The 57671-nt window shown below is 70.1% G+C and carries 50 protein-coding genes and 1 pseudogene (2 of these 51 cut by a window edge); 14 read left to right on the top strand and 37 right to left on the bottom strand.

Going from position 1 to position 57671, the window contains the following annotated elements; translation table 11 throughout:
- The 5 genes from ACH4EW_RS04230 to ACH4EW_RS04210 form a co-directional block, all read right to left on the bottom strand.
- A protein-coding gene (locus tag ACH4EW_RS04230; protein ID WP_398251059.1) for an RNA polymerase sigma factor crosses the window boundary here: on the bottom strand, positions 1–59 show its 5' end (the start). The gene continues 1045 nt to the left of window position 1, outside the view; 59 of the gene's 1104 nt are visible here — the first part of the coding sequence; it begins with the start codon at positions 57–59; the stop codon falls past the left edge of the window.
- A gap of 227 nt (positions 60–286) precedes the next feature.
- On the bottom strand, positions 287–2194 hold the full coding sequence (dnaG, locus tag ACH4EW_RS04225) for a DNA primase (protein ID WP_398251056.1): 1908 nt from the start codon (positions 2192–2194) through the stop codon (positions 287–289).
- Positions 2195–2366: 172 nt separating this feature from the next.
- Complete coding sequence (locus tag ACH4EW_RS04220; protein ID WP_398251053.1) at positions 2367–3626, bottom strand: NAD(P)/FAD-dependent oxidoreductase; 1260 nt, start codon at positions 3624–3626, stop codon at positions 2367–2369.
- Between the two features lie 170 nt (positions 3627–3796).
- On the bottom strand, positions 3797–5134 hold the full coding sequence (locus tag ACH4EW_RS04215; RefSeq protein ID WP_398251285.1) for a deoxyguanosinetriphosphate triphosphohydrolase: 1338 nt from the start codon (positions 5132–5134) through the stop codon (positions 3797–3799).
- Positions 5135–5302: 168 nt separating this feature from the next.
- On the bottom strand, positions 5303–6100 hold the full coding sequence (locus ACH4EW_RS04210) for a Cof-type HAD-IIB family hydrolase (RefSeq protein ID WP_398251283.1): 798 nt from the start codon (positions 6098–6100) through the stop codon (positions 5303–5305).
- A gap of 180 nt (positions 6101–6280) precedes the next feature.
- On the opposite strand from ACH4EW_RS04210, the gene ACH4EW_RS04205 reads away from it, so the two are divergent.
- A complete protein-coding gene (locus tag ACH4EW_RS04205; RefSeq protein ID WP_398251050.1) occupies positions 6281–6985 on the top strand; it encodes a vancomycin high temperature exclusion protein in 705 nt (234 codons plus the stop codon).
- A gap of 35 nt (positions 6986–7020) precedes the next feature.
- Here ACH4EW_RS04205 and cutA read toward each other — a convergent pair whose 3' ends face one another.
- The gene (gene cutA / locus ACH4EW_RS04200; RefSeq protein WP_398251048.1) at positions 7021–7359 is read right to left on the bottom strand and encodes a divalent-cation tolerance protein CutA; all 339 of its coding nucleotides are present in this window, start codon (positions 7357–7359) and stop codon (positions 7021–7023) included.
- Positions 7360–7422: 63 nt separating this feature from the next.
- On the opposite strand from cutA, the pseudogene ACH4EW_RS04195 reads away from it, so the two are divergent.
- The 3 genes and pseudogenes from ACH4EW_RS04195 to ACH4EW_RS04185 form a co-directional block, all read left to right on the top strand.
- Positions 7423–8106 (top strand): annotated as a pseudogene (locus tag ACH4EW_RS04195) (aminotransferase class IV); the annotation flags it as partial.
- Positions 8107–8567: 461 nt separating this feature from the next.
- The gene (locus ACH4EW_RS04190) at positions 8568–9278 is read left to right on the top strand and encodes a hypothetical protein (protein ID WP_398251045.1); all 711 of its coding nucleotides are present in this window, start codon (positions 8568–8570) and stop codon (positions 9276–9278) included.
- Positions 9279–9346: 68 nt separating this feature from the next.
- Positions 9347–10012, top strand: a complete 666-nt coding sequence (locus ACH4EW_RS04185) for a class F sortase (protein WP_398251042.1) — start codon at positions 9347–9349, stop codon at positions 10010–10012.
- 39 nt (positions 10013–10051) lie between these two features.
- Here ACH4EW_RS04185 and ACH4EW_RS04180 read toward each other — a convergent pair whose 3' ends face one another.
- The 4 genes from ACH4EW_RS04180 to dusB form a co-directional block, all read right to left on the bottom strand.
- Positions 10052–10840: a sulfite exporter TauE/SafE family protein gene (locus tag ACH4EW_RS04180; RefSeq protein ID WP_398251039.1), complete on the bottom strand. Its 789-nt coding sequence runs from the start codon at positions 10838–10840 to the stop codon at positions 10052–10054.
- 157 nt (positions 10841–10997) lie between these two features.
- Positions 10998–11975 (bottom strand): ArsR/SmtB family transcription factor, encoded by a 978-nt coding sequence (locus ACH4EW_RS04175; protein ID WP_398251036.1) that lies wholly within the window; start codon positions 11973–11975, stop codon positions 10998–11000.
- Positions 11976–12475: 500 nt separating this feature from the next.
- A complete protein-coding gene (ppdK, locus tag ACH4EW_RS04170) occupies positions 12476–15223 on the bottom strand; it encodes a pyruvate, phosphate dikinase (protein WP_398251033.1) in 2748 nt (915 codons plus the stop codon).
- 635 nt (positions 15224–15858) lie between these two features.
- Positions 15859–17079, bottom strand: a complete 1221-nt coding sequence (dusB, locus tag ACH4EW_RS04165; protein WP_398251030.1) for a tRNA dihydrouridine synthase DusB — start codon at positions 17077–17079, stop codon at positions 15859–15861.
- A gap of 70 nt (positions 17080–17149) precedes the next feature.
- Between dusB and ACH4EW_RS04160 the strand changes: the two genes are divergently transcribed.
- The gene (locus ACH4EW_RS04160; protein ID WP_398251027.1) at positions 17150–18634 is read left to right on the top strand and encodes an MFS transporter; all 1485 of its coding nucleotides are present in this window, start codon (positions 17150–17152) and stop codon (positions 18632–18634) included.
- 144 nt (positions 18635–18778) lie between these two features.
- Here ACH4EW_RS04160 and ACH4EW_RS04155 read toward each other — a convergent pair whose 3' ends face one another.
- Entirely contained in the window at positions 18779–19048 is a 270-nt protein-coding gene (locus ACH4EW_RS04155) for a DUF6243 family protein (protein ID WP_398251024.1), read from the bottom strand.
- Positions 19049–19386: 338 nt separating this feature from the next.
- Positions 19387–20769: a glycine--tRNA ligase gene (locus tag ACH4EW_RS04150; RefSeq protein WP_398251022.1), complete on the bottom strand. Its 1383-nt coding sequence runs from the start codon at positions 20767–20769 to the stop codon at positions 19387–19389.
- Positions 20770–20978: 209 nt separating this feature from the next.
- Between ACH4EW_RS04150 and ACH4EW_RS04145 the strand changes: the two genes are divergently transcribed.
- The 4 genes from ACH4EW_RS04145 to ACH4EW_RS04130 all read left to right on the top strand — a co-directional run bounded on the left by ACH4EW_RS04145 (position 20979) and on the right by ACH4EW_RS04130 (position 24149).
- Entirely contained in the window at positions 20979–21932 is a 954-nt protein-coding gene (locus ACH4EW_RS04145) for a metal ABC transporter substrate-binding protein (RefSeq protein WP_398251019.1), read from the top strand.
- A gap of 38 nt (positions 21933–21970) precedes the next feature.
- Entirely contained in the window at positions 21971–22753 is a 783-nt protein-coding gene (locus ACH4EW_RS04140; RefSeq protein WP_398251016.1) for a metal ABC transporter ATP-binding protein, read from the top strand.
- 2 nt (positions 22754–22755) lie between these two features.
- On the top strand, positions 22756–23649 hold the full coding sequence (locus ACH4EW_RS04135; protein WP_398251013.1) for a metal ABC transporter permease: 894 nt from the start codon (positions 22756–22758) through the stop codon (positions 23647–23649).
- A 65-nt stretch (positions 23650–23714) separates the two neighbouring features.
- Complete coding sequence (locus tag ACH4EW_RS04130; protein ID WP_398251010.1) at positions 23715–24149, top strand: Fur family transcriptional regulator; 435 nt, start codon at positions 23715–23717, stop codon at positions 24147–24149.
- Positions 24150–24189: 40 nt separating this feature from the next.
- Here the strand turns inward: ACH4EW_RS04130 and ACH4EW_RS04125 are convergent, their stop codons facing one another.
- The 4 genes from ACH4EW_RS04125 to leuA all read right to left on the bottom strand — a co-directional run bounded on the left by ACH4EW_RS04125 (position 24190) and on the right by leuA (position 28595).
- Entirely contained in the window at positions 24190–25011 is an 822-nt protein-coding gene (locus tag ACH4EW_RS04125) for an isoprenyl transferase (protein WP_398251007.1), read from the bottom strand.
- Between the two features lie 59 nt (positions 25012–25070).
- Positions 25071–25817, bottom strand: coding sequence for a DNA repair protein RecO (recO, locus tag ACH4EW_RS04120; protein ID WP_398251004.1), 747 nt, complete (start codon positions 25815–25817; stop codon positions 25071–25073).
- Positions 25818–25894: 77 nt separating this feature from the next.
- Positions 25895–26572: a TerB family tellurite resistance protein gene (locus ACH4EW_RS04115; RefSeq protein WP_398251280.1), complete on the bottom strand. Its 678-nt coding sequence runs from the start codon at positions 26570–26572 to the stop codon at positions 25895–25897.
- Positions 26573–26810: 238 nt separating this feature from the next.
- Positions 26811–28595: a 2-isopropylmalate synthase gene (gene leuA, locus ACH4EW_RS04110; RefSeq protein WP_398251001.1), complete on the bottom strand. Its 1785-nt coding sequence runs from the start codon at positions 28593–28595 to the stop codon at positions 26811–26813.
- A gap of 294 nt (positions 28596–28889) precedes the next feature.
- Here leuA and ACH4EW_RS04105 point away from each other — a divergent pair, with 294 nt between their 5' ends.
- Together ACH4EW_RS04105 and ACH4EW_RS04100 are read left to right on the top strand one after the other, a co-directional pair.
- Entirely contained in the window at positions 28890–29966 is a 1077-nt protein-coding gene (locus ACH4EW_RS04105; RefSeq protein WP_398250998.1) for a M4 family metallopeptidase, read from the top strand.
- Positions 29967–30003: 37 nt separating this feature from the next.
- A complete protein-coding gene (locus ACH4EW_RS04100; protein WP_398250995.1) occupies positions 30004–30270 on the top strand; it encodes a protealysin inhibitor emfourin in 267 nt (88 codons plus the stop codon).
- A gap of 73 nt (positions 30271–30343) precedes the next feature.
- On the opposite strand, the gene era is transcribed toward ACH4EW_RS04100, so the two are convergent.
- From era to ACH4EW_RS04055, 9 genes are all read right to left on the bottom strand, one after another.
- Positions 30344–31318: a GTPase Era gene (gene era / locus ACH4EW_RS04095; RefSeq protein WP_398250992.1), complete on the bottom strand. Its 975-nt coding sequence runs from the start codon at positions 31316–31318 to the stop codon at positions 30344–30346.
- A 62-nt stretch (positions 31319–31380) separates the two neighbouring features.
- A complete protein-coding gene (locus ACH4EW_RS04090; RefSeq protein WP_398250989.1) occupies positions 31381–32325 on the bottom strand; it encodes a WxL protein peptidoglycan domain-containing protein in 945 nt (314 codons plus the stop codon).
- A gap of 92 nt (positions 32326–32417) precedes the next feature.
- On the bottom strand, positions 32418–33752 hold the full coding sequence (locus tag ACH4EW_RS04085) for a beta-xylosidase (RefSeq protein ID WP_398250986.1): 1335 nt from the start codon (positions 33750–33752) through the stop codon (positions 32418–32420).
- Positions 33753–33957: 205 nt separating this feature from the next.
- Complete coding sequence (locus tag ACH4EW_RS04080) at positions 33958–34311, bottom strand: cytidine deaminase (protein ID WP_351079110.1); 354 nt, start codon at positions 34309–34311, stop codon at positions 33958–33960.
- A gap of 57 nt (positions 34312–34368) precedes the next feature.
- Positions 34369–34722, bottom strand: coding sequence for an MmcQ/YjbR family DNA-binding protein (locus ACH4EW_RS04075; protein ID WP_398250982.1), 354 nt, complete (start codon positions 34720–34722; stop codon positions 34369–34371).
- Entirely contained in the window at positions 34719–36011 is a 1293-nt protein-coding gene (locus tag ACH4EW_RS04070; RefSeq protein ID WP_398250980.1) for a hemolysin family protein, read from the bottom strand. Before ACH4EW_RS04070 ends, ACH4EW_RS04075 begins: the two co-directional genes overlap by 4 nt.
- Positions 36008–36505 (bottom strand): rRNA maturation RNase YbeY, encoded by a 498-nt coding sequence (ybeY, locus tag ACH4EW_RS04065; RefSeq protein WP_398250977.1) that lies wholly within the window; start codon positions 36503–36505, stop codon positions 36008–36010. Before ybeY ends, ACH4EW_RS04070 begins: the two co-directional genes overlap by 4 nt.
- Positions 36506–36517: 12 nt before the next feature.
- The gene (locus tag ACH4EW_RS04060) at positions 36518–37546 is read right to left on the bottom strand and encodes a PhoH family protein (protein WP_398250975.1); all 1029 of its coding nucleotides are present in this window, start codon (positions 37544–37546) and stop codon (positions 36518–36520) included.
- Positions 37547–37687: 141 nt separating this feature from the next.
- Positions 37688–38809, bottom strand: a complete 1122-nt coding sequence (locus ACH4EW_RS04055; RefSeq protein ID WP_398250972.1) for a carbohydrate kinase family protein — start codon at positions 38807–38809, stop codon at positions 37688–37690.
- 336 nt (positions 38810–39145) lie between these two features.
- On the opposite strand from ACH4EW_RS04055, the gene ACH4EW_RS04050 reads away from it, so the two are divergent.
- Positions 39146–40507: an MFS transporter gene (locus ACH4EW_RS04050; RefSeq protein WP_398250969.1), complete on the top strand. Its 1362-nt coding sequence runs from the start codon at positions 39146–39148 to the stop codon at positions 40505–40507.
- On the opposite strand, the gene ACH4EW_RS04045 is transcribed toward ACH4EW_RS04050, so the two are convergent.
- The 9 genes from ACH4EW_RS04045 to hrcA all read right to left on the bottom strand — a co-directional run bounded on the left by ACH4EW_RS04045 (position 40471) and on the right by hrcA (position 51083).
- Positions 40471–41463 (bottom strand): adenosine deaminase, encoded by a 993-nt coding sequence (locus ACH4EW_RS04045; RefSeq protein WP_398250966.1) that lies wholly within the window; start codon positions 41461–41463, stop codon positions 40471–40473. The two genes, ACH4EW_RS04050 and ACH4EW_RS04045, sit on opposite strands and share 37 nt — an antisense overlap.
- Positions 41464–41501: 38 nt before the next feature.
- Positions 41502–42410 carry a ribonuclease Z gene (locus ACH4EW_RS04040; protein WP_398250963.1) on the bottom strand — a complete coding sequence of 303 codons (909 nt, stop codon included), beginning with the start codon at positions 42408–42410 and terminating at the stop codon, positions 41502–41504.
- Between the two features lie 17 nt (positions 42411–42427).
- A complete protein-coding gene (locus tag ACH4EW_RS04035; RefSeq protein WP_093897094.1) occupies positions 42428–42787 on the bottom strand; it encodes a histidine triad nucleotide-binding protein in 360 nt (119 codons plus the stop codon).
- A gap of 219 nt (positions 42788–43006) precedes the next feature.
- Entirely contained in the window at positions 43007–46273 is a 3267-nt protein-coding gene (locus ACH4EW_RS04030; protein WP_398250956.1) for a S41 family peptidase, read from the bottom strand.
- 89 nt (positions 46274–46362) lie between these two features.
- Positions 46363–46758: a hypothetical protein gene (locus ACH4EW_RS04025; protein ID WP_398250953.1), complete on the bottom strand. Its 396-nt coding sequence runs from the start codon at positions 46756–46758 to the stop codon at positions 46363–46365.
- 227 nt (positions 46759–46985) lie between these two features.
- Positions 46986–47732, bottom strand: a complete 747-nt coding sequence (locus tag ACH4EW_RS04020; RefSeq protein WP_398250950.1) for a 16S rRNA (uracil(1498)-N(3))-methyltransferase — start codon at positions 47730–47732, stop codon at positions 46986–46988.
- Complete coding sequence (locus tag ACH4EW_RS04015; RefSeq protein ID WP_398250947.1) at positions 47729–48802, bottom strand: nitronate monooxygenase; 1074 nt, start codon at positions 48800–48802, stop codon at positions 47729–47731. The genes ACH4EW_RS04020 and ACH4EW_RS04015 overlap by 4 nt, the downstream gene beginning before the upstream one ends.
- 124 nt (positions 48803–48926) lie before the next feature.
- Complete coding sequence (gene dnaJ, locus ACH4EW_RS04010) at positions 48927–50066, bottom strand: molecular chaperone DnaJ (protein ID WP_398250944.1); 1140 nt, start codon at positions 50064–50066, stop codon at positions 48927–48929.
- Positions 50067–51083, bottom strand: a complete 1017-nt coding sequence (hrcA, locus tag ACH4EW_RS04005; RefSeq protein WP_398250942.1) for a heat-inducible transcriptional repressor HrcA — start codon at positions 51081–51083, stop codon at positions 50067–50069.
- Positions 51084–51280: 197 nt separating this feature from the next.
- Here hrcA and ACH4EW_RS04000 point away from each other — a divergent pair, with 197 nt between their 5' ends.
- Entirely contained in the window at positions 51281–52036 is a 756-nt protein-coding gene (locus ACH4EW_RS04000; RefSeq protein ID WP_398250939.1) for an MBL fold metallo-hydrolase, read from the top strand.
- Positions 52037–52061: 25 nt separating this feature from the next.
- Complete coding sequence (locus tag ACH4EW_RS03995; RefSeq protein WP_398250936.1) at positions 52062–52883, top strand: DUF3097 domain-containing protein; 822 nt, start codon at positions 52062–52064, stop codon at positions 52881–52883.
- A 128-nt stretch (positions 52884–53011) separates the two neighbouring features.
- Here ACH4EW_RS03995 and hemW read toward each other — a convergent pair whose 3' ends face one another.
- From hemW to ACH4EW_RS03980, 3 genes are all read right to left on the bottom strand, one after another.
- The gene (gene hemW, locus ACH4EW_RS03990) at positions 53012–54253 is read right to left on the bottom strand and encodes a radical SAM family heme chaperone HemW (RefSeq protein ID WP_398250933.1); all 1242 of its coding nucleotides are present in this window, start codon (positions 54251–54253) and stop codon (positions 53012–53014) included.
- 102 nt (positions 54254–54355) lie between these two features.
- On the bottom strand, positions 54356–56278 hold the full coding sequence (locus ACH4EW_RS03985) for a SpoIIE family protein phosphatase (RefSeq protein ID WP_398251277.1): 1923 nt from the start codon (positions 56276–56278) through the stop codon (positions 54356–54358).
- Between the two features lie 198 nt (positions 56279–56476).
- On the bottom strand, positions 56477–57671 hold the 3' portion of the coding sequence (locus ACH4EW_RS03980) for an AMP-dependent synthetase/ligase (protein ID WP_398250930.1). It continues 695 nt past the right edge of the window; the window shows 1195 of its 1890 coding nt (coding positions 696–1890); the start codon falls outside the window, past its right edge — the gene reads right to left on this strand; the stop codon is at positions 56477–56479.

The raw sequence follows: 57671 nt of genomic DNA, 5'->3' as shown, positions 1-57671 counted from the left end.
CGGTTCTGCGCGGGTATTGCCGAGACATGCTCGGCTTTGGTCAGGGTCCGGGTCTGCACGGGGGCGACCTCCAGGTGATCGCTGCCGGATCGCGGGGATGGAGGACCACCGTTCGGTGGGCCGGCCGCGCTCCGGTCGGTCTCAGGCACCGCCCCCAGTGTGGGGGAAGACACATCGCCGCCACGAGGGGCGTGCGGGGACTTTCTGAGTCCGGTCCGTGACCGGACGGTTACGGAGACTGGGCGGCCCTAGGGCGTGTTCCCGGCCGCGGCGCCGGAACCCCGCGTCAGAGCGCGTCGGCGCCGTTGTTGCGCAGGGCCTGGGCGTACTGCTGGAGGACCCAGACCTCGTTCTGCGCGGCAGCCAGATGGTCCGGGGCGACATTGCTGCCGAGGCGGGCGAGGCTGCCCTGTACGTCGTTGATCCGGCGGTCGACGGCGCGCAGCCGGACCTGGACGAGCTGCATGCCCGCGTACGTCTCGTCGATGGTCTTGCCGTGGAAGACCTCCACCGCCAGCTCGGTGACCAGATTGCGCACCGTGTCGTTGGGGGCCGCGTCCAGCACCTGGGCCAGGTACTCGCGGGTCTCCGGGACCCCCATCTCGGCGCCGCCCGCCTCCGCGATGCACTGCCGGACCGCGGCGTACGGCGGGGCCGTGAACTCGTCGGCCCCGTAGGCGTCGAAGGCCGGTGAGACGAGGGCGGGTTTCTGCAGGGCGAGCTTGAGCAGCTCGCGCTCGGTGCGGTGGGCGGGGCTGCGGAGGTTGAGGGCGGGGCCCGAGGGTGCGGCGGGCGCCCGGACCTGCTGGGGCTGGGGGCCACCGCGGGACGGGGCCTGCGCGGGGCCCCGCTGCTCGCCCCGCTCGCGGGCCCAGCGGGCGAGCTGGCCTACGCGCTTGACCACGAACTGGGTGTCCAGGATGCCGAGCATACCGGCCAGCTGGACGGCGACCTCGTGCTGCGAGGAGCTGTTCTTGATCCGGGCGACGACGGGTGCCGCCTCGTCGAGCGCGGCGCCGCGGCCCGCCGGGGTCTCCAGGTCGTACCGGCCGACGATCTGGCGGAGCGCGAACTCGAAGAGCGGGGTGCGGGGTTCGACCAGGTCGCGGACGGCCTCGTCGCCCTTGGCCAGGCGCAGATCGCACGGATCCATGTTGTCCGGGGCGATCGCGATGTACGTCTCGGCGGCGAATTTCTGGTCGTCCTCGAAGGCGCGCAGGGCGGCCTTCTGCCCGGCCGCGTCACCGTCGAAGGTGAAGATCACCCGGGCGCTGCCGTTGTCCATCAGGAGGCGGCGCAGGATCTTGATGTGGTCGCCGCCGAAGGCCGTACCGCAGGTGGCGATGGCGTTGGTGACCCCGGCGAGATGGCAGGCCATGACGTCGGTGTAGCCCTCGACGACCACGGCCCGGCTGGCCTTCGCGATGTCCTTCTTCGCCAGGTCGATCCCGTACAGCACCTGGGACTTCTTGTAGATCGCGGTCTCTGGGGTGTTGAGGTACTTCGGTCCGCTGTCGTCGTCGCGCAGCTTGCGGGCGCCGAAGCCGACGACATCGCCGGAGGTGTCGCTGATCGGCCACATCAGCCGGCCGCGGAAGCGGTCGATGGGGCCGCGCCTGCCGTCCTGGGAGAGGCCGGAGGCGATCAGCTCCTTGTCGCTGAAGCCCTTGCCGCGCAGATAGCGGGTGAGGTGGTCCCAGCCCGCCGGGCTGTAGCCGACGCCGAAATGGGCGGCCGCCGCCTGGTCGAAGCCGCGCTCGGCGAGGAACTTCCGGCCGATCTCGGCCTCGGGGCTGTCCAGTTGCTCGACGAAGAACCGGGCGGCCACCTTGTGCGCCTCGACCAGCCGGATGCGCTCACCGCGCTGGTGGGAGGGGTTGTACCCGCCCTCCTCGTACCGCAGGGTGATGCCCGCCTTGGCGGCGAGCCGTTCGACCGTCTCGGAGAACGAGAGATGGTCGATCTTCATCACGAAGGCGATCGTGTCGCCGCCCTCCTGGCAGCCGAAGCAGTGGAAGAGACCCTTGCTCGGGCTGACCTGGAAGGAGGGGGACTTCTCGTCGTGGAACGGGCAGAGGCCCTTGAGGTTGCCACCGCCGGCGTTGCGCAGCTGGAGATACTCGGAAACGACGGCGTCGATCGGGACCGCGTCCCGTACCGCCTTCACATCGTCGTCATTGATCCTGCCTGCCACGGGTGAAGTCTACGGGTGGGGTACGACGGCCGTGCCGCGCGCCGATGTGATCCGGGGAACCCGGCGGCGAGGGTGCCTGGCGAGGCGCCTGGCGACTGCCGTACGACTGAGAGCGACCGGGGCCACCGGTCGCAGCGGCCGACTCACCTCGCTCGGCTCGGCTCGGCTCGGCTCAGCTCAGGGAGACCAGCGGTACGGACGGGTCCGCCAGCGCGTCCGGGTCGAGCTGCCGGCCGGAGCGGATCAGCTGCTGCACGGCCTCGGTGACGTCCCACACGTTGACGTTCATTCCGGCCAGCACCCGGCGGTCCTTCAGCCAGAAGGCGATGAACTCGCGCTTCCCCGCATCTCCGCGGATCACCACCTGGTCGTAGCTGCCCGGCGGTGCCCAGCCCGAGTATTCGAGGCCGAGGTCGTACTGGTCGGAGAAGAAGTACGGCACCCGGTCGTAGCTGACGTCCTTGCCGAGCATGGCGCGGGCCGCGGCCGGGCCGCTGTTCAGCGCGTTCGCCCAGTGCTCCACGCGCAGTCGGGTGCCGAACAGCGGATGGGGCATGTTGGCGACGTCTCCGGCCGCGAAGATGTGCGGGTCACAGGTGCGCAGGGAGGCGTCGACGGCGATGCCGCCGCCGTCCTCGCGCGAGGCCATGGCGAGCCCCGCGGCTTCGGCGAGGGCGGTGCGGGGGGCGGCACCGATCGCGGCGAGCACGTCGTGGGCGGGGTACTCCTCGCCGTCGTCGGTGCGGACCGCGAGGACCAGGCCGTCCTGACCGATGATCTCGGTGAGGCGGACGCCGAAGTGGAAACGGACACCGTGGTCGCCGTGCAGATCGGTAAAGATCTGGCCGAGTTCGGGCCCGACGACCTGATGCAGTGGCGTCGGCTCCGGTTCGATGACGGTGACCTCGGCGCCGTACCCGCGCGCCACCGCCGCAACCTCCAGGCCGATCCAGCCGGCCCCGGCGATCACCAGATGGCCGTTGTCGCGGCCGAGGACAGTCAGTACGTTGCGCAGCCGGTCGGAGTGGGGCAGACGGCGCAAATGGTGGACGCCGGCCAGGTCCGTACCCGCAATGGCTAGGCGGCGCGGCTCGGCCCCGGTGGCGAGCAGCAGCTTGTCGTAGTGAACGACGGTGCCGTCGCCGAGCTGTACGGAGCGGTCCTCCCGGTCGAGGCGGGTGACGGGCTGGCCCAGGTGGAGCTCGATGTCGGTGCCCGCATACCAGGCGGCCTCATGGACGAAGACGCTGTCCCTCTCCTCCTTGCCGGACAGATAGCCCTTGGAGAGCGGAGGCCGTTCGTACGGATGGTCGCGTTCATCGCCGAGAAGGATCACCCGGCCGCTGAAACCCTCCGCCCGGAGTGTCTCGGCTGCCTTCGCTCCTGCCAGTCCTCCGCCGACGATGACGAACGTCCGATGTGCGTCGACCACGTGATGCCTCCTCGGTGCTTGCTGCGCGGGGCTCAACTGCGAGCGTCCCGCACGCAGCGTGATGGCGAAAGAGGGTGTACACCGATCAGGTCACGCCCAGTGGTCACAGGCCGGTCCGCGTGGCTCGGTCGATACCGCGCCCTAAGGGCTGTCCGGGGACGCGAGTCCTGTCATCGACGGTGGTCGGTGAGCGATGCGTGCAGGGAGCGTGCGGAGGCGTCGGTCAGGGCGGCGATCTGGTCGACCAGGACCCGCTTGCGGGCCCTGTCGTCGTGGGCGGCGCAGAACAGCGCCCGGAACTGCGGCTCCAGCCCCTCCGGGGCACGTGCGGTCAGCGCCGCGGCCAGTTCCGCGATGACGATCCGCTGGTCGGCGCGGATCGCTTCCTGCTCGGCGCGCTGCATGACGTACCGGTCGGCGACCGCCTTGAGCACGGCGCATTCGTTGCGTGCCTCGCGGGGGACGACGAGTTCGGCTGCGTACCGGCCGAGGCGCCCCGTCCCGTACGCCAGTCGGGTGCTGCTCTCGGCGGCGAGACAGAACCGGCCGATCAGTTGGCTCGTCGCGTCCTTCAGCCGGGCCTGGGCGACGGCGGATCCGTCGTAGCCGTGCGGCCACCAGTCCTGGCCGATGAGCCGGTCCAGTGCGTCGGCCAGCTCCTCGGGGTCGGTGTCCGCCGGGACGTAGCGGCCGATGGCGACCGCCCAGATCTCGTTCCGCTCGGGCTCGGCATAAAGGCAGTTGGGGTCGATGTGACCGGCGTGCAGCCCGTCCTCGAAGTCGTGTACCGAGTACGCGACGTCGTCGGACCAGTCCATGACCTGGGCCTCGAAGCACTTGCGGTCCTTCGGGGCGCCGTGGCGTGCCCACTCGAAGACCGGCAGGTCGTCCTCGTACACCCCGAATTTCGGCGAGCCGGGATCGGAGGGGTTCCCACCGCGCGGCCACGGGTACTTGGTGGCGGCGTCCAGAGCGGCACGGGTGAGGTTGAGTCCGACGCTGACCAGCTCGCCGGTCCGGGTGTCGGGCACGAACCGTTTCGGTTCGAGCCTGGTCAACAGGCGCAGCGACTGGGCGTTGCCTTCGAAGCCGCCGCAGTCCGACGCGAAGTCGTTCAGCGCCTGCTCCCCGTTGTGCCCGAACGGCGGGTGGCCCAGGTCATGGGCGAGGCAGGCCGTTTCGACCAGATCGGGGTCGCAGCCGAGCGCCGCCCCGAGTTCGCGGCCGACCTGGGCGCATTCCAGAGAGTGAGTGAGCCGGGTCCGTGGACTGGCGTCCCAGGCGTGGCTGCGGGTGCCGGGGGTGACGACCTGGGTCTTCCCGGCGAGCCGGCGCAGCGCGGCGGAGTGCAGCACCCGGGCACGGTCACGCTGGAATGCGGTACGACCGGGCCGTTTGTCCTGCTCGGTGTCCCAGCGCTCGGCGTCGGCCGCACTGTAGGGGGCCGTGCCGTGGTCCTGCGTGTCCTGTGTGTCCTGCGTGCCGTCCGTGCCGTCCGTGCCGTCCATGCCGTCCTCCATGGCTCCGACAGTAGACGGCCGGGCCGACAAGAGGGCTCAGGCGGATACGCGGCCAGTGTGCGCAGCTGCAAGACATTCCACTGGAGGACGCCTCCGTGAAGTTCAAGCAGCTGGGGGAGTCGGTCCCAGGTCGTCTTCGTCGCCCACCTACCGGTGTCAGGCCGCGCCGCCGAAGAGCCGCTCGATAACGTGCGCGACCCCGTCCTCCTCGTTGGAGAGCGTGTGCGTCCGCGTGGCGGCCAGCACGCTCGGGTGGGCGTTGCCCATCGCGTAGCCGGTTCCGGCCCAGTCGAGGACGGTCAGGTCGTTGGGCATGTCGCCGAAGGCGATGACCTCCGTGGCGTCGATGCCCCGCCCGGCGCACAGCATCGAGAGGGTTCCGGCCTTGGTGACGCCGGACGCGCTGATCTCCAGCAGCCCGCGCCCGCCGGAGTGGGTGAGCTGTACCTCGTCGCCCGCCCCTTCCTCGGCCGCGGCCAGCAGGGCGTCCGCGTCGAGCCGGTCCGACCAGGCGAGCAACTTGGTGACAGGGAGGTCGGTCAGCCACAGATCCGTCAGCGACGGTACGGGCAGCTCGGCGTCGATGTCCTCGGAGAGCCGCAGCCGGTAGGCGGGTTCGTACAGGACGTGACTGCCGGTCTCCAGGGCGAAGCCGATCTCGGGCACGGCGGCGGCGAGCGCGGTGGCCACGCGCCGGGCGGTGGCGAGGGGCAGGGCTCGGGAGGAGACGACAGTGCGCGTCCCGATGTCGTACACCAGCGCCCCGTTGCTGCACACGGCCGTCCCGCCGAGCCCGGCGGCCTCGGCGAGCCGGTCGACGAATCTGGGCGGCCGGGCGGTGACGAGGACGACCTCCGCACCGGCGCTCTCGGCCGTGCGCAGGGCGCGCAGGGTACGAGCCGAGAGCGTCCCGTCGTTGCGCAGGAGCGTGCCGTCGAGATCGGAGGCGATCAGTCGTGGAAGCAACATTGCCCGATGCTATTGGGCGTCCCCCGGCCAACCGCCGGTCTCGGTCCGAGTTGCACCGGAGGAGCACGCCCGGCCCCTCCGGAGTGAGCATCGGAACCCATGCCTCGTCCGTCTCGTCCGAACAAGTGGGACAGCACTGCACAGGGCGCGAACAGGGGGACACCCATGCGGGAGAAGCAGCCGGGACGACTGGGGCGGTTGCGGCCGCGGTGGCCGCGGACGCGGCGCGGGCAGCGGCGGCTCGTGCAGGGGGTGATGGTCGCCTGTGTGGCGGCGCTGGCGCCCGCGACCTGGATGTACTCCGTGGCCGACGCCCGCGTCAGGACGACCGCGGACGCGCCCGCGCAGCAGGTCGCCATGGTGTTCGGGGCCGGTCTCTGGGAAGGCAAGCCGTCGCCGTATCTCGCGAACCGGCTCAAAGCCGCCGCCGAGCTGTACCGGGACGGGAAGGTGAAGGTTGTGCTCGTGACCGGTGACAACAGCCGGAAGGAGTACGACGAACCCGACGCCATGCGCACGTATCTCAGGGCGCATGGCGTGCCGGACAAGCGGATCGTGAGCGACTTCGCCGGGTTCGACACCTGGGACTCGTGCGTGCGGGCCAAGAAGATCTTCGGCGTCGACCGTGCGGTGCTGGTGAGCCAGGGGTTCCACATCCGACGGGCGATCGCGCTGTGCCGGACCGCGGGGATCGATGCATACGGGGTCGGCGTCGACGCCGTACACGATGTGAACTGGTACTACGGCGGTACGCGGGAGATATTCGCGGCGGGCAAGGCGGCGCTGGATGCGGTGTTCAAGCCCGACCCGTACTTCCTGGGCCCCCAGGAGCCCGGGATCGGGGAGGCCCTGGCCGCGGACGAGCGGTAGGGACGGGCGGCGGAGGCGGCTGTCGGCTGTCGGCTCTAGAGGGAGGCGTCCGGGGCGGTCTCGGCCGAGACCCAGTCGAGGTAGCGGGCGCTGCCCCGTAGCACCGGGATCGCGATGATCTCCGGTGTTTCGTAGTCGTGCGCTGCCAGGAGGTGGGTCTCCAGTTCCTCGTAACGCTGGGCCGTCGTCTTGAACAGCAGCTGCCACTCCTCGGTGGTCTCGATGGCGTTCTGCCAGCGGTAGACCGAGGTGACGGGCGCGGAGATCTGTACGCAGGCGGCGAGCCGCGCCTCCACCGCGCCCTGCGCCAGGGCGTGAGCCTTCTCCTCACTGTCCGTCGTGGTCAGTACGGTCAGCCATGCCGGCGTCGTCACCTTCGGGCTCCTCGGGGGTCGGTTACGTTGCGTTCTTGCTCCGTTCGTCGATTGTCGGGGGCGTTGCGGCGCGGCGCAGTGCCTGGCCTCGCCCTGCATCTGGCTCGGCTGGACTCCGCCAATCAGGAGCTGTTCGAGCGCGGTCTCGACGGGGAGCGGGTCCGCGAGCTGATCCGGCACGCGCTGGACAGTGCCGGGGTGCGGGACGCCTCGACTCGTGTGTACGGCTTTCTGGCGCCGGGCGGCACGGAGACGACCGTGATGGTCACGGTGCGCGAGCCGGCACAGAAGTCCGCCGAACCGTACGCCCTGATGTCCGTTCCGTACGCCCGGACCGTGCCGCACATCAAGCGCCCCGGCGAGTTCGGCCAGACGTACTACGCGAGGCTCGCGGCACGCGCCGGTTTCGACGAGGCCCTGCTGACCATGCCGGACGGTGCGGTGACGGAGGGGGCGATCACCAACATCGGCTTCTGGGACGGCTCTTCGGTCGTCTGGCCCGATGCCCCTTCCCTGCCCGGCATCACCATGGCGCTGCTGGAGCAGGAGCTGCCCGGCGCGGGGCTGGAGTCCGTACGGCGCCCGGTGAAGCTGGACGGGCTGGCCGCGTTCCGGTCGGCGTTCATCACCAACTCGCAGGGCATCGCGCCGGTCCGGCGCATCGACGACAGCGAGTTCACACTGGACGAGGAGCTGATGAAGCGGATCGGGCAGGCGTACGACGGTGCGTCGTGGGACACGATCTGAGGCCCGGCCTCACCTGTGGATCCGACAGCGGTGCCCCCGTCGTACTCGTAGGCCTTGGGCCGCACCGTCGCCCGGCCTGAGAAACACCGGCACCTCGGTAGGGCACGGCACGAGGCCGCCCTCACCGGACCCAAGGGGATGGGCCCGGTGAGGGCGGCGGCCGGGGGCGGCCTGGTTCACCGTCCCGTGGGGGGTGTCAGACATGTGCCCGGGACCCAGAAGGTCATGCATGTGATGTGCGCCACTCTCCTCCGGGATGGCGTCACCCAATCGGCACCGGGCGCTGCGAGGCCGGGCGCCCTCGCTTTGATCGCTGCTGTGACCTGCGCACATACAGTTCGGCAAGGATGCCGCGCCGGGTCATTCGAGTGAAAGCTGACTTCACGTCAGCAGGCATGGGTGGCGGACCGCCCGTTAGCTCGAGGTCAGGACCTACTCGCGCAGTTGCCGGAGGAACCCCCATGCGTCCTGCCCGCCCAGTGACCGGCACCGCCGCTTCCGTGGTCACCATTGCTACGTTCGTCCTCTTCATCGCCGGGCCGTCCGCATACGCAGGTGATGCCGGCGCGCTGCGGGACAGCTCGGCGGCCGCACCACGGGCCAATGACGGCCTGAAGGCGCAGACCGACGAGGACGGGGCGGAAAACCCCGCCGGGTCCGGGCACGAAACCCCCTTCCGCCTCAACAATCCCTCCGGCCTCACCATCCCCTCGCTGCTCGACTCCGTCGGCGGGCTCGACGCCTTCTCCGGGCTCGACATCACCTCCGGGGACGAGGGCTCGCACGAGCGTGAGAGCCGGAAGTCGTCCGAGGACGAGCACTGGACAAAAAACGACAGCTCGTCCTCCGGACGCGGCAACTCGTCCGGTCATGACAACTCGTCCGGGCGCGACGAGTCGTCCGGGCGCGACAACCAGTCCGGGCGCGACAACCAGTCCGGGCGCGACAACTCGTCCGGGCGCGACAACTCGTCCGGGCGGGACGGCTCGTCCGGGCGGGACAACTCATCCGTACCCAACGCCCCCAGCGGGCACGTCAAAACAGGCGTCGGCGGCAGCGTCCGGCCCGACACCACCCAGATCGCGGCGGGCGCCGGCGTACTCGCCGCGACCGCCGTCGGCGGAGCCTGGCTCCTGCGTCGCCGGGCGAGCGGCACGCAGGGAGCCGGCTGACGGCGACGGATTCACGTCTCCGTACCGCCTGGTTTCCGTCCCGGTGGTCGCGCGCCACCGGGACGGGAATGTCCCCGTACCGTCCCCATTTCGTCATCCGGAGGACGATCGTGTCCCAGAAGGCCAAGAGCTGGCTGCTGGTCGTCGCGGCGCTGGCCGGTATCTGGCTGATCCATCACGGCGCCGGCGCCGAGCTGATCCCGCCCCAGCCGACCGCCGGCCAGGCCTTCGCGGGCGGCCCCGAGCCGCAACCGGGGTCTCCGGTCGCCGAACCGCTGAGGCCCTCGGCGCCCGTACGCATCCGGATCCCGAGCATCCGGGTGGACGCAGCGATGATGCGACTGGGACTCGGGTCCGACGGCAGTCTCGATGTGCCGCCTGCCGGGAACCGTGACGTCGTCGGCTGGTACCGGGACGGCACTCCGCCCGGCTCCAAGGGCAGCGCGATCGTCGCCGGTCATGTCGACAACGCACAGGGGCCGTCGGTCTTCTACGACCTGGGCTCTCTGCAGAAGGGCAGCACGGTCGAGGTGGTCCGCCGGGACGGGCGTACCGCCGTCTTCTCCATCGACGCGATCGAGGTCTACGAGAGCAAGCACTTCCCCGACAAGCGGGTGTACGGTGCCTCGCCCTACGCCTCGCTGCGGCTGATCACCTGCGGCGGTGGATTCTCGAAGACGACGGGTTACCAGGGCAATGTGGTGGCGTACGCACACCTCACCAAGGTGCGGTGAACGCTGCCGTCCACCGCTCGTCCGTCCACCGCTCGTCGTTCATGCCGTCCACTGGTCGAACGCCAACTTGGCAACCAGCGAGAACACCACGACCAGCAGTACCCCGCGGACGAACTCGCTGCCCTTCCTGAGCGCCATCCGCGCCCCGATCAGTCCACCCGCCAGGTTGAACACCGCCATCATCGCGGCCAGTTGCCACATCACGCTGCCCTGGTAGGCGAACATCGCCAGCGCCCCGCCGTTGGTACAGACGTTGACGATCTTGGCGGTGGCGGACGCCGTCACCAGATCGAGGTGGAGCACCGCTGTCAGCGCGAGCACCAGGAACGTTCCGGTGCCGGGGCCGAACAGCCCGTCGTAGAAGCCGATGCCGCCGCCGACCAGCACGATCGCGGTGACGGTGCGGGCCCGGGTGACCTTGTGCCGCGTACCGTCGTCCGCCGTCCTGCCGAACGAGGGCCGCAGCATCACGAAAGCTGCGACCGCCAGCAATACGACCATGATGACCGGGCGCAGCACCTCGCTGCTGATCCCGGCCGCGAAGAGCGCGCCGGTCATCGATCCGGCCAGCGCCGCGAGCCCGATCCGCAGGGCCGTCCCGACCTTCACCGGCGCCTTGCGTACATATGTCACGGCGGCGCCCGACGTGCCGACGATCGCGACCGCCTTGTTCGTGCCGAGGACGTGCGCGGCCGGAACGTGCGGCAGGCCCAGCAGCAGGGCGGGCAGCAGGAGCAGTCCGCCGCCGCCGACCACCGCGTCGATCCAGCCGGCCGCGGCTGCGGCGAGGCAGAGGACGACCAGAGTGGTGAGTGCTATGTCGGGCATGGTCAACGACCCTAGGGAGGCGATGCGTGCCCCGTCCAACGGCTTCGGCCGGATCGCGGGAAAGTTGAGCCAACTCTGAGGATCCCTGACTTCCCGGCCCCCGGGGGCCGGGGGAATCCGGACCCGTCCGGCCAGTCCGGCCGGCGCCCATCAGGGATTACGGGACAGCCCCCAGCGGCGCGCCGCCCCGGAGCAGCGATCCGCCCAGCGGGGTCAGTGTGTGCAGGACCGAGTTGCCGTGCCGCAGGGTGCGGATCAGGCCGGCCTCGCGCAGGACACAGGCGTGCTGGCTCGCCGAGGCGAGGGAGACTCCCGCCCGGCGGGCGAGTTCGCTGGTCGTGCATCCGTTGCCGATGGCTCTCAAGATCGTCGAGCGGGTGTTGCCGAGGAGCCGGCCGAGCCAGGGCCCCGGTTCGGCGAAGACCGGGGCGCGGGAGTGGGTGACCGGGTAGACGAGGACCGGCGGGAGCTGCGGGTCGCGGTAGACGACCGGGGTGACGCGGCAGAAGTAGGACGGCTGGAGCAGTAACCCCCGTCCGTCCAGATGGAGTTCACGGTCGACAGGGTAGTCCGCCTCCAGTACGGGTGCTCGCCAGCGGATCATGGGCGGGAGGGAGGCGAGCAGTTCTTCCGCCCCGCCGTCCAGGAGAGCGCGGCCGCGGACGGCGCGGTCGGCCTCGACGCTGGCCTGGATATGCGGCCAGTACGGTTCGATCGCGGCGCGGTGGTAGCTGCGCAGGGCGCCGATGAGCCGGCCGAGCAGCTCGGCGCGCCCGTCCGGAGTGCGGCCCGCCTCGCGACGTTCGGCGCTCAGCAGGGCGAGTTCGGCGCGGATCCGCCGGCGCGGGGTGTCACGTAACGCTTCGATTCCGGCGTCGATGCCGTACGGCTCACTGCCTTCCTGAGAAGGCGTCAGAAAGTCCGGGAAATAGCCGCGCGGTGGAATCACGGCGGCCAGCAGACGTACTTCACCATTCAACCTGGGTCGGGTTTCCGTACGCCATTTCCCGAACACCGTGGAACCACGCCGGTCCCTCAGCCGATGGAAACTCAGAATGGTTTCCCACAGCGCATCCGGCCGGGTGGCCATCCGCACCTTGGAAAGGTCCACTCCGGACATATGGATACGCAGCACGGAACCCCCACCTGTTGCACCTGCAATTCCCCCCACCCAAGGGTATGTGATCCGTAACAACACGTCACCACGGGGTTTCGGCCAGAGGTGAAACGCCTCGCCTCCACATGCCGTCTCCCGAAAAGCTGTACGACGTCGGGTACGAATCCGGAGCTGCCGGGGAGAGCGAGTGAAGGCCGTGGGGGGTTTTGCTCGTTCGACGGCGGTCGGCGACGGTGCGGCTCCGTACCCGACAGGGGTAGGCCGGGTGCGGCCCATGGGTGGGGATCCGTGGGCCGCACCCCGGTCCCTTCCCGGCCCGGTCTTTGCGTATTGAGCGGACTTTGCGTATCGAACGAGAAAAGACACAACGTCGAACAACCATTTTCCCCAGAACAAAACGAAGCGGCGGCATCCCCGCACGGGGTGCCGCCGCCTCCGGGAGTTCCGGAGTTGCCGTCGAGTCGGTGAGGGTACGGGTGAGCCGACGGCAGCTCCGGGTCAGGGGGTGTGGTGCCGGGTCAGCGGCTGTCGCTGCCCTTCGATTCCGCCGCGGCCCGGCCCGCCTCCAGGCGCGCGACGGGGATGCGGAACGGGGAGCAGGACACGTAGTCCAGGCCCACCTCATGGAAGAAGTGCACCGACTCCGGGTCGCCGCCGTGCTCGCCGCAGACGCCGAGCTTCAGGTCCGGCCGGGTGGCCCGGCCGGCCGCGGCGGCGCTGCGGACCAGCGAGCCCACGCCGTCCTTGTCGATCGTCTCGAACGGCGACACCCCGAAGATGCCCTTCTCCAGGTACGCGGTGAAGAACGAGGCCTCCACGTCGTCACGGGAGAAGCCCCACACCGTCTGGGTCAGGTCGTTCGTACCGAAGGAGAAGAACTGTGCGGCCTCGGCGATCTGACCGGCGGTCAGCGCGGCGCGGGGCAGCTCGATCATCGTGCCGATGGTGAGCTTCAGCTCGGTGCCGGTGGCGGCCTCGACCTCGGCGATGACCTGGTCGGCCTCCTCGCGGACGATCTCCAGCTCCTGGACCGTGCCGACGAGCGGAATCATGATCTCGGCGCGGGGGTCGCCCTTGGCGTTCTTGCGTTCGGCCGCGGCCTCGGCGATCGCCCGTACCTGCATGGCGAACAGGCCGGGGATGACGAGACCGAGACGGACCCCGCGCAGACCGAGCATCGGGTTCTGCTCGTGCAGCTTGTGCACGGCCTGGAGCAGACGCAGGTCGTTCTCGTTGGCGTCCTTGCGGGACTCGGCGAGCGCGACGCGTACCGAGAGCTCGGTGATGTCGGGCAGGAACTCGTGCAGTGGCGGGTCGAGCAGCCGTACGGTGACGGGCAGTCCGTCCATCGCTTCGAACAGCTCGATGAAGTCGGTCTTCTGGAGCGGAAGCAGCTCCTCCAGCGCGGACTCGCGCTCGGCGTCGGTGTCCGCGAGGATCAGCTTCTCGACCATCTCGCGGCGCTCGCCGAGGAACATGTGCTCGGTACGGCACAGGCCGATGCCCTGCGCGCCGAAGCGGCGGGCGCGCAGCGCGTCCTCGGCGTTGTCGGCGTTGGCCCGCACCCGCAGCCGGCGCACCCGGTCCGCGTACGCCATGATCCGGTGCACGGCGGCGACCAGCTCGTCGGCGTCGTCGGCGCCCGCGTGCATCCGGCCCTCGAAGTACTCGACGACCGGGGACGGCACGACAGGGACCTCACCGAGGTACACCTTGCCGGTGGAGCCGTCGATGGAGACGACGTCGCCCTCCTCGATGACCCGGCCGCCCACCGTCATCCGGCGGCGCTTGGTGTCGACTTCGAGTTCCTCGGCGCCGCAGACGCAGGTCTTGCCCATGCCGCGTGCGACGACGGCGGCGTGCGAGGTCTTGCCGCCGCGCGAGGTCAGGATGCCCTCGGCCGCGATCATGCCGTCGAGGTCGTCGGGGTTGGTCTCGCGGCGGATGAGGATGACCTTCTCGCCGGACCGGGACCACTTCACCGCGGTGTACGAGTCGAAGACGGCCTTGCCGACCGCGGCACCCGGCGACGCGGCGATGCCGCGGCCGAGCAGGTCGGTTGCGGCCTCGTCGTCGAAGCGCGGGAACATCAGCTGCGCGAGCTGCGCCCCGTTGACCCGCTGGAGCGCCTCGGCCTCGTCGATCAGGCCCTGGTCGACGAGCTGCGTAGCGATCCGGAAGGCGGCACCGGCCGTGCGCTTGCCGACCCGGGTCTGGAGCATCCACAGCCGGCCGCGCTCGATGGTGAACTCGATGTCGCACAGGTCCTTGTAGTGCGTTTCGAGGGTTTCCATGATCTGCATCAGCTGGTCGTACGACTTCTTGTCGATCGACTCCAGATCGGCGAGCGGCACGGTGTTGCGGATACCGGCGACGACGTCCTCGCCCTGCGCGTTCTGCAGGTAGTCGCCGTAGACGCCCTGGTGGCCGCTGGCCGGGTCGCGGGTGAACGCGACACCCGTACCCGAGTCGGGACCGAGGTTGCCGAAGACCATCGAGCAGATGTTGACGGCCGTGCCGAGGTCGCCGGGGATGCGCTCCTGGCGGCGGTAGAGCTTGGCCCGGTCGGTGTTCCACGAGTCGAAGACGGCCTTTATGGCCAGGTCCATCTGCTCGCGCGGGTCCTGCGGGAAGTCACGCCCGGCGTCCCGCGAGACGATCTTCTTGAACTGCTTGACCAGCTTCTTCAGATCGGCCGCGTCGAGATCCACATCGACCGTGACGCCCTTGGCCTCCTTCGCCGCCTCCAGCGCCTCCTCGAAGAGGTCGCCGTCGACACCGAGGACGGTCTTGCCGAACATCTGGATGAGGCGGCGGTAGGAGTCCCAGGCGAACCGGTCGTCGCCGGCCTGGGCGGCGAGGCCGACCACGGACTCGTCGGAGAGACCGATGTTGAGGACCGTGTCCATCATGCCGGGCATCGAGAACTTCGCGCCGGAGCGGACCGAGACCAGCAGCGGGTCGTCCGACTGGCCGAGCTTCTTGCCCATCCGCGCCTCAAGGGCGGCGAGATGCGCGCTGACCTCGTCGCGCAGCTCCGTCGGCTCCTCGCCACTGTCGAGGTAGACCTTGCACGCCTCGGTGGTGATGGTGAAGCCCGGAGGGACGGGGAGTCCGAGATTGGTCATCTCGGCGAGGTTGGCACCCTTCCCGCCGAGCAGGTCCTTCAGATCCTTGTTGCCCTCGGTGAAGTCATAGACGAACTTCTGGCCCTGGGGCTCCCGGGATTCCGGGGTTGATACCTGGGGATCTTTGTTTTGCGACACAGGTCTCGACTCCTCGAGGACGCGGTGGCTGCCCTGACGGCGAGGAACATACCCAGATCGAAGGTGTCTGGGTACGTCCACTTGCGCGTCATGAGGCCTCAACCACCCGTCCGCCAGCAGATCGAAAGTGACATGATCGGTCCCTCGATCGATGGAGTGTCTTCACTTCTTGAATGAATAAGCACTCAGTGCGACAAGAATCCCGGAGTTCGGCCACGCTGCGCAATGGAAGCGTCGATCGATCAAAGTGAAGGCCCCTGGCACCGAGTGCCACCATTTGAGAAGTGCAGCTCCCGAAATGGCGCTCATCTGAGCGACATGATTCTCAGGGTGGCGAGAATCACTCTACGATCGACGCTCAGATGTCACCATTCGGACGGGCGAACGATGACCGATCGTCACCCTTTGATCATCCAGTCGCAGCTGGCTGTGAGCGGATTCGGCGCACGATGCCCGGTGCGGGCCGCTTCAGGGCTCAGCCTCGGCCGGATATCGCCGAATCCGGCTCGATGTAGCGCTCAGATGAGCGGAGTAAATCAAGAGGCACGCGGTGCCTGTGGCGCCGCGTGCCTCTTGAAGGGGCGTGGAGGCCCCGTCGGAGCCCCCGGCAGGCTTCTCGGGCCCGGCAAGCCCTCTCAGCCGCCCGAGGTGTCCAGTTCCGCGTCCGCGCTCACGCCCGCGCAGTCGTACGGGTCCTTCAGCCAGCCGTCCGGCAGGACCACCCGGTTGTTGCCCGAGGTGCGCCCGCGCGGCCCGTCCGCGCCGTCCGGCCACGGCTGGTCCAGGTCCAGCTCCTGCAGCTGACCGCCCAGCTCGTCCAGCGACGAGGTGATCGCCAGCTTCTTGCGCATCTCGGAGCCGACCGAGAAGCCCTTGAGGTACCAGGCGACATGCTTGCGGAAGTCGATCACGCCACGGGCCTCGTCACCGATCCACTCCCCCAGCAGCGTCGCGTGCCGCAGCATGACGTCGGCGACCTCGCGCAGACCGGGCGTCGCCCCGGTACGCCCCGTGCCGGGGGCATGGACGGTTGCCGTGGCGAGGTGGTTTCCACGGGGCGCCGGCGCCCGCCTCGTCTCCGTCCCCTCGAACGCGCTCACCAGGTCACGGAAGAGCCAGGGGCGGCCCAGGCAGCCGCGGCCCACGACCACGCCGTCACAGCCGGTCTCGCGCATCATCCGGCGGGCGTCGTCCGCGCACCAGATGTCGCCGTTGCCGAGGACGGGGATCTCCGGGACGTGCTCCTTGAGGCGGGCGATGGCGTCCCAGTCGGCGGTGCCGCCGTAGTGCTGGGCGGCCGTCCTGCCGTGCAGCGCGACGGCCGTGACGCCCTCCTCCACCGCGATCCGGCCCGCGTCGAGGTAGGTGATGTGGTCGTCGTCGATGCCCTTGCGCATCTTGATGGTGACCGGCAGATCGCCCGCGTTGGAGACCGCCTGGTTGAGGATCGCGCGCAGCAGCGGCCGCTTGTACGGGAGCGCCGAGCCGCCGCCCTTGCGGGTCACCTTGGGCACCGGGCAGCCGAAGTTCAGATCGATGTGGTCGGCGAGGTTCTCGTCGACGATCATGCGGACGGCCTTGCCGACGGTGACCGGGTCCACTCCGTACAGCTGGATCGAGCGCGGGGTCTCGCTCGCGTCGAAGTGGATGAGCTGCATGGTCTTCTCATTGCGCTCGACCAGCGCCCGCGTGGTGATCATCTCACTGACGAACAGCCCCTTGCCGCCGGAGAACTCCCGGCACAGGGTGCGGAACGGGGCGTTGGTGATGCCGGCCATGGGGGCGAGCACCACCGGCGGCTGCACCGTGTGGGGGCCGATCCGGAGCAGCGGGAGCGAGGGGGCGAGCGTGGTCATTGCTCCATTGTCGCGTACGGCTCGGAGCGGCCCGACGGCAAAGTTCGTTAGTTAACCGTACTATCCATGTATGCCCGAGTTGAGCTCCCGCAGACGGCAGCTGGTACTGGCGATCTGCTGCATGAGTCTGCTGATCGTCAGTCTCGACAACACCGTCCTCAATGTCGCTCTGCCCTCCATGCAGAAGGAACTGCACGCCACCGTCGCGGGCATGCAGTGGACGATCGACGCCTACACCCTCGTCCTCGCCTCGCTGCTGATGCTCTCGGGCTCCACCGCCGACCGGATCGGGCGCCGGAAGATCTTCAAGATCGGGCTCGTCCTCTTCACCCTCGGCTCGGTGCTCTGCTCCATGGCGCCGCACCTGGAGTCGCTGGTGGCGTTTCGCATGGTGCAGGCGGTGGGCGGCTCGATGCTCAACCCCGTCGCGATGTCGATCATCACCAACACCTTCACCGACCCCCGCGAGCGGGCCCGCGCCATCGGAGTGTGGGGCGGTGTCGTCGGCATCTCCATGGCGGCGGGGCCGGTGGTCGGCGGCCTGCTGGTGGACTCGGTCGGCTGGCGGTCGATCTTCTGGATCAATCTGCCGGTCGGTCTCGCCGCGCTGCTGCTCACCTGGCGGTACGTCCCCGAGTCCCGCGCCCCGAAGCCGCGCCGCCCCGATCCTGTGGGTCAGCTGCTGGTGGTCGGGCTGCTCGGTTCGCTGACCTACGCGATCATCGAGGCACCCTCGGTGGGCTGGGCCTCGCCGCGGATCCTGGTAACCGCCGCGCTCGCCGTGTGCTCGCTCGTCGGGCTGCTGCTGTACGAGCCGAGGCGCGCCGAGCCCCTCATCGATCTGCGGTTCTTCCGCAGCGCCCCGTTCAGCGGTGCCACCGCCATCGCGGTCTGCGCCTTCGCCGCACTGAGCGGGTTCCTCTTCCTCAACACGCTGTATCTGCAGAACGTGCGCGGCCTGAGCGCTCTGCACGCCGGTCTGTACATGCTGCCGATGGCGGCCCTGACCTTTTTCTGCGCACCGCTGTCGGGCCGGCTCGTCGGAAGCCGGGGGCCTCGGCTGTCGCTGCTGGTGGCGGGCGTGGCCATGACGGCGTGCGGGCTGTTGTTCGCCGCGTTCGACGCCGAGACGGACGACTTCCTGCTGTTCACCGGCTATGTACTGTTCGGTCTCGGCTTCGGCATGGTGAACGCGCCGATCACCAACACGGCCGTCTCCGGGATGCCGCGCTCACAGGCCGGTGTGGCGGCGGCGGTCGCCTCGACCAGCCGGCAGATCGGCGGAACGCTCGGGGTCGCCGTGATCGGTGCGGTGCTGGCGGCGGGCGTGGCCGGTACCGGGTCACCGCGCGGCGCCGAGTACGCGGCCGCCTTCGTGGACGCGAGCAAGCCCGCCTGGTGGATCCTCACCGGGTGCGGGCTGTGCGTCCTGCTGGTCGGGGCGCTGACCAGCGGGCACTGGGCGCTGGAGACGGCGCGTCGGACCGCGGAGCGGCTGGTGGCGCCGACGGGTGTCCCCGCCGGGGATCAGGCGTCGGCGGCCTCCAAGATCTGAAGGCGCTGCAGCCGCTGCCCGGCCTCGTCGTCGACGGGGGCGTACGTCACCATGCGCGGGGCGGCGACGGGGCACGGACAAGGGCGTGGGCCCGGATCACTCCAGGCGATCCGGGCCCACGCCCTTGTACTGCAACCGTAGGCGTCAGCTCTGTGCCGGGGAGTCCTGCTCGGACGTACTCGGTTGTGCAGAGTCGTCGGACGACGGCCCGGTCTGCGCGGCGGACGAAGCCGCCTGCGCAGCGGCCGGTCCCGACTGTGCGCGCTCACGCATCTTGCGCAGCAGCTCCTGCTTCTGGTCGGCAGCCGCCTTGCGGTCGGTATTGCGCGCAGGGCCCGCGCCCTGCTGCTCGGCACGGGACAGCTTCTTGCGCTGTCCGCCCACACCGAGGAGGTTATTGCGGCTCTTGGCCACGGCGTTCTCCCATTCGTGGTGAGAAGTAGGTCTTGGACCTGGAATCGATCCGATGGGCGGCGGGTGTTCGGGCCCGCCGCGCGCTCACTCGTAGATCTGGAAGAACGAAGACATGCCGGAACCGTACTCCGTTCCCGCCGGCCTCCGCATCCGGTTTTCGGCTGCGCGTCACGGCGGCGCCGCCCGCGGGGGCGGTCGGTGTCGTCGGCGCGTTCAGGCGGTCGGGCCGGCCGTCGCCCGGTGGGCCTCGGCGAGATGTTCCTCGGCGTGGACGGTGTGCGGCGAAGCCCCCGGTTCCGTACGGGGAACCGGGGGCTTCGCCGTGAAACCGTGGTGCGTCAGCAGCCCAGCAGACGTGCGCCGAGGTACGCCTGGATCTGGTCCAGGGAGACGCGCTCCTGCTTCATGGTGTCGCGCTCGCGCACGGTCACCGCGTTGTCGTCGAGGGTGTCGAAGTCGACGGTGACGCAGAACGGCGTACCGATCTCGTCCTGACGGCGGTAGCGGCGGCCGATGGCGCCCGCGTCGTCGAACTCGATGTTCCAGTTCTTCCGCAGGTCGGTCGCGAGGCCCTTGGCCTTCGGCGACAGCTGCGGGTTGCGGGACAGCGGCAGGACGGCGACCTTGACCGGCGCAAGGCGCGGGTCGAGACGCATCACGGTGCGCTTCTCCATGACGCCCTTGGCGTTGGGCGCCTCGTCCTCGATGTAGGCGTCGAGGAGGAAGGCGAGCATCGCGCGGCCGACACCGGCTGCCGGCTCGATGACGTACGGAGTCCAGCGCTCGCCGGCCTCCTGGTCGAAGAAGGACAGGTCCGTGCCCGAGGCCTTGGAGTGCGCCTTGAGGTCGTAGTCCGTGCGGTTGGCGACGCCCTCCAGCTCGCCCCACTCGCCGCCGCCGAAGCGGAAGCGGTACTCGATGTCAGCGGTGCGCTTGGAGTAGTGCGAGAGCTTCTCCGCGGGGTGGTCGTACCACCGCATGTTCTCCTCGCGCAGGCCCAGGCCGGTGTACCAGTTCCAGCGCTGCTCCATCCAGTACTCGTGCCACTTCTCGTCCTCGCCCGGCTTGACGAAGAACTCCATCTCCATCTGCTCGAACTCGCGGGTGCGGAAGATGAAGTTGCCCGGAGTGATCTCGTTCCGGAAGGACTTGCCCATCTGGGCGATGCCGAACGGTGGCTTCTTGCGCGAAGTCTGCTGCACCTGGCCGAAGTTGGTGAAGATGCCCTGGGCGGTCTCGGGGCGCAGATAGGCGACCGAGCCGGAGTCCTGGGTCGGGCCGAGGTGGGTGGAGAGCAGACCCGAGAACTGCTTGGGCTCGGTGAAGGTGCCCTTGTTGCCGCAGTTGGGGCAGTTGAGCTCGGCCAGGCCGTTCACGGGCGCGTGGCCGTGCTTCTCCTCGTACGCCTCCTCCAGGTGGTCGGCGCGGAAGCGCTTGTGACAGGAGGTGCACTCGGTCAGCGGGTCGGTGAACGTAGCGACGTGGCCGGAGGCAACCCACACCTCGGGGGCCAGGACGACCGACGAGTCGAGTCCGACCACGTCCTCGCGAGAGGTGACCATGTAGCGCCACCACTGGCGCTTGAGGTTCTCCTTCATCTCGACGCCCAGCGGCCCGTAGTCCCAGGCGGCACGCTGACCACCGTAGATCTCACTGCAGGGATAGACGAAGCCACGGCGCTTGCTCAGGCTGACGATGGAGTCGATCTTGTCGGCGGCCACGGTGCTCTCTTCATTACGACGACGAAATTGGACAAGGGTGGCGCGAAGCGCCTCTGTGGGGGGGTGGTGGTCGGGAGACGGGTGGGCGAATGCTTCAGATTACCGGCGGGCACGCCCCTTCGATCAAATCGGTATCGGCACGGCCGGCCGAGGGGCACCCCCATCGACCTTGTTGACAATCGTTTCCAGTTTTGTTGAAAATGACTGTCATGAACATAAGCCGCCTCATACCCACCGCCGCCGTCGCGGGAACAGTCGTCCTCGGCCTCACCGCCCTCACCGCCTGCTCCGCCCCGGACGCCGCCGCCCACAAGAACGGCGACAAGCTGGACGTGGTGGCTTCGTTCTATCCGATGCAGTTCCTGGCCGAGGAGATAGGCGGGAAGAACGTCTCCGTCACCACGCTGACCAAGCCGGGCGTCGAGCCGCACGATCTGGAGCTCACCCCGCGGCAGATCGGCGGACTCGGCGACGCCGACTACGTCCTGTACCTCAAGGGCATCCAGCCCGCCGTCGACGACGCCATCAAGCAGTCCGGCGCGAAGGACGTCGTCGACGCCTCGAAGCTCACCACGCTGGAAGACCACGGCACCGAGACCGGCGCCGACGAACACGGTCATGAGCACCACGGCGACGAGGCCGGGGCCGACCCCCACATCTGGCTGGACCCGGTGAAGTACGCCGAGGTCGCCAAGGGCGTCGGAAAGTCCCTGGAGAAGACCGACCCCGCCCACGCCGCGGACTACCGCAAGAACACGGACGCGCTGGTCAACAAGCTCGACGCACTGAACACGGCGTACGAGACAGGTCTGAAGGACACCGCGACCAGGACCTTCATCACCACCCACTCCGCCTTCGGGTACCTGGCCGAGCGCTACGGCCTCACCCAGGAGGGCATCGCCGGTATCGACCCCGAGGCCGAGCCCAGCCCCGCCCGGATCAACGAGATCCACACCATCGCGGAGAAGAACAAGGTCAGCACCGTATTCTTCGAGACACTCGCCAGCGACAAGACCGCGAAGACCCTCGCCAAGGACACCGGCCTGAAGACCGACGTCCTGGACCCGCTGGAGGGAATCACGGACAAGTCCAAGGGCACCGACTACATCGAAGTCATGCAGTCCAATCTCGCCGCCCTGCAGAAGGCGCTCGGCGCGAAGTGAGCCACGTAACACCCGCCACAGCAGCATCGGAGGCGCTCATGTCCGAGCCCGGGAGCACCACGACCGACCCCGTGATAGCCCTGCGCGGCGCCACGGCCACGCTCGGCGCGCGCCCGGTGCTGCGCGGCATCGACCTGTCCGTCCACCGCGGCGAGGTCGTCGCCCTGCTCGGGGCCAACGGCTCGGGCAAGTCGACCGCCGTACGCTCCGTCATCGGCCAGGTCCCGCTCACCGGCGGCTCCATCGAGCTGTTCGGTACCCCGCTGCGCCGCTTCCGCGGCTGGGCGCGCATCGGTTACGTACCCCAGCGCACCACGGCAGCCGGCGGTGTCCCCGCCACGATCCGTGAGGTCGTCACCTCCGGGCGCCTCTCCCGCACGAAGCTGGGCCTGCTCCGCAAGGCCGACCGGGCCGCCGTCGACCGGGCCATCGGCCTCGTGGGCCTCGCCGACCGGGCCGGGGACTCGGTGAACGCGCTCTCCGGCGGGCAGCACCAGCGGGTGCTGATCGCCCGGGCGCTGGCCGCCGAACCGGAGCTGCTGATCATGGACGAGCCGATGGCCGGCGTCGACCTGGCCAGCCAGGAGATCCTCGCCACGACGCTCCGCGAACAGGTCGCGGCCGGCACCACGGTGCTGCTCGTGCTGCATGAGCTCGGCCCGCTGGAGCCGCTGATCGACCGCGCGATCGTGCTGCGCGACGGCTGTGTGATGCACGACGGGCCGCCCCCGAAGGCGCTGGGCCAGCACGCGCTGCCCGGACACGACCATGTACACCCCCACGCGGCCTCCGAGCCCGTCCGGACGGGACTGCTGAGCTGATCATGGAATTCCTCGACCCCCCGTTCATGCAGCGGGCACTGCTCGCCGCCGTACTGGTAGGCGTCATCGCCCCCGCCGTCGGCATCTATCTCGTCCAGCGCCGCCAGGCCCTGATGGGCGACGGCATCGGCCATATCGCGATGACCGGTGTCGGCCTCGGCTTTCTGCTCTCCACCAGCCCGGTGTGGATGGCCACGGCGGTCGCCGTCGTCGGCTCCGTCGCGATGGAGCTGATCCGCTGGTACGGACGCACCCGCGGCGACATCGCGCTGGCCATGCTGTTCTACGGCGGTATGGCGGGCGGTGTCCTGCTGATCAACCTCTCCGACACCGGCTCCAACGCCAACCTCACCTCGTATCTCTTCGGCTCTCTCTCCACGGTCTCCACCGAGGACATCACCGCGATCTGTCTGCTGGCCGCCTTCGTGCTGCTGGTGACGCTGGGGCTGCGCCGGCAACTGTTCGCGGTCAGCCAGGACGAGGAGTTCGCCCGGGTCACCGGACTGCCGGTGCGCACGCTGAATCTGCTGGTCGCCGTGACGGCGGCGGTGACGGTCACCGTGGCGATGCGGGTCGTCGGGCTGCTGCTGGTCAGCGCGCTGATGGTGGTGCCGGTCGCGGCCGCGCAGCAGATCTCCAGGTCCTTCAAGGTGACGTTCGTGCTGTCGGTCGTCATCGGCACGGCGGTGACCCTGGCAGGCACCGTGACCTCGTACTACCAGGACGTCCCGCCCGGCGCGACGATCGTGCTGCTGGCCATCGCCGTCTTCATCGGCCTGACGCTGCTCGCGACCCCACTGGCCCGAAGGCGAGCCCGGCGCAGCGACGCCGCGTCCGAGGAGTGCACTCTTGAGGTACCGGCCTCCCGTCCGGCCACGGACGAACTCCGGGTTTGACCGTCACGGCCGGACGGGCTGGCACAATGGCCCGACACAGGTACGGGCGACACGAGGAGGCTGCTGTGGCGACGGCGCCGATCAGTGGAACGAACGCGGCCCCGGTACGCGGCCGGTCGACCCGGCAGCGGGCGGCGGTGGCGGCGGCGCTCGACGAGGTGGACGAGTTCCGCAGCGCCCAGGAGCTGCACGATGTACTCAAGCACCGCGGCGACTCGGTCGGTCTGACCACCGTCTACCGCACCCTCCAGTCCCTCGCCGATGCGGGCGAGGTCGATGTGCTGCGCACCACGGACGGCGAGTCCGTGTACAGGCGCTGCTCGACCGGGGAGCACCACCATCATCTGGTGTGCCGGATGTGCGGCAAGGCCGTGGAGGTCGAGGGGCCCGCGGTGGAGCAGTGGGCGGAGACGATCGCCTCGCAGCACGGGTATGTGAACGTGGCCCACACGGTGGAGATCTTCGGGACCTGCGTGGAGTGCGCGGACGCGAAGGAGTGAGGAAGCGGGCCCGGGGGCGCTGCCCCCGGGCCCGCGCCGCTCAGCTCGTCGGCTCCTGAGCCGCCTCGATCGCACCGCCGAAGCGCCGGTCCCGCTGGGCGTACTCCAGGCAGGCCCGCCACAGGTCGCGGCGGTCGAAGTCCGGCCAGAGCACATCCTGGAAGACCATCTCGGCGTATGCGCTCTGCCAGATCAGGTAGTTGGACGTGCGCTGCTCGCCGCTGGGGCGGACGAAGAGGTCGACGTCCGGCATGTCCGGGTAGTAAATGTACTTCGCGAACGTCTTCTCGTTGACCTTGGAGGGGTCCAGCTTCCCGGCCGCGACGTCCTGCGCGATGCGCTGCGCGGCGTCGGCGATCTCGGCCCGGCCGCCGTAGTTGACGCAGAAGTACAGCGTCATCCTGTCGTTGTCCTTCGTCTGCTCCTGGGCGATCTGGAGCTCCTGGACGACGGACTTCCACAGCTTCGGCATGCGCCCCACCCAGCGGATACGGATGCCCAGTTCGTCCATCTCGTCGCGGCGGCGGCGGATGACGTCCCGGTTGAAGTTCATCAGGAACTTCACTTCCTCCGGGGACCGCTTCCAGTTCTCGGTGGAGAACGCGTACAGCGAGAGGTTTTCGACACCCATCTCGATGCAGCCCTTGAGGACGTCCATCACGACGCCCTCACCGACCTTGTGGCCCTCGGTACGCGGGAGGCCGCGTTCCTTGGCCCAGCGGCCGTTGCCGTCCATCACGATGGCGACGTGCTTGGGCACCAGCTCGCCGGGGATCTTCGGGGGCGTGGCACCGGAGGGGTGCGGCTCAGGGGTCTTGTAGTCGCGCCGGTTACGGCCGCCGAGAAACCCGCGTACTGCCATGAACTGTCTCGCTCCCTGTGCCTGATCTGCCTGTGTTCTCTGTGCCTGATCTGCCTGTGTCACGTCTCTACGTACCGCAGTGAGCGCAGCCCGCGCTCCAGATGCCAGTGCAGATAGGCGGACACCAGTCCGCTCCCCTCCCTGACATGCCGCGCCTCGCACGCGTCCGCGGTCTCCCAGTCGCCGGTGAGCAGTGCGCTCAGCAGAGTAATGGCCTCAGCCGAGGGTACGACGCTGCCGGGTACCCGGCAGTCGCCGCATATGACGCCGCCCGCCGCGACGGAGAAGAACCGGTTCGGTCCGGGCATTCCGCACTTCGCGCAGTCCTCGAAGCTGGGTGCGTAGCCGTTGACGGCGAGCGAACGCAGCAGGAAGGCGTCGAGGACGAGATGCGGCTCGTGTTCGCCGCGGGCGAGGGTGCGCAGCCCTCCGACGAGCAGCAGATACTGCTGGACCGCGGGCTCGCCCTCGTGGTCGGTGAACCGCTCGGCGGTCTCCAGCATCGCGGTGCCCGCGGTGTAGCGGGCGTAGTCGGTGACGATGCCGCCGCCGTACGGGGCGATCGTCTCGCTCTGGGTACAAAGCGGCAGGCCGCGGCCGATCAGCTCGCTGCCCCGGGCGAAGAACTGCACATCGACATGGGAGAAGGGTTCCAGCCGTGCCCCGAACTTGGACTTCGTACGCCGCACGCCGCGTGCGACGGCCCGCACCCGGCCGTGGCCGCGGGTCAGGATCGTGATGATCCGGTCGGCCTCGCCCAGCTTCTGCGTGCGCAGCACCACGCCGTCGTCCCGGAACAAGCTCATGCGTCCATTGTCCGGTACCGGGGCGGCTCAGCGGACACGCCTCCCCCTGGGTGCGCACCGGGTGCGGACGAGGCCGTTCAGGAGGGGGTACGCGCCGCTGCGGCAAGCAGTCGGGCGGTGTCCTCGGCACTGAGCTGCAGCGCTCCGCCGACCGTGGTCAGCACCTCACGCTCCGACGGCCCGTACGGACCGTCGGCGAGCGCGATCCTGGCGCCCTGCAGCAGGATGGATTCACGTCCGGCGGGGGCCAGGTGCGGGGCGAGGGGTTCCAGCGCCTCGTGCAGTTCGATGGCGAGGGCCGCTCCGCAGGCCTCGGCCGCCGGGTCGTAGGCGGAGCCGTGGCCGATGTCGGCGGAGAGAACCTCGACGACGGCGGAGAGCTGTTCCTCCGTGCAGTCGTCGAATCCGGCGTCGCGCACGGTGGCGGCCGCGGTCTCCAGGACCGTACGGGCGGTGGTGCCGCCGGCCGCGAGGACACCGAGCGTGACCGTGTGGATGGCGTCCCGGAGCAGGGCGGAGAACCGGGTGGTGGTGGGGTGGTCGAGCACATCGGTGTCGAAGTGGGCCCGGCAGACAGCGCATTCGATGACGGGCCCCGCAGTGCCGCGCCGCAGCATCGGCACACCGAGCACCGTGAAGCGCCGACGGCCGGTGAGCCGACGGTAGTTGCGGTCGCCGCCGCAGCCGGGGCAGAAGAACTCGCCGTCACCGACGGTGTCCCAGGTGGTGCGGATGCCGCAGATACGCAGCTTCATGGCGCGTTGTCCCAGGGCTGGCCGCACGTCGCACACCTCCGTAACTCCCCCGGCCCCAAGGGCACGGGGGGTGCCCCCTTCGGCAACATTGCCGTGTCGACGTGATGTTAACCACAGTCGTGACGTGGCGTCAGTACTTCGGTCGTCACAACCGCCGGAGATGGCCGAACCCCGTCCCCCCGGATACGGGTGGACGGGGTCTTCGGCCGTGCGGCTTCACGCCCTTCGAGGCGCCGGGTCAGCGGGTGGCGCGGTTGACGGCGGAGACGACCGCCTTCAGCGAGGCACGCGTGGTGTTGGCGTCGATACCGATGCCCCACAGGACCTTTCCGTCGATCGCGCACTCGATGTACGAGGCGGCCTGGGAGCTGGCACCCTCGCTCATGGTGTGCTCGGTGTAGTCCAGCAGACGGGCGTCGATGCCGATGGCCTGCAGCGCTTCGAAGAACGCGGAGATCGGGCCGTTGCCGGAACCGGTCAGTACGGTGTCCGTGCCGTCCACCGTCGCCTCGACGGTGATGGTGTCCTGGCCGTCGGAGCCGGTCGTGGTCTGGCCGGAGCGGATCTGCACGCGTCCCCATTGAACCGCGGCGCTGTCCGGGTTCGGCAGGTATTCGTCCTGGAACGTGGACCAGATCTGGGCCGGTGTGACCTCGCCGCCCTCGGCATCGGTCTTGGCCTGAATGGTCCGGGAGAACTCGATCTGCATCCGGCGCGGCAGGTCCAGCTTGTGGTCGTTCTTCAGGACGTAGGCGATTCCGCCCTTGCCGGACTGCGAGTTGACTCGGATGACGGCCTCGTAACTGCGACCGACGTCCTTCGGGTCGATCGGCAGGTACGGCACCGCCCACTCGAGATCGTCCACGGTCTTGCCCTGGGCGGCCGCGTCGGCCTCCATGGCGTCGAAGCCCTTCTTGATGGCGTCCTGGTGGGAGCCGGAGAATGCGGTGTAGACCAGGTCGCCCGCGTAGGGGTGGCGCGGGTGGACCTCCATCTGGTTGCAGTACTCGCTGGTGCGGCGGATCTCGTCGATCTGCGAGAAGTCGATCTGCGGGTCGACACCTTGCGAGAACAGGTTCATGCCCAGGGTGACCAGGTCGACGTTGCCGGTGCGCTCGCCCTGACCGAACAGGCAGCCCTCGATCCGGTCCGCACCGGCCATGATGGCCAGTTCGGCGGCGGCGACGGCGGTGCCGCGGTCGTTGTGCGGGTGGACCGACAGGCAGACGAACTCGCGGCGCGACAGGTTGCGCGACATCCACTCGAACCGGTCCGCGTGCGTGGACGGGGTCGAACGCTCCACGGTGGCGGGCAGGTTGAGGATGATCTCGCGGCCCTCCTCCGGCTGCCAGACGTCACAGACCGCCTCGCAGACCTCCAGGGCGAAGTCCAGTTCGGTGTCGGTGAAGATCTCGGGGCTGTACTGGTAGCCGAAGATCGTCTCCGGGCCCAGCAGCTTCTCCGCGTACTCCATGACCAGCCGGGTGCCGTCCACGGCGATCTGCTTGATGTCGTCCTTCGAGCCGCGGAAGACGACCCGGCGGAAGGTGGGTGCCGTCGCGTTGTACAGGTGCACGGTCGCACGGCGGGCGCCGACGAGCGACTCGACCGTCCGCTCGATCAGGTCCTCGCGGGCCTGCGTCAGCACGGAGATCGTCACGTCCTCGGGGATCGCGCCCTCTTCGATGATGGAGCGGACGAACGCGAAGTCGGTCTCACCGGAGGACGGGAAGCCGACCTCGATCTCCTTGTAGCCCATGCGTACGAGCAGATCGAACATCTCGCGCTTGCGGGCCGGCGACATCGGGTCGATCAGGGCCTGGTTGCCGTCGCGCAGATCGGTGGACAGCCAGCGGGGGGCGACGGTGATCCGGTTGTCCGGCCAGGTGCGGTCGGGGATCTCGACGGCCTCGTAGCGGCCGTACTTGTGGATCGGCATCCCGGACGGCTTCTGCAGCTGGGTCGCGTTGGTGATCGGCGTCGGGCGGCCGACAGCGGTCTCGGCGGGATGTGCGGCGGTCATGGCGTACGGCTCCTCGGGGTCCAACCAATGGGACGGCCGACTGTGTCGCTGCAACACCAGACTCCGCGGGGAGGGGGTCGGCCTACGATTACAGGCCCTCGCCGCGGCAGCTAAGAAGAAGCAGCCCGAAACGCATGATGCGACGAGAGTAGCCGAGAGGCGTCTGATGCGTCCGTCCCGTATCAGCATGCGGGACCGGGCGCCGGAAACGCCCAACTGCGATCGATCACTCCATTTCGTCAATCCTGGCAGCAATCAGTGACACAGCTGTTACTCGGTGCCACAGTCGGCTGCATGCAGCCTCAGTCTCAGCACGGGTTCCACCCCGTCTTCTGCACCATCGTGCCGCCCCATGTCCTCGACAAGCTGTCGCAGTCCGGCAACCCCGATCTCGCGGGCCCGGCCCGCCGCACCCTGGAGAGCGACGCCGCCCGTCGCACCCGCCGCCAGATGGCGACGGTCGTCACCGTGCCTGCCGCCCCCGCGACCGAGGGGGCGGCGTCCGACAAGCCCGACCGGACGCTGTACGACTGCCGTCACCGCACCCTGCTGCCCGGCACCAAGGTCCGTTCCGAGGGACAGAAGCCGACGAAGGACGCAAGCGTCAACCGCGCGTACGCGGGACTCGGCGCCACCTTCGACCTGCTGCTCAAGGCGTACGGACGCCATTCGATCGACGGCAACGGGCTGCCGCTGATCGGCTCCGTGCACTACGACAAGAAGTACAACAACGCCTTCTTCGACGGCGAGCAGATGGTCTTCGGCGACGGGGACGGGGAGATCTTCCTGGACTTCACCGTCGCCATCGATGTGATCGCCCATGAGCTGGCGCACGGCCTGACCCAGCACACCGCCAATCTGAGCTATTACGGCCAGTCCGGCGCGCTCAACGAATCGATGTCCGACGTCTTCGGCTCCCTGGTCAAGCAGTACTCACTGGGCCAGAGCGCCGACCAGGCCGACTGGCTGATCGGCGCCGGGCTGCTGACGCCCCGGGTCCAGGGTGTCGCCCTGCGCTCGATGAAGGCGCCGGGAACCGCGTACGACGACGATGTGCTCGGCAAGGACCCGCAGCCCGCGTCGATGGAGGACTACATCCACACCAGCGAGGACAACGGCGGAGTGCACCTCAACTCGGGCATCCCGAACCGCGCGTTCTATCTGCTGGCGACGGCACTCGGCGGCAGTGCGTGGGAGCGGGCCGGTCAGCTCTGGTTCGATGTGCTCACAGGTGGTCGACTGGCCGTGGACGCGGACTTCGCGTCCTTCGCCCGGCTGACGGTGGCTGCGGCCCGCAGCCGCTTCGGGGAAGGTGACGAGGCGGAGGCGGTCCTGAAGGCATGGTCGGAGGTGGGCGTCCCGACGGCGTAGAACAATCCCGGGCCCGTCCGGCAATGGAGGACACCGCATGCGGATTCAGGTCAGCAGGACCGGCGGCTTCGCCGGCATCGCACGCCACCGCGAGGTCGACACCTCCGGACGGGCCGACGCCGCGGAGTGGGAGGCACTGGCCGAATCGGCGCTCGCCGCGGGCCACAGCACCCCGCCCCCGGGCGTACCGGACGGCTTCCGGTACCGGATCACGGTCGGCGACCGGACGGTCCACTGCGCGGACCCGAAGCTGACCGAAGCCCAGCGTGCACTGGTCTCACGCGTCCTGAAGGAGGGCGCGTGAGACGCGCGTACCGCTGATTCCACTCTCACGTGGGACGGGCGTACGGCTGAGACCGGCCGGACTCGGGCGGCGGTCAGAACCCCAGCTTGCGCAGCTGCTTCGGGTCGCGCTGCCAGTCCTTGGCGACCTTCACATGCAGGTCCAGGAAGACCGGCGTACCGAGCAGGGCCTCGATGTGCTTGCGCGACTTCGTACCGACGTCCTTCAGCCGCTTGCCCTTCGGGCCGATGATGATGCCCTTCTGGCTGGGGCGCTCGATGTAGACATTGGCGTGGATGTCGAGCAGCGGCTTGTCCGCCGGCCGGCCCTCGCGCGGCAGCATCTCCTCGACGACGACCGCGATGGAGTGCGGCAGCTCGTCCCGTACGCCTTCGAGCGCGGCCTCGCGGATCAGCTCCGCGACCATGACCATCTCGGGCTCGTCGGTGAGGTCGCCCTCCGGGTAGAGCGGCGGGCTCTCCGGGAGCAGGGGGGCGATCAGGTCAGCCAGCAGATCCACCTGCCGGTCCTTGACCGCGGAGACCGGGATGATCTCCGCCCACTCGAAGCCGAGCTCCTCACCGAGGCGGGAGACCGCGAGCAGCTGTTCGGCGAGTTGCTTGGAGTCGACCAGGTCGGTCTTGGTGATGACGGCGATCTTCGGGGTCTTCTTGATGCCCGCGAGTTCCTTGACGATGTACTTGTCGCCGGGGCCGAGCTTCTGGTCGGCGGGCAGGCAGAAGCCGATGACGTCGACCTCGGCCCAGGTGGTCCGTACGACGTCGTTGAGACGCTCGCCCAGCAGCGTGCGCGGCTTGTGGAGGCCGGGGGTGTCGACCAGGATCAGCTGCGCGTCCTCGCGGTGCACGATGCCGCGCACGGTGTGCCGGGTGGTCTGGGGCCGATTGGAGGTGATCGCCACCTTCTGGCCGACCAGAGCGTTCGTGAGGGTGGACTTGCCCGCGTTGGGGCGGCCCACGAAGCAGGCGAAGCCGGCCCGGTGGGGGGCGTTGTTCGCAGCCTGCTGTGCAGCGGCTTCTGTGTCAGGTCGAACGCTCATGGCGCCCATTGTCCCCGATCCTGGCGGCCCCACCGCACCAAGGGCCGCGACGGGGCCTGTCGCGCGTCGTCTCAGACCCTGCGGGTACGGCTCCGGCGGGCCCGTACCCACATCCCCGTACCCCCGCCGATGATCACCAGCAGGACCCCGGCCACCAGCCAGGGCAGTGCGAAGTAGGAGACGACGGCGGACTCACGGGTGTCGCGGGCGCTCGCGGTCAGTTTGATCTCGCCCCATTCGAGCTGGGGCGCGTCGGCCCACTGTTCGGTCAGCCGGACCCGCTGGCGGGGCAGCAGTTCGGAGGGGATCTTCTTGAGATCGCGGGCGAGCAGAGTGCGGCCGAAAAGGCCCTCGGCCTTGAGGGCGACCTTGGGGTCGAGGGTGACATTGCCCCGGTTGTGGAGCGTGTACGTGATGACGGCGCGGCTCTTGCCGGTGCCCGGGACCAGTGGCTGGGTGTGCTCGACCTTGACGTCGTCCACGGAGAGGGCGGGCATGGTCGGTCCGTTGACCCGCAGATAGATCCGGGCACCGACCGCCTTCTGGATGCCGACGGCGACGGCTCCCGCGTCCGCGGGGTCGATGCGTTCGTCGAGGGCGACGAGTGCGCCGGGGTGGTCGCCCGGCTCGGCGTCCTCCGGGACGGTGATGGTGACCGGGACGGTGACCGAGCCGTGCGGTGGCACGGTGACCCGTTCGCGGTCGGTCCTCGCCCAGGCCCCGACCGAACGCTGTTTCTCGTTCTGGGCACGGACGGCGAATCCGCCGTCGCGTGCGGTGTTGTAGGCGTCGGCCGCGTACAGCCGGAAGGTCTGCGGCCGGTCCGTCTTGTTCGTGACGGTGACCTTGTCGTCGAGCGTGGCGCCGGGGTCGGCGGAGAGGTAGAAGTACGGGCGCTGACCGGACTGTGTGGTGGCCGGGTAGACCGACCAGCTGCCGTTGTCCGCGGCGTGGACCGCGGGGGCTCCGATCAGCAGGAGGGCGCCGGCCAGGAGGAGTACGTACAGCTTGCGCACGGTGCGGAACCCCCGGGTTGGTCGGTTGATCTCTGGACGGGGCGGTCCGGGCGGGTGCGCGCCCGGTCCACTGGCTGATCAGGACTGCTCGGTCACGTGAGGGTGAGGGTGAGCACGCCGGAGTACGCGCCGGGGGCGGTGTACGCCGGGACGTTCAGCGCGAGCCGGGCGTCGACGGTGAACTCACCGCCGGTGAAGGTCCCGTTCGGCGTGGACGCCAGCGTGGCGCCCGCGCTGCCGACAGGTCCCGCGGAACCGGCCGCACAGGTGCTGGGGCTGCCGGCCTTCGTCGCGCAGACCGGGGTCCAGCCGAGTGCGGATGCTCCGATCGTCGCGCCGCCGGGGCCCTTGAAGTCGGTGACCTTTCCGGTCAGGGACCAGCCGGCGGGGCCGCCGCGGTAGTCCTCGACCGTCACCGTCTGCAGGGAGCCGCGGGAGGCGCCACCCCTCCCGAAGTCGACCGCCGACATCTCGACGGTGTCCCCGGCCTGGAGCATGGACAGCGTGCCCGCCTTGACGGACGAGCGGAGCTGCTGGCTGCCGTCCGGGATCCCGCCGCCGCCACCGGTGACGGTGTAGGCCTGCGGGCCCGCCCCCTTGGCCGCGTCCCAGCTGCCGCCCTCGTAGGCGACGATGCCGGTGGTCGCCGGATCGTTGACGGTGAGCCGCCCGCTGAAGCCGCCGGATCCGTCCGCCTTGACGGTGGCCGTGTCGGCGGTCTGGGTGTCACCGGCCCGGCCCGCGAGCGTGATGTCCGCGCCCGCGGTGAACTTCGACCCGGTCACCGTGACCGGGTCGCCCGCCTTGCCGGACGCGGTCCCGAGCTGGATGGCACGCTCGTTGACCTGGCCGCCGCCGTCCGTCGCGATGATGGTCTCGGAGACGGGGGCGGGCGGGTTCGTCACCGTGCAGGGGGTGTCCAGCTCCATGATGTAGCTGGTGTGGATGTTGTAGTCGCCGGGCGACAGCTTGATCTGACCGGGCGCGGTGACCGTGAAGGTGCCGGTCATCGAGAACGACGGGAAGTCGCCCTTGCCGGGTACGGGGCTGTTCTTCTTCGGACCCGCGACGGTGACGCTCGCGGACTGCGCACCGCCGACGGTGACCTTGCCGGTCGGCGTCATGATGTCGGCCGGCAGAGCCAGGTCGACCGGGTTGCTCGCGGCCGGCTTGATCACGGTGTACGTGACGGTGACCTTGTCGCCCACCATCGGGGCGGCGTTGTCGACGGTGATCTCGGCCTTCGTGGTCCCGTCGATCGGCGGGATGCCCGCGATGGCCGGCGGAATGCAGTGGGTGGGGAAGTCCACCGGCACGGAGGCCGTCGCCATGGCCTGCGCGGGGCCGGCGAGTCCCCCTCCCCCGGCTACGACGAGCGCGCCCACGCCCAGCGCGGCGGCCCAGCGGCGGCCGCGCGCGGCACGCATCCGGGCATCGGATCTTCGCAGACTGATTCTTCGAACGGTCGGACGCATGGAGCCCCTCCTGCCGGATGCGGCGCAGCGGCTCTTCTGCGCCGGCAAGGGGCCCATTGACGACTCCGGCCGAAAAGAAGTCAATGGAAGCGAAATGCACCGACTGATGGGCCATCAGATGGTGTCAAGATCCTCATTGCCGTGAGGATTCTGCGGATCAGCCCGCCGTCACACTGACCCGCAGCGCGCCGTCGGGTCCGGCGAGCAGCACCGGTGTGTCCGGGCCGCCCAGGTCCCGTACCGCGGCACGGTCCGCGTCCGACGGGGTCTGCGCCTCGGAGACGACCGCGGCCGCCTCCAGCGAGGTGGCGCCGCTGGCCACGGCCATTGCGACGGCGGTCTGCAGCGCGCTGAGCTTCAGCGATTCCAGCCGCACGGTGCCCGCGACGTACGTACGTCCGGTCTCGTCCCGGACGGCCGCGCCCTCCGGGACACCGTTGCGGGCGCGGGCGCTGCGCGCCAGCGTGACGATCTTGCGGTCCTCGGGGCCGAGGTCGGTGCTCTCAGTCATGTGCCGAGCATACGAACCGGGGAGAGCCCGCCGCAGGCGCACCCGCCCGCGTGCCGCCTACGCCCGGTCCAGCCGCAACCGCTCCGCCTTCGGCAGCCCCGCCACCACCAGGTCGTAGGAGTCCTCGATCAGCTCGCGGAGCACCCGGTCCGGAACCCCGGACACCGTCACCGTGTTCCAGTGCCGCTTGTTCATGTGCCAGCCCGGCACCACGGCGTCGTACTGCTCCCGCAGCCGCACCGCCTCGTCCGGATCGCACTTGAGATTCACCGTCAGCACGGGCGCGTCCAGCGTGCTGAGCGCGAACATCTTGCCGAGCACCTTGAAGACGGACGTTTCCGGTCCGAACGGGAACTCCTCGACGCTCGCGTTGAACTCCAGGCAGAACGCCCTCAGCTGATGCGGAGTCACCCGGCGTCCGCTTCCTGGGGCTCCACGGGCTCCACCAGCACCGTGACGATCTTGTTCCGGCGGCCTGCCGGGGACTCCGCCGTCAGCCGCAGCCGGCGGCCGTCCGGAAGCTCGACGACCGACGACGCCCCGGCGATCGGCACCCGGCCCAGCGCCTTCGCGAGCAGTCCGCCGACCGTTTCCACATCCTCGTCGTCGTACTCGTCGAGGCCGAACAGCTCTCCGAGGTCGCCGATGTCGAGGCGCGCGGTCACCCGGAAGCAGCCGTTCTCCAGCTCCTGGACGGGAGGCAGTTCGCGGTCGTACTCGTCGGTGATCTCGCCGACGATCTCTTCGAGGATGTCCTCGATGGTGACGATGCCTGCCGTGCCGCCGTACTCGTCGATCACGACGACGACATGGCTGCGGTCCTGCTGCATCTCGCGCAGCAGATCGCCGGCGTTCTTCGTGTCGGGCACGAACGCCGCCGGCCGCATCGCCGTGGAGACCGGATCGGCCTCCGACTCGCGGTTGATGTGCGTCTTGCGGACCAGGTCCTTGAGGTACACGATGCCGACGATGTCGTCCTCGTTCTCCCCGGTGACGGGTATCCGCGAGAATCCGGAGCGCAGCGCCAGGGTCAGCGCCTGCCGGATCGTCTTGCGGCGCTCGATGCAGACCAGGTCGGTCCGCGGCACCATGACCTCGCGTGCGAGCGTGTCACCGAGCTCGAAGACCGAGTGCACCATGCGGCGCTCCTCGTCCTCGATCAGCGATTCCTGCTCGGCGAGGTCGACCAACGCCCGCAGTTCGGCCTCGCTGGCGAACGGTCCCTTGCGGAAACCCTTGCCCGGCGTCAGCGCATTGCCGATGAGGATCAGCAGCTGCGGGATGGGGCCCATGACCCTGGCCAGCGGCAGCAGCACGTATGCCGCTGCCGTGGCCGTGTTGAGGGGGTGCTGACGGCCGATGGTGCGCGGTGACACACCGATGGCGACATAGGAGACGAGAACCATCACGGCCATGGCGACGGCCAGTGCCTCCCAGGTCTCCGGAAATTCCTTCAGACAGGCGTACGTGACGAGCACACCGGCCGACATCTCGCAGGCGACCCGCACCAGCAGGGCGACATTGAGATAGCGGGTCGGATCCGCGGCGACCTGTTCCAGCTTCTTGCTGCCGCGGCGGCCGGAGCGGACCGCCTCGGCGGCCCGGAAGCTGGACGTACGGGCGATGCCCGCCTCCGCACAGGCCGCCAGCCAGCCGCCGACGACCAGCAGGACGGCACCCAGGAGCAGGGGAACGCTCACGAGACGGTGGGTGCGGGCGACGGGCCGGTCAGGCCGTGCTCGGCGCGCCAGCCGTCGACGATCGCGGCCTGGAGTCCGAACATCTCGGCCTTCTCGTCCGGCTCCTCGTGGTCGTACCCGAGCAGATGCAGCACTCCGTGGACGGTGAGGAGCTGGAGCTCCTCGTCCATGGAGTGCTGGGTCTCCGCGTCCTCGCCCTGCTTCTTGGCGACCTCCGGGCAGAGCACGATGTCACCGAGGAGCCCCTGCGGGGGCTCCTCGTCGTCCTTGGACGGCGGGCGGAGTTCGTCCATCGGGAAGGACATGACATCCGTGGGCCCCGGCAGGTCCATCCACTGGATGTGAAGCTCCTCCATGGCGTCGGTGTCCACCACGATCACCGAGAGCTCGGAGAGCGGGTGGATCCGCATCCGTGTGAGCGCGTAGCGGGCGATGTCGAGGATCGCCCGCTCGTCGACCTCGGTTCCGGACTCGTTGTTGACGTCGATCGACATGGTGCGCTGCGACTACTTCCCGTTGTGGCTGTTTCGGCTGTCGTACTTCTCGTACGCGTCGACGATACGGCCGACCAGCTTGTGCCTGACGACATCCCCCGAGGTGAGCAGGGAGAAGTGCACGTCCTCGACGCCGTCCAGGATCTCCTGGACCTGGCGCAGGCCGCTCTTCGTCCCGTTCGGAAGGTCGACCTGGGTGACGTCACCGGTGATGACGATCTTCGAGTCGAAGCCGAGCCGGGTCAGGAACATCTTCATCTGCTCGGCGCTGGTGTTCTGCGCCTCGTCGAGGATGATGAACGCGTCGTTGAGCGTGCGGCCGCGCATGTACGCCAGGGGCGCCACCTCGATCGTGCCCGCCGCCATCAGCCGCGGGATCGAGTCGGGGTCGAGCATGTCGTGCAGCGCATCGTAGAGCGGGCGCAGATACGGGTCGATCTTCTCGTAGAGCGTGCCCGGCAGGAATCCGAGCCGCTCGCCCGCCTCGACCGCGGGACGGGTCAGGATGATCCGGTTGACCTGCTTGGACTGCAGGGCCTGGACCGCCTTCGCCATGGCGAGATAGGTCTTGCCGGTACCCGCGGGGCCGATGCCGAACACGACCGTGTGCTTGTCGATGGCGTCGACGTACCGCTTCTGGTTGAGCGTCTTGGGGCGGATCGTGCGACCGCGGCTGGAGAGGATGTTCTGGGTGAGCACCTCGGCCGGTGTCTCCGGGCCGTCCCCCTCCCCGCTCTCACTCGCCCTGAGCATGGCGATCGAGCGTTCCACTGCGTCCTCCGTCATCGGCTGACCGGTGCGGAGCACCAGCATCATCTCGTCGAACAAGCGCTGGATCAGGGCGACTTCCGTCGCGTCTCCGGCGGCGCTGACCTCATTTCCCCGGACATGGATGTCGGCCGCCGGGAAGGCCGTTTCGATCACGCGCAGCAGGGCGTCACCTGAGCCCAGGACGGTCACCATCGGATGCTTGGCCGGAACGGTGAACTGGGCTCGTGCCTGCCCCGGCGCGGGGGTCTGGGCTGTGGGTGTCTGAGTCATGGGCCGGCTCTGTGGCCTGCACATACCTCCCGTTGCAAGGTTCTCGCCGATCGACAACCTCTGGGTTACCAAGCCTACGACTCCGCGCTGCCAACACCGAAGGCTTTTTCGCACAGGCTGCGAACACATGTGCCGGTCGGTCTAAGGGCGGCGGAAGCCGATCGTCGGGACGGCCCGGCGCAGCGGCCACGGCCGGGCGGGGGCGGGCAGCAGTTCCTCCAGGAACGCGTACCGCTGGAGCGCCGCAGGGTCCTGCTCGGCGAAGGTGCGGACCTGCTGCCACCAGGCGGCGATCTCCTCCCAGCCCGGCGCCGACAGCGATCCGCCGAACTCCTGCACCGAGAGCGCCGCGGTGAGTCCGGCGAAGGCCAGCCGGTCGGCCAGCGGCCAGTCCGCCAGGGTGCCGGTGACGAACCCGGCGACGAAGACATCGCCCGCCCCCGTCGGATCCAGCGCCTCGACCTCGATCGCGGGCACTTCGGCGCTCGCCCCGGTCACCGCGTCCACCGCGTACGCGCCCTGCGCGCCCAGGGTCACCACGGCGAGCGGCACCCGCTCGGCCAGGGCGTGGGCGGCGGCGCGCGGGCAGTCGGTACGGGTGTAGCGCATCGCCTCCTCGGCGTTGGGGAGGAAGGCCTGGCAGTGCTCCAGGTCGACGAGGGCGTCCAGGTCCCAGCGGCCGGTCTCGTCCCAGCCGACGTCGGCGAAGATCCGGGCGCCGTTCCTGGCCGCCTTGGCGACCCAGGGCTCGCTGCGGCCGGGGACGAGCGAGGCGATGGCGGCCCGGGCGCGGGGCGGGCAGCTCGGGAACGCGGATTCCTCGGCGGGAAGCGCGACGCCGTGGGTGCCCGCGGGGCCCGGGGCCTCGTGGCCGTGCGAGACCATCGTCCGTTCGCCCTCGTATGCCATCGAGACGGTCACCGGCGAGTGCCAGCCGGGGACGGTGTGCGACATGGACAGGTCGATGCCCTCGCCCTGTTCCAGGGCGTCCCAGCAGTACTCCCCGTAGTGGTCGTCGCCGAACGCCGCGGCCAGCGAGGTGTGCAGTCCCAGCCGGGCCAGCGCGGTGGCCATGTTGGCGACCCCGCCGGGGCTGGAGCCCATGCCTCGCGCCCAGGACTCGGTGCCGCGCACCGGGGCGCTGTCCAAGCCGGTGAAGATGATGTCGAGGAAGACCGTGCCGGTGAGGAAGACGTCGCAGTCCGGGTCCTGTGGGGCGCGCAGCCCGTCCAGTGGGTCGATGCCTGGATTGTCTGTGCTCACCTTGCACTCCCCGGTCGTGGCAGATCTGGCCAGTGTGCCCGATTCGCCCCCATAACCGGAGGGTCCGCGCCGCCGTGTGCACAGGGCCGGAGATGTCCCCGCACATACAGACGCTGACCTGCAAAAACGATTGCTGCTACCCGCACTGTCGGAGAGCAAACGCGAATATGGCCCAGATCACGTAGGGGCACCTTTCGGCCAACCGGAATCAGTTGATACAAATTGGCCCGCGAGCCACGTCGGCGACAGTCGCGGCGCGTGCCCGGTCTCCCCGTATTTCCCGCATTGCCCTCCCCTGCCTTCTCCGCCTCCTTCGGCATGTCCTCAGGAACGCCCATGTCCTCGCGCCCTCGCGCCGCGTGGCCCCTGGTCGCCGTGTTCACCGCCGGTTACCTCGCCGCCTATCTGCTCCCCACCATCGTCGGGCGGCTCTCCGTCTATCTGGGCCTCAGTACGGCCCAGGCCGGTCTGGTGGGCAGCGCCCTTCTGCTGAGTTCGGCCACTGCCGGGTTCGTGCTGGCGGGCCGGGTCGAGGCGTACGGACCGCGAAGGCCGGCCCGGATCGGACTGGTGCTGGCCATGGCGGGGTACGGCTGCGCGGCGCTGGCGGGCTCCGTGCCGCTGGTGGTCATGGGCGCGGTGATCGGCGGCTTCGGCTCCGGCACGGCGACCGCGGTGGCTGCGGCGGGCATCGCCGCCCAGCGCGATCCGCACCGGACCTCGTCGCTCGGTCTGCTCAGCGTCTCCGCGACGGCGGGCGCCCTCTATCTGACGATCCCGCACCTCGGCGGCGGCCACCGGCTGCCGTTCGCCTCGATCGCCCTGACCGCCCTGCTCGTCTGGCCCGCCACCGCACGGCTCGGCGACGCCGCGCCCAGCGGTCCCGCCGCCGCCACCGCCGCCGGCCGGCTGCCGCACCGCCGTTCCGGTCTGGTGCTGGCGGGCGGGATGCTCGTCTGGTCCATGGCGCAGAACGCGTTGTGGGGCGTCAGCGGCCGGATCGGTGTGGTCCAGGCGGGGCTCTCCGAGGTCACCGTCGGTGCGGTGTTCGCCGCCGCGCTCGGTGCGGGTCTGCTCGGGGTGATGGGCGCCGGCTTGCTGGGCGCCAGGCTCGGCCGGGCAGTGCCGATCGGTCTGGGCACCGTGATCATCGCAGCGAGCATCGTGCGCAGCTCGTCGGCCGGGAACCTCGTTTCGTTCGCGACCGGCGAGATCCTGTGGAACACCGTCTACCCGGTGGTCCTCTCGTATCTGATCGGCCTGGCCGCTTCCCTGGACGTACGCGGCCGCTGGGCGGTACTCGCCGGCTCCGCCTCATCCGTCGGGGTGGCCTGCGGACCGGTTCTCGGCAGTGTGCTGTCCGAGCAGGCCGGCTACCCGGTCATGGGCCTGATCCTGGGCGCCGTCACGCTCCTGGTCGCGGCCCCGGTCACGGCCGTCGCCCTGCACACCGGCGGCCGTCCGCTGGTGCCGGGGTCGGTGCGCCGCAGGGGCGGTGCCCCGGCCGCGCTGCTTGCCGTCACCACCGGAGCGGTGCCCGGTGCCGTGCCCAAGCTGGGCGCGCCCGAGCAGGCCGTCACGGAGATCAGCCTGCCCGCGCTGCGTCGCAGGCGCCTGGGCAGGAGCGCGTTCCGGACGGCCGGTCCGTCGGCTGGGGCCGGTCAGTCGAACTCGTACGCCTCGACCTCGGACAGATAGCGCGCCCTGCGCTCCTCGTCGTGGTCGAGGAAGGCGGCCTCGAAGGAGTTGCGGGCCAGGGCGCGCAGCTCCTCGTGGTCCAGGCCGAGCGCCTCGTGGACGGCGTGGAAGTTGTCCCCGGCGTATCCGCCGAAGTAGGCGGGGTCGTCGGAGTTCACCGTGCAGAGCAGTCCGGCGGCCATCATGGCCCGCAGCGGATGCTGTTCCAGGGTGTCGACGGCGCGCAGCCGTACGTTGGACAGCGGGCAGAGGGTGAGCGGCACGCGGTCGGCGGCCAGCCGCTTCACGAGGTCCGCGTCCTCCATGCAGCGCAGCCCGTGGTCGATGCGCTCGACCCCGAGGACGTCCAGGGCCTCCCGGATGTACTCGGGCGGGCCCTCCTCACCGGCGTGGGCGACCTTGCGCAGCCCGAGCGCCCCGGCCGCCTCGTACACCTCACGGAACTTGACGGGCGGATGCCCGACCTCCGCCGAGTCGAGGCCGACCGCGCTGATCCGGTTCAGATACGGCTTCGCGGCCTCCAGGGTCTGCAGTGCCGACTCGGCGGACTGGTCGCGCAGGAAGCACATGATCAGCTGGGTGGAGATGCCGTGCTTCTCCTCGCTGCGGTCCAGCGCCCGGCCGAGCCCCTCGACGACGGTGCCGATCGGGACGCCGCGGGCGGTGTGCGCCTGCGGGTCGAAGAAGATCTCCGCGTGCCGGACGCCTTGGGCGGCGGCGCGGGTGAGATACGCGTCCGCGAGCTCCTCGAAGTCCTCCTCGGTCCGGAGCACCGCCATCAGTGCGTAGTACAGATCGAGGAAGGTCTGCAGATCGTCGAAGAGATAGGCGGTGCGGAGCTCTCCGGTGTCCGCGTACGGCAGCTGTACGCCGTTGCGTTCGGCGAGCGCGAAGGCCAGCTCGGGTTCGAGGGTTCCTTCGATGTGGAGGTGGAGTTCGGCTTTGGGGAGGTGCACGGGTCTTTCACGCTCACAAATGGTGGTGCTGATGTGTTTCAGAGGTGCCGGGTAGGGACGGGAACCCGGCTGAGGTCCCGGGCTACGGTCAGTTCGCCCTCGAACCCCGCGGCGCGGGCCTGGGCCTCGAAGACGGCCGGGTCGTCGTACCGCTGCGAGAAGTGCGTCAGCACGAGGTGCCGTACGCCCGCGTCCCGGGCCACCCGGGCAGCCTGACCGGCCGTCAGATGGCCGTGGTCGGTGGCGAGTCGTTCGTCCTCGTCGAGGAAGGTCGACTCGATGACCAGCAGGTCGCATCCCTCGGCGAGCACGTGCACGCCGTCGCAGAGCCTTGTGTCCATGATGAACGCGAACCGCTGCCCACGCCTGCGCTCGGAGACATCGTCGAGCGTGACGCCGCTGAGGGTGCCCTCGCGCTGGATCCGGCCGACGTCCGGCCCTCTGATGCCGTGCTCGGCGAGCTTCGCGGGCAGCATGCGGCGCCTGTCGGGCTCGACGAGCCGGTAGCCGTACGACTCGACGGGGTGCGAGAGCCGGTGGCTGCTGAGCGTGTACGCGTCCGTGGTGGCGAGCACCCCGTCGACGGCGACCGGGGCCTCGGTCAGCCGGACGGTCTCGCGGTAGGCGGTCGCGTACCGCAGCCGGTCGAAGAAGCGCTGCCCGCTCGCCGGGTAGTGCGCGGTGACCGGGTGCGGGACCTGGTCGAGGTTGATCCGCTGGATCACCCCGGCCAGGCCGAGCGAGTGGTCGCCGTGGAAGTGCGTGACGCAGATCCGGTCGATGTCGTGCGCGGCGACGCCTGCCCGCAGCATCTGGCGCTGGGTGCCCTCACCCGGGTCGAAGAGGATGCCCTCGCCGTCCCAGCGCAGGAGATAGCCGTTGTGATTGCGGTGCCTGGTCGGGACCTGGCTTGCGGTGCCGAGGACCACGAGCTCGCGTACGGACACGGTGTCGATCGGCCGTTCTAGCCGGGGGGCCACTGCAGTCCGCGGCCGCCCAGGACGTGGGCGTGCGCGTGGAAGACGGTCTGGCCGGCGCCGGAGCCGGTGTTGAAGACGACCCGGTAGCCGCTGTCCACGATCTTCTCGTCGGCGGCGACGTGGCCGGCCTCGCGCAGTATGTCGGCGGCGATCCCCGGCTCGGCGGCGGCGAGGGCGGCGGCGTCCGGGTGGTGGACGCGAGGGATGACGAGTACGTGGGTGGGGGCCTGGGGGTTTATGTCCCGGAAGGCGACGGTGGTCTCGGTCTCCCGGACGATGGTTGCCGGGATGTCACCCGAGACGATCTTGCAGAACAGGCAGTCGGGCTGCGGTTCTCCCGCCATGGGTGGGCTCCTCGGTCGTTGGTGATCAATCGTTGTACGGCATGGTATCGGGGCGGTCAAAGGTGGCGTGGGGGGTGCCGGGTGTGCGCGGGTGCGCCTGCGGCAGGCCCCATGTCCCTTCCCGAACCGGGGCTCCAGGGGCAGAGCCCACGGCTGCGGGAAGGGGCGGGTGAGGGGGCGCCCGAGGCGGGCCTGTTCCCTCACCCGGCCCGCGCCTCGCTACGCCCCCGGCCGCTCCGGTGCCCGCTTCGCCGGCGTCCGGGCCAGCGAAGCGAGCGCGATCCGGATCGCCTCGTCCAGCTGCGGGTCCCGCCCCGCCGCATGGTCCTGCGGCGCCATCACGACCTCGACATCGGGATCGACCCCGTGGTTCTCCACGCCCCAGCCGTAACCCTCCAACCAGAACGCGTACTTGGGCTGGGTGACCGATGTCCCGTCCACGAGCTGGTACCGGCTGTCGATGCCGATCACCCCGCCCCAGGTACGCGTACCGACCACCGGCCCGATGCGCAGCGCCTTGATCGCCGCATTCACGATGTCGCCGTCCGAGCCGGAGAACTCGTTGGCGACGGCCACCACGGGGCCGCGCGGTGCGTCATCCGGGTAGCTGTACGGCTGCATGCCACGCGGCAGGTCCCAGCCGACGATGCGCCTGGCGAGCTTCTCCACGATCAGCTGCGAGGTGTGGCCGCCCCGGTTCTCCCGGACGTCCACGACCAGCCCCTCGCGGGCCACTTCGATCCGCAGGTCGCGGTGGAGCTGCGCCCAGCCCGCACCGACCATGTCGGGGACATGGAGGTAGCCGAGGCGTCCGCCGGACTGCTCGTGGACATACGCCCGCCGGTCGGCGACCCACGCGTGGTAGCGCAGCGGCTCCTCGTCGGCGACCGGTACGACGACGACATGGCGCGGGTCGCCGCCGTCCACCGGTGAGACGGTCAGCTCGACGGGCTTGTCGGCCGAGCCCGTGAGCAGCGGTCCGGGCCCGGCCACCGGGTCGACCGGGTGCCCGTCGACGGCGACGATCGCGTCCCCGACGCGCACCGCCACCCCGGGTGCGGCAAGCGGCGAGCGGGCCTCCGGGTCGGAGGTCTCGGACGGCAGGATCCAGTCGATGCGCCAACTCCCCTCGTCCGTACGGGAGATGTCCGCGCCGAGCAGCCCCTGCCGGGCCGAGTCGTCGCGCCATCCGCCGGGCGGCGTCACATAGGCGTGCGAGGTACCGAGCTCGCCCTGCACCTCCCACAGCAGGTCGATCAGGTCGTCGTGGGTGGCGACGCGCTCCAGCACAGGCCGGTAGCGGTCCAGGACCCCGTCCCAGTCGATGCCGCCCATGTCGGGGCGCCAGAAGTTGTCCCGCATGATGCGCCCGGCCTCGTCGTACATCTGACGCCACTCGGCAGCCGGGTCGAGGGTCCGGCGGATCCGGGAGAGGTCGACGGTGACGCTGCTGTCGCTGCCTCCGTCGTGGTCGTCGTCGCCGGCCGGGACACGGCCGTCGGACGGTACGACGCGCAGCTTGCCCCGGGCGTGCAGGACGACCCGCCTGCCGTCGCCGCTGACCGCGAAGCCGCCGACGTCCGAGGCGAGTTCCTCGCAGCGCAGCTTCTCCAGGTCGTACCGCTCGAGGACGGTCTCGGGCCGGCGGGCGTCGGGCGTGGCGCCGCTCGTACCCAGCACCCCGGTCACCGGGTGGCTCAGCCACAGCAGCCCGTCCTTCGCGGCGCGCAGCGTGGAGTAGCTGGCGGCCGCGACGGGCAGCGGCACGATCCGGTCGGCGAGTCCGTCGAGGTCGATCCGGGTGACGGGCAGCGCGGTCGGGTTGTCCTCGCCCTCGCCGCCGCTCTTCTCCTTCTCGGTCGGGCGGCCGTGGCGCTGCGGCCCGAACGGGGAGGGCGTGGTGGCGGCGAGCGTCAGCAGATGCGGACGGCAGGCGCCGATGAACGCCAGGTCGAAGACATGGGCGTCGTAGACCGGGTCGAAGGAGCGCTCGGAGAGGAACGCGAGGTGCTTGCCGTCGGTGGTGAACGCGGGGGCGAAGTCCCGGAAGCGCAGCGGGGTGGCCTCGACGACCGACAGATCGGCGAGGTGCGCGAGCTTGAGCTGCCTGAGCGGCTCGGGCCCGGGATGCGACCAGGCGAGCCAGGAGGAGTCGGGTGAGAAGACGAGGCCCGAGGCATCGCCGTGCTCGCTGCGGTCCACCTCGTGGACCTCGCCGCTCTCCCGCTCGACGATCAGTACCCGCCCGTCGTGCGCGGCGACGGCGAACCGGCTGCCGTCCGGGGCCGCCTCCAGGTCGAGGACCCTGCCGATACGGCCCGCGGCGAGGCGGCGCGGTACGGCGCCCGGCGCGGTGCCGGTGGCGGGGGCGCACTCCAGGGCGTCGTCGCCCTCGGCGTCGGTGACCCAGACGACGTGCTGGTCGCCGTCGGCCTGGAAGGTGCGGGGCATCCTGGCCCGTACGCCCGGTTCGACGGCGAGCGCGCGGGCCGGGCCCTCGCGGTGGGTGACCCAGTGGACGGCACCGCGCGTCCCGACGGCGCTGCCGCGGCCCGTACGGTCCGGGGACGCGGAGTCGAGGTGGCTGTCGGCGTGCACGGAGTGGGGCTGGAGGTCGGCTCGCTGGCCGCCGAGCCGGATGTCGATACGGCGGGGCTCAGAGCCTTCGAGGTCGTCCAGCAGCCAGAGTTCACCGGCCGAGGCGTAGCCGACGCGGGTGCCGTCGGTGGTCGCGTGGCGGGCGTAGAAACCTTCGATGCCGGTGTGCCGGCGCAGGTCCGAGCCGTCGGGGAGCGAGGAGTAGAGCGCGCCCACGCCTTCGTGGTCGGAGAGGAAAGCGACGCGTCTCGATCCCGTTCGGGCAGGGAAGTCCCCACTGCCCACCCACATCGGGGATTCGATGTTCCCGTCGAGGTCCTCGTGCAGCCGCACGAACTCCGCCGGGCCGTCGGTCGCGCCCTCTTGTGCGATCCACAACTTGCCCGCGGTGCCGCCCCGGTAGCGCTTCCAGGCGGCGGCCTCGCGCCCCATGGTGGCCGAGAGCAGCAGGACCCGCCCGCCGGGCCCGTACGCGAGGGAGCCGACCGGACCGTACGGCAGGATCCGCGCGGGCCCGCCGTCGACCGGGACGGCCCTGGCCCAGCTGCGCCGCAGCGATGCCTGCCCCTGGGTGCTGATGACCAGTACGTCGCCCTCGGGCGTCCAGCCGCGTACGGAGGTCCGCGCGTCGCCCCAGTACGTGAGCCGCTTGGAGGGGCCGCCGTCGACCGGTGCGACGTGCACTTCGGGCGCCCCGTCCCGGGTGGACGTCCAGGCGACGCGGGTTCCGTCGGGAGATATCCGCGGGTTGGTGACAGGTCGGTTGTCGGCGCTGACGCGCCAGGCTCGGCCGCCGTCCAGCGGCGCCAGCCAGACATCGTCCTCGGCGGTGAAGGCGATCAAATCGCCCTGGACATGGGGATATCGGAGGTAGGCAGGCTGCGTCACATCAATCACCCTAGGCCGCTGGCGTGCTCCGCGGAACCGGGTTTGCCGGAGTCCGCCGGGCGGCCCGCTCCCTGTCGGCCCCCAGGTCGTTACTTGCCCCGGGGCGATTCGGCCACCGTGACCGTCACGGTGACCGTCGGCCTGGCGCCGCCCCGGGGCGGATTCGCCCCGACGGCCGACGGGCCGGTGTTGCAGTCGCCGAGCACATCTGCCCGGAAGACGACCTTCCCGCCGCTCTTCGCGGTCAGGTCTCCCCGCACACACTGCCCGTCGAGCTCGTGGGTGACCTTGCCCTTGATCGTGATGTCCTTGCCGTTCCCGGTCTTTCCGGTGCAGTCGACGTCCGCGGTGCCGTGCGCGGAAGCGGAGGCGGAGGGCGACGCGCCCACGACCTGGTTCCCGTCGATGTCGGCCGTGCAGTTCAGCCACCGCACATCGACCCCGTTGCGCTCCAGGGTGCTGGTGCCGGTCAGGTCGGTGGTCACGGCGATGGATGCGGAGTTCAGGCCGCCCGTCGGCTCACAGGCCACGACACCCGCGACCGCCGCGACCGCGAGTGCGGACGCGGCCAGAAAGCGACGGGTCCTTCGCTGACCCCATGACCCTTGATGTACACATGCCCTTGATGTCCCCATACGGGCAGCTTCCCACCGTTCCCCCACGGGACGGTAGACGACTTGCGGCCACAACGGCGCGGCGCAGGCACACCGAGTTACGCCCAGCGGCCGGTGCGCCCCAGCAGCAGTGCCGTCGCCGCCGTGCCCGCCGTCGAGGTGCGCAGGACGGACCTTCCGAGCCGGCAGGTACGGGCGCCCGCCGCGGTGAAGGCCGCCAGTTCGTCCGGCGACACACCTCCCTCGGGGCCGACGACCAGCACGATCTCGCCCTGGGTGGGGAGCTGAACGGTGGCCAGCGGCTCACTGCCGTAGCCCCAGTCCTCGTGCAGTACGGCGGCGAAGTCCGCCGCGGCCAGAAGCGCGGCGACCTGTTTGGTCGTCAGTGCGTCCGCCACCTCGGGGAAGCGCACCCGGCGCGACTGCTTGCCCGCTTCCCGGGCGGTGCTGCGCCATTTCGCGAGGGACTTGAGGCCGCGGTCGCCCTTCCACTGCGTGATGCAGCGCGATGCCTGCCAGGGCACGATCGCGTCGACACCGGTCTCCGTCATCGTCTCGACGGCGACCTCGCCGCGGTCGCCCTTGGGCAGGGCCTGGACGACGGTGATACGGGGTGCGGGCCACGGTTCCTCATGAACCGTCGCCAGGCCGGCGACCACGAGCCGGTCCTTGCCCTCGGCGGCCCTGACAACGCCTTCCGTCCAACGGCCGTGGCCGTCCGTCAGCACGACGTCCTCACCGGCGTGCAGCCGCTTCACCGAGACGGCGTGCCGTCCCTCGGGTCCTTCCAGGACGAACTCGGGCCCGTCGGGAACCTGTTCGACGACGAAGACCGGTGCGGTCACTGCGTACTCCCTGTGCTCACTGCCGCCCGTGCGGCGTCCAGTTCTTCGACGAGCAGTCCGATCAGCCGGCCGGCGGGCAGCTCGCGTGCCATCCGGTGCCCCTGCCCCGCATACAGTGCCATGCCCTGGGCGTCCCCGGCCTTTGCCGCCGCCTTGCGCAGCCCGGCCGTCAGATAGTGGACCTGCGGGTAGGCGGCGGGGGCGTACGGGCCGTGCTCGCGCATGAAGCGGTTGACCAGGCCTCGGGCCGGGCGGCCGGAGAACGCCCGGGTCAGGGCGGTCCGTACGAACAGCGGGTTGGTCAGTGCCTGCTTGTGCAGTGGATTCGCCCCGGACTCGGGGCAGACGAGGAACGCCGTGCCGAGCTGCGCCGCCTCCGCGCCCGCGGCGAGCACCGCGGCGATCTGGGATCCGCGCATCAGCCCGCCCGCGGCGATGATCGGCACCTGTACGGTCTCGCGGACCTGGGCCACCAGGGAGAGCAGTCCGATTCCGGTGCCGTCGGTCTGCGGGTCGTCGCTGTGGGTGGACTGGTGGCCGCCCGCCTCGACGCCCTGGACACAGACCGCGTCGGCGCCCGCCCACTGGGCGGCCTGGGCCTCCTCGGGCGTGGTGACCGTCACTATCGTGTACGTGCCGACTCCGGCGAACGCGTCGATGGTGTCGCGGGTCGGGCAGCCGAAGGTGAACGAGACCGCCGGGACCGGGTCCTCCAGGAGGATGGCGAGCTTGGCCTCGTAGCCGTCGTCGCCGCCGGAGTCCGGGGCGTCGAGCGGGGTCTCGTGCCGGGCGGCCTCGTCGGCGAGCTGGTGCCGGTACACCTCGACGGCGCTCGGGTCGGCGAGATGCGGCTGCGGCATGAACAGATTGACGCCGAAAGGCCGACCGGTCAGCCCGCGCTGCTGTTCGATCTCGTTGTACATGCCGTCCGCCGTCTTGTACCCGGCGGCGAGGAAGCCCAGCCCGCCCGCTTCGGCGACGGCCGCGACGAGCCTCGGACAGGACCCGCCACCCGCCATCGGGGCCTGCACGATCGGATACCGGCAGAGATCGGTCAACACGGATGACATGCCCGCATCGTGTCACGTCCTGCGCGCCTGGGCGCGCACGGCCTGCGGTCCATTTCGTCCTCAGCCGCCGGACGGGCTCGTCAGGCGAGCCCGTCCGGCGGCAGGGAACGGTGTGCGGGGGCCGTCAGCGGCCGTTGAAGGCGTCCTTCAGCCGGGAGAACAGCCCCTGCTGCCCGGGCTGGAACTGGCCGGTGGGCCGCTCCTCACCGCGCACCTTCGCCAGCTCCCGCAGCAGTCGCTCCTGCTCCGGGTCCAGCTTCGTCGGGGTCGTCACCTCGACATGCACGATCAGATCGCCACGCCCGCCGCCCCGCAGGTGTGTGATGCCGCGGCCGTGCAGCGGGACCGACTGGCCGGACTGGGTGCCGGGCCGGATGTCGACCTCCTCCAGGCCGTCGAGAGTCTCCAGCGGCACCTTGGTGCCGAGCGCGCCCGCTGTCATGGGGATGGTGACCGTGCAGTGCAGATCGTCGCCGCGGCGCTGGAACACCGAGTGCGGCAGCTCATGGATCTCCACGTACAGATCGCCGGCCGGGCCGCCGCCGGGGCCGACCTCGCCCTCGCCCGCGAGCTGGATGCGGGTGCCGTTGTCGACACCGGCGGGGATCTTCACGGTGAGCGTGCGCCTCGACCGGATGCGGCCGTCACCGGCGCACTCCGGGCACGGGGTCGGCACGACCGTACCGAAGCCCTGGCACTGCGGGCAGGGCCGCGAGGTCATGACCTGGCCCAGGAAGGACCGGGTGACCTGGGAGACCTCGCCGCGGCCGCGGCACATGTCACAGGTCTGGGCGGAGGTGCCGGGTGCGGCGCCCTCGCCGCTGCAGGTCGCACAGACGACAGCCGTGTCGACCTGGATGTCCTTGGTGGTGCCGAACGCGGCCTCGGCGAGATCGATCTCCAGCCGGATCATCGCGTCCTGGCCGCGCCGGGTGCGCGAACGGGGTCCGCGCTGCGACGACGTACCGAAGAACGCGTCCATGATGTCGGAGAAGTTGCCGAAGCCACCCTGTCCGAATCCGCCCGCACCACCGCCGCCTCCGGAGGCGGACAGCGGGTCGCCGCCGAGGTCGTAGACCTGCTTCTTCTGCGGGTCCGACAGCACCTCGTAGGCGGCGTTGATCTCCTTGAACCGCTCCTGGGTCTTCGGATCGGGGTTCACATCCGGATGCAGCTCGCGGGCGAGCCGACGGAATGCCTTCTTGATCTCGTCCTGAGATGCGTCGCGGCGCACGCCGAGTACGGCGTAGTAGTCCGTGGCCACTTACGACTCCGCCAGGATCTGTCCGACGTAACGTGCCACTGCGCGTACCGCTCCCATCGTTCCGGGGTAGTCCATGCGGGTCGGTCCGACCACGCCGAGTTTGGCGACTGCCTCGTCGCCCGAACCGTAGCCGACCGCGACGACGGACGTGGAGTTGAGCCCCTCGTGGGCGTTCTCGTGCCCGATCCGTACGGTCATGCCCGAGTCCTTGGCCTCGCCGAGCAGCTTCAGCAGCACGACCTGCTCCTCCAGTGCCTCCAGCACCGGCCGGATCATCACAGGGAAGTCGTGCCCGAAGCGGGTGAGGTTGGAGGTGCCGCCGATCATCAGCCGCTCCTCCGTCTCCTCGACGAGGGTTTCGAGCAGGGTGGAGAGCACGGTGGACACGGTTCCCCGGTCCTCGCTCTCGAAGGATTCCGGCAGATCCTGCACCAGCTGCGGGACGTCCGTGAAACGGCGTCCGACGACCCGGCTGTTGAGCCGGGCCCGCAGATCGGCGAGAGAGGTCTCGCCGAACGGAGCGGGGCAGTCGATCATGCGCTGCTCGACCCGGCCGGTGTCCGTGATCAGTACGAGCATCAGCCGGGCGGCTGCCAGCGACAGCAGCTCCACATGCCGAACCGTCGACCGGGTCAGCGAGGGGTACTGCACGACGGCGACCTGCCGGGTCAGCTGCGCCAGCAGCCGTACGGTGCGGCCCACGACATCGTCGAGGTCGACCGCGCCGTCGAGGAAATTGTGAATGGCACGGCGTTCCGGCGACGAGAGGGGCTTGACGCCCGCAAGCTTGTCGACGAAGAGCCGGTACCCCTTGTCCGTCGGGATGCGTCCCGCACTGGTGTGGGGCTGGGCGATGAAGCCCTCGTCCTCCAGCACCGCCATGTCGTTGCGGACGGTGGCCGGGGAGACCCCCAGCTTGTGCCGCTCGGTGAGCGCCTTGGAGCCCACGGGCTCCTCGGTGCCGACATAGTCCTGGACGATGGCGCGCAGCACTTCGAGTCTGCGTTCGCTGAGCATCGCGCACACCTCCAGCTGTCTTTCCTCGGTGGTTCTCGGGCCGTTCCTGCTTCATCCCCAGGAATCCCCCTGGCACTCGGTCCTCACGAGTGCCAGCAATCCCCCGCCCAGTGTACGGCGGCCGAGTGGGGACCTAGCAAGGGCGACCGGCCACCCTACTGCGAGACTGCGCAGGTCGTTGCGGATAGCGTCGCGGTATGGACGCCTCTTGGGAAGAGTTCGGCTGGGAGCGACTTGGTCACGGAGTGGGCCGACGTCGCCTGCCCGGATGGGATGCGACAGTCGCACTGGTGGTCGGAGCGGATGGAGTACTGCTCTACGACACCGGATCAACGCTGCGCGAAGGCGCGGAGATTCGGGCCCAGGCACAGGCCCTGCTGGGCCGGAAGGTGACGCATATCGCACTCAGCCACCCCCATTTCGACCACGTGCTGGGCACTGCCGCGTTCTCCGGCACCCAGGTGTACGGAGCGGCCGGCATGGCCGGGCTGCTGAAGCGCGAGGCGGACGATCTGCGCGCCTCCGCCGTACGCCACGGAGTGTCCGCACACGATGCGGCCGAGGCCGCCGAGGCGCTGGTGGCGCCGCACCACGAGGTGTGCGACGAGTGGACGCTCGATCTGGGCGGCGGCCGTCAGGTGCTGCTGGCGAATGTGGGCCCCGCCCACAGCGGCCACGATCTGGCGGTGCTCGTCCCCGGCTCCCCCGCGGTGGTGCTCTGCGGCGACCTGGTCGAGGAGTCCGGCGAACCGCAGGCGGGACGGGACGCCGTCCCGTCCCGCTGGCCGGCCGCGCTGGACCGGCTGCTGGCACTGGGCGGCGAGGACGCGGTGTACGTTCCGGGGCACGGAGCGGTGGTGGACGCGGCGTTCGTCAGGGACCAGCGCGACCAACTGGCCGTCCTCCCCCATCGCTCTGAAGGCATGGGAGGTGCCCCCTCCGGCGTGTCGTGATGTGTTGTCGTCCTATCGTCATCCGATGCGCAGCTACCAGCCGGATCTGACCCCGCCGTGGAAGAAGTCCGCCGCCGTTCCCGAGGTCCCCGCCGAGCCCGATCTGGTCGTGGAGGAGGTCTCCACCGGATTCTGCGGTGCGGTGATCCGCTGCGAGAAGACGGCCCAGGGTCCGGCGGTGACCCTGGAGGACCGCTTCGGCAAGCACCGGGTGTTTCCGATGGAGCCGCGCGGCTTCCTGCTGGAGGGCCGGGTGGTCACGCTCGTACGCCCGTCGGCGGCCGGCCCCGTACGCCCCACACGCACGGCCTCGGGTTCGGTCGCGGTCCCCGGGGCGCGCGCCCGGGTCGCGCGGGCGGGCCGGATCTACGTGGAGGGCCGCCACGACGCGGAGCTGGTCGAGCGGGTCTGGGGCGACGATCTGCGGATCGAGGGCGTGGTCGTCGAGTACCTGGAGGGCATCGACGACCTCCCGGCCATCGTGCAGGAGTTCTCCCCCGGCCCGGACGCCAGGCTGGGCGTCCTGGTCGACCACCTGGTCCCCGGCTCCAAGGAGTCCCGGATCGCGTCCCAGGTCTCCGACGCGAACGTGCTGGTGGTCGGCCACCCCTACATCGACGTGTGGGAGGCGGTGAAGCCGTCGTCCGTGGGCATCGCCGCCTGGCCGGTGGTCCCGCGCGGCCAGGACTGGAAGACGGGCGTGTGCCGCGCGCTGGGCTGGCCGGAGAGCACGGGCGCGGCCTGGCAGCGAATCCTGTCCACGGTGCGCTCGTACCGGGATCTGGAACCGGCACTGCTGGGCTCCGTGGAGAACCTGATCGACTTTGTGACAGCGCCGCCTCAGTAGCCTCTCCGCCGGCCTCCGGACCTCTGTCGTTCGAGGAGCCCGGTTCGGCGCGGAGCCCCGGTTACGGGAAGGGGCGGGCGGAGCGACAAGCCCGCCGCAGGTGTACCCGCACCACCCCCGCCCCTCCCTCAGTCCACCAGGTCCCGCACCACCGCATCCGCCAGCAACCGCCCCCGCAACGTAAGCACCGCCCGCCCCTGTCCGTACGGCACCGGCTCCAGCAGACCGTCCTCCACCGCCCGCCCCGCCGCGGCCAGCCCCGCCGGTGCCAGCAGCGACAACGGACACCCGTCCACGAGCCGCAGCTCCAGCAGGATCCGCTCGACCCGCCGGTCCTCCGCGGAAAGGATCTCGCGGCCGGCCCCCGGCGACCGCCCCTCGGCCAGAGCCTGCGCGTACGCTCCCGGATGCTTCACGTTCCACCAGCGCACCCCGCCGACATGGCTGTGCGCCCCGGGACCGGCGCCCCACCAGTCGGCGCCGCGCCAGTACAGCTCGTTGTGCAGGCACCGGCCCTCGGGCGTACGGGCCCAGTTCGACACCTCGTACCAGGAGAAGCCCGCCGCGGTCATCGCCTCGTCCGCGATCAGGTACCGGTCCGCATGGGCGTCGTCATCGGTCATCGGGATCTCGCCGCGCCTGATCCGCCGGGCCAGCTGCGTCCCCTCCTCGACGATCAGCGCGTACGCGGACACATGGTCCGGTCCCGCACCGATCGCCGCGTCCAGCGAGGCCCGCCAGTCGTCGTCGGACTCCCCGGGCGTGCCGTAGATCAGATCGAGGTTGACATGCTCGAAGCCCGCCTGCCGGGCCTCGGCGACACACGCCTCGGGCCGCCCCGGCGTATGCGTACGGTCCAGGATCTTCAGCACATGCTGCCGCGCGCTCTGCATCCCGAACGAGATCCGGTTGAAGCCGCCTTCGCGCAGCTCGGCCAGATACGCCGGACCGACGGACTCCGGGTTGGCCTCGGTGGTGATCTCGGCATCGTCCGCGAGCCCGAACTCGTCGCGGATCGCCCCCAGCATCCGTACCAGGTCTCCGGCAGCCAGCAGGGTCGGCGTGCCGCCGCCGACGAAGACCGTACGGACCGGCCGCGGGTTGTCGCCGAGGACCTTGCGAGCCTGGTGGACCTCGCCGATCAGATGGGCGGCGTAGTTGTCCCGGGAGGCCAGCGCACCGCCGGAGCCGCGCAGCTCGGTCGCGGTGTACGTGTTGAAGTCGCAGTAGCCGCAGCGGGTCGCGCAGTACGGCACATGCAGGTAGAAGCCGAGCGGCCGGTCGGCGGCGCCTTCCAGGGCATGGCGGGGCAGCGCCCCGTCGTCGGGTACGGGCTCACCATCGGGCAGTACGGAAGGCATACCGCCCATTGTCACTCGCCGCCCGGGATCTGCGGGCCACGCCCGAGATCACGGCCACCGGACCCCATGGACCGCACCGCCCTCCCGTCCCAGCCGGCCGCCCGTCTCTCCTCACCCCGCCTGCAACACCAGCAGTGCCAGATCGTCGTCCGGCGGCCGCTCGGCGAATTCGTGCACGGCCCGCTTGATCCGGTCCGCGATCCCGTCCGCCGACAGTCCGGCACAGTCGGCCAGCGCCCGGGCCAGACCGTCCCCGTCGTCGAACATCAGCGCCCCGGAGCGCCGCTCCGTCACGCCGTCCGTGACACACAGCAGACTGTCGCCGGGCGCCAGCTCGAAGCTCTGACTCTCGTACGCGACGTCGTCGAAGATCCCGAGCAGCATCTGCGGCTCGGCGGCCGGGCGCACCTCGCCGTCCGGGCGCAGCAGCAGCGGCAACGGGTGACCGGCGCTGGCGAGGGTGCAGCGCACGCCGCCGCCGGGCAGCGGCACGAGTTCTCCGTACAGCAGGGAGAGAAAGCGGGACTGACCGGTGTCCGCCGTCTGCTGTCCGCCCGCCGCGGCAACCATGAGCGCGGCCGCTTCGGCAGCCTCCATGGCATCGTCGAGGAGCAGCCGGTTGAGCCGGTCCAGCACTTCGCCGACGCCGAAGCCCTCACGGGACAGCAGCCGCAGCCAGGGCCGGGCGAGGCCGGTGACGACGGCGGCTTCGGGGCCGCTGCCCTGCACATCGCCGAGGACGAAGCACCAGCGGTCGCCGGGACACGGGAAGATGTCGTAGAAGTCGCCGCCGACCACCCCGTCGTCACTGGGTTCGTACACCAGAGAGCTGGTGACGCCGGGTATGTCGGCGACCTTGCTGGGCAGCAGCGCGCGTTGCAGAATGCGGCTGATGGTGGCCTGCCGGGTGTACTCGCGGGCGGCGCCGACGGCGAGGCCGACACGGCGTACGAAGTCCTCTATCAGGGCGGTCACTTCGTCGGGGACACGTGCCGTGCCCTCCCGGCCGAGGAGTACGGCGCCGAGTGTGCGGCCGCCCGGTGTGATCCTGTAGGCGAGAGCGGATCCGGCGCGCCCGTCGGATTCCCCGCCGTCCTCCTCGCCCCCGGGCCAGGGCATGGAGACGGGCCCGGTGCCCACCCGCTCGGGCAGCCGGATCGGGTCCTGCTCCAGCAAGGTACGAAGCCGCCCGGTCTCGGACTCGTCCCGGTGCCAGACGCTGGCGAGCCGAGGGACGGCGGACGGACCGCCGTTCTCGGGCTCCAGCCAGATCGCGCACCAGTCGGCGAGTCTGGGCACCAGCAACTGTCCGGCGAGCGCAGCGACGATGTCCTCGTCGAGCTGGCCTGCGAGCAGGTCCGAGGCCTCGGCGAGGAACGAGAGCGCACCGCGGCCGGCCCAGTCCGCGTTGCCGCGCAGGGCCCGCCGGGCACTGGGGGCGAGCAGCTCGGCAGCGCGCAGTCCCCGCTGGAATCCGGGCTCGGCCGATGGTTCGGGGAACGGATTCCAGTCGTCGACGGGAAGCCGGGCCCAGACGGTCTTGAGGCCGGTGCGGTAGGTGATGCCCCAGCGCTCGGCGAGGGCGCCGACGAGCTGGAGCCCGCGACCGTACTCGGCGGGCTCCTCGGGGCCGGTGGGGGCATCGCCCTGCGCCGTGTCCGCGCTGCCGTCCTCCGGGCGTTCGCTGCGTACGGCACGGGCCGGGTGATGGTCGGAGACCTCCAGCACCACGGCCGCGGCCTCGTCCTCGGTGGCCTCCTCCAGCCGGCAGATCAGCTCGACATTGGTCCCGGCGTGCACGACCGCGTTGGTGACCAACTCGCTGACGACGGCGACCGCATCATCGGCCAGACGCTCGCTGAAGCCCACGGCCGCCGGCAGTCCCAGCCCGGTCCACTCGGTGAGCGCTGCCCTGACGAACCGGCGGGCAGCAGAGGGCGCGAGGAGGTTTCCGGGCAGGGACGTACGGGCGACCGGCCGCGCATCCGCATGGCCGACGGTGATACCGGGACGCTGAACGATGTCCCGCTGCAAGGGAATGGGCCCCACGGTGCAGCTCCTGACCTGTTCTCGCTCTGTCTGTCTGTTCTCGTTCTGTCTGTTCTCGCTGGGCGCCGCTGACAACACCGACAGAGTGACAGATGGACCACGCTCATAAGCGACGAGTTGCCGAAGTGAGCAGAGAAAGTGAACAGAGGGAGACGGAAGCAGCCGCACCGTGCGGCCGTCGGCCTAAGCCTCGCGGGTCCCCGCGTACATGTCGTCGATGAGGTCCTTGTACTCACGCTCGACGACCGGCCGCTTCAGCTTCAGACTGGGTGTCAGCTCGCCGTGCTCGATGTCGAGATCGCGGGGCAGCAGCCGGAACTTCTTGATGGTCTGCCAGCGCTGCAGCCCCTCGTTGAGCCGCTTCACATAGCCCTCGATGAGCTCCACGGCCTGTCGGGACGCCACCACTTCGGCGTACGGCTTCCCGCCCAGACCGTTCTCGGCGGCCCAGCCGAGGATGGTCGGCTCGTCGAGTGCGATCAGGGCGGTGCAGAAGTTGCGGTTCGCGCCGTGCACCAGGATGTTGGAGACGAACGGGCAGACCGCCTTGAACTGTCCCTCGACCTCCGCCGGGGCGATGTATTTGCCGCCGGACGTCTTGATCAGGTCCTTCTTGCGGTCGGTGATCCGGAGATAGCCGTCCACGGACAGCTCGCCGATGTCGCCGGTGTGGAACCAGCCGTCCGCCTCCAGCACCTCGGCGGTCTTCTCCGGGAGCCCCTGGTAACCCTGCATCAGGCCGGGGCCGCGCAGCAGGATCTCACCGTCTTCGGCGATCCGTACCTCGGTGCCGGGGAGCGGCTTGCCCACGGTGCCCGTGCGGTAGGCCTCGCCCGGGTTGACGAAGGAGGCGGCACTGGTCTCGGTGAGGCCGTAGCCCTCCAGGATGTGGATGCCGGCGCCCGCGAAGAAGTAGCCGATGTCGGGAGCGAGGGCGGCGGAGCCGGAGATGCAGGCACGCAGCCGGCCGCCGAAGGCCTCGCGGATCTTGGCGAAGACGAGGGCGTCGGCGACCTTGTGCTTGGCACCGAGAGCGAACGGGACGGAGGCCGTGCCGGTGCGCCGGAAGCTGTCCTGGGAGACCGTCGCGTACTCGCGGGCGACCCCGGCCGCCCACTGGAAGATCTTGTACTTGGCACCGCCACCGGCCCGTGCCTTGGCGGCGATGCCGTTGTAGACCTTTTCGAAGATACGGGGGACGGCGGCCATGTACGTCGGCTGGACCACCGGAAGGTTCTCGATGATCTTGTCGACCCGGCCGTCGACGGCGGTGACATGGCCGATCTCGATCTGGCCCGAGGTGAGGACCTTGCCGAAGACGTGCGCGAGCGGCAGCCAGAGGTACTGGACGTCGTCCTTGGTGATCAGGCCGGTCGCC

It is taken from the genome of Streptomyces sp. NPDC018000 (assembly GCF_044328025.1).
GTDB lineage: Bacteria > Actinomycetota > Actinomycetes > Streptomycetales > Streptomycetaceae > Streptomyces.
This window is presented reverse-complemented; position numbering and strand designations above follow the sequence as displayed.

What these genes read in the sequence shown, in the direction of transcription:
- ACH4EW_RS04215 (WP_398251285.1), bottom strand. Translation starts at nt 5,134, where the DNA reads ATGGACGGCACGGACGGCACGGACGGCACGCAGGACACACAGGACACG.
- ACH4EW_RS04205 (WP_398251050.1), top strand. Translation starts at nt 6,281, where the DNA reads ATGCGGGAGAAGCAGCCGGGACGACTGGGGCGGTTGCGGCCGCGGTGG.
- ACH4EW_RS04190 (WP_398251045.1), top strand. Translation starts at nt 8,568, where the DNA reads ATGCGTCCTGCCCGCCCAGTGACCGGCACCGCCGCTTCCGTGGTCACC.
- ACH4EW_RS04185 (WP_398251042.1), top strand. Translation starts at nt 9,347, where the DNA reads ATGTCCCCGTACCGTCCCCATTTCGTCATCCGGAGGACGATCGTGTCC.
- ACH4EW_RS04180 (WP_398251039.1), bottom strand. Translation starts at nt 10,840, where the DNA reads ATGCCCGACATAGCACTCACCACTCTGGTCGTCCTCTGCCTCGCCGCA.
- dusB (WP_398251030.1), bottom strand. Translation starts at nt 17,079, where the DNA reads ATGACCACGCTCGCCCCCTCGCTCCCGCTGCTCCGGATCGGCCCCCAC.
- ACH4EW_RS04160 (WP_398251027.1), top strand. Translation starts at nt 17,150, where the DNA reads ATGCCCGAGTTGAGCTCCCGCAGACGGCAGCTGGTACTGGCGATCTGC.
- ACH4EW_RS04145 (WP_398251019.1), top strand. Translation starts at nt 20,979, where the DNA reads ATGAACATAAGCCGCCTCATACCCACCGCCGCCGTCGCGGGAACAGTC.
- ACH4EW_RS04140 (WP_398251016.1), top strand. Translation starts at nt 21,971, where the DNA reads ATGTCCGAGCCCGGGAGCACCACGACCGACCCCGTGATAGCCCTGCGC.
- ACH4EW_RS04135 (WP_398251013.1), top strand. Translation starts at nt 22,756, where the DNA reads ATGGAATTCCTCGACCCCCCGTTCATGCAGCGGGCACTGCTCGCCGCC.
- ACH4EW_RS04125 (WP_398251007.1), bottom strand. Translation starts at nt 25,011, where the DNA reads ATGGCAGTACGCGGGTTTCTCGGCGGCCGTAACCGGCGCGACTACAAG.
- recO (WP_398251004.1), bottom strand. Translation starts at nt 25,817, where the DNA reads ATGAGCTTGTTCCGGGACGACGGCGTGGTGCTGCGCACGCAGAAGCTG.
- ACH4EW_RS04115 (WP_398251280.1), bottom strand. Translation starts at nt 26,572, where the DNA reads ATGAAGCTGCGTATCTGCGGCATCCGCACCACCTGGGACACCGTCGGT.
- leuA (WP_398251001.1), bottom strand. Translation starts at nt 28,595, where the DNA reads ATGACCGCCGCACATCCCGCCGAGACCGCTGTCGGCCGCCCGACGCCG.
- ACH4EW_RS04105 (WP_398250998.1), top strand. Translation starts at nt 28,890, where the DNA reads ATGCAGCCTCAGTCTCAGCACGGGTTCCACCCCGTCTTCTGCACCATC.
- ACH4EW_RS04100 (WP_398250995.1), top strand. Translation starts at nt 30,004, where the DNA reads ATGCGGATTCAGGTCAGCAGGACCGGCGGCTTCGCCGGCATCGCACGC.
- era (WP_398250992.1), bottom strand. Translation starts at nt 31,318, where the DNA reads ATGGGCGCCATGAGCGTTCGACCTGACACAGAAGCCGCTGCACAGCAG.
- ACH4EW_RS04085 (WP_398250986.1), bottom strand. Translation starts at nt 33,752, where the DNA reads ATGCGTGCCGCGCGCGGCCGCCGCTGGGCCGCCGCGCTGGGCGTGGGC.
- ACH4EW_RS04080 (WP_351079110.1), bottom strand. Translation starts at nt 34,311, where the DNA reads ATGACTGAGAGCACCGACCTCGGCCCCGAGGACCGCAAGATCGTCACG.
- ybeY (WP_398250977.1), bottom strand. Translation starts at nt 36,505, where the DNA reads ATGTCGATCGACGTCAACAACGAGTCCGGAACCGAGGTCGACGAGCGG.
- ACH4EW_RS04060 (WP_398250975.1), bottom strand. Translation starts at nt 37,546, where the DNA reads ATGACTCAGACACCCACAGCCCAGACCCCCGCGCCGGGGCAGGCACGA.
- ACH4EW_RS04050 (WP_398250969.1), top strand. Translation starts at nt 39,146, where the DNA reads ATGTCCTCGCGCCCTCGCGCCGCGTGGCCCCTGGTCGCCGTGTTCACC.
- ACH4EW_RS04035 (WP_093897094.1), bottom strand. Translation starts at nt 42,787, where the DNA reads ATGGCGGGAGAACCGCAGCCCGACTGCCTGTTCTGCAAGATCGTCTCG.
- ACH4EW_RS04015 (WP_398250947.1), bottom strand. Translation starts at nt 48,802, where the DNA reads ATGTCATCCGTGTTGACCGATCTCTGCCGGTATCCGATCGTGCAGGCC.
- hrcA (WP_398250942.1), bottom strand. Translation starts at nt 51,083, where the DNA reads ATGCTCAGCGAACGCAGACTCGAAGTGCTGCGCGCCATCGTCCAGGAC.
- ACH4EW_RS04000 (WP_398250939.1), top strand. Translation starts at nt 51,281, where the DNA reads ATGGACGCCTCTTGGGAAGAGTTCGGCTGGGAGCGACTTGGTCACGGA.
- ACH4EW_RS03995 (WP_398250936.1), top strand. Translation starts at nt 52,062, where the DNA reads ATGCGCAGCTACCAGCCGGATCTGACCCCGCCGTGGAAGAAGTCCGCC.
- hemW (WP_398250933.1), bottom strand. Translation starts at nt 54,253, where the DNA reads ATGGGCGGTATGCCTTCCGTACTGCCCGATGGTGAGCCCGTACCCGAC.